This is a genomic window from Methylobacillus methanolivorans, from assembly GCF_054588515.1.
In genome coordinates, this window is record NZ_BAAILT010000002.1 from 57,672 (window position 1) to 115,342 (window position 57,671).

The 57,671-nt window shown below is 47.4% G+C and carries 54 protein-coding genes, 2 tRNA genes and 2 pseudogenes (2 of these 58 cut by a window edge); 50 read left to right on the forward strand and 8 right to left on the reverse strand.

Features of this window, described 5'->3' with window-relative positions:
- The 6 genes in view from LG202_RS01575 to LG202_RS01600 are tightly spaced (each overlapping or abutting the next) and all read left to right on the forward strand, a layout consistent with a single transcriptional unit that may run on beyond the window.
- Positions 1 to 742 carry the 3' portion of a DUF58 domain-containing protein gene (locus tag LG202_RS01575; protein ID WP_230346677.1) on the forward strand. Its footprint begins 122 nt before the window's first position, so 742 of the gene's 864 nt are visible here — the last part of the coding sequence; its start codon lies beyond the left edge, outside the window; it ends in the stop codon at positions 740 to 742.
- A complete protein-coding gene (locus tag LG202_RS01580; protein ID WP_230346678.1) occupies positions 742 to 1,614 on the forward strand; it encodes a hypothetical protein in 873 nt (290 codons plus the stop codon). The genes LG202_RS01575 and LG202_RS01580 overlap by 1 nt, the downstream gene beginning before the upstream one ends.
- Entirely contained in the window at positions 1,611 to 2,612 is a 1,002-nt protein-coding gene (locus tag LG202_RS01585; protein WP_230346679.1) for a vWA domain-containing protein, read from the forward strand. Before LG202_RS01580 ends, LG202_RS01585 begins: the two co-directional genes overlap by 4 nt.
- Positions 2,597 to 3,169: a hypothetical protein gene (locus LG202_RS01590; RefSeq protein ID WP_230346680.1), complete on the forward strand. Its 573-nt coding sequence runs from the start codon at positions 2,597 to 2,599 to the stop codon at positions 3,167 to 3,169. The genes LG202_RS01585 and LG202_RS01590 overlap by 16 nt, the downstream gene beginning before the upstream one ends.
- The gene (locus LG202_RS01595; RefSeq protein ID WP_230346681.1) at positions 3,166 to 4,197 is read left to right on the forward strand and encodes a vWA domain-containing protein; all 1,032 of its coding nucleotides are present in this window, start codon (positions 3,166 to 3,168) and stop codon (positions 4,195 to 4,197) included. Before LG202_RS01590 ends, LG202_RS01595 begins: the two co-directional genes overlap by 4 nt.
- Entirely contained in the window at positions 4,194 to 4,697 is a 504-nt protein-coding gene (locus tag LG202_RS01600) for an SRPBCC family protein (protein WP_230346682.1), read from the forward strand. Before LG202_RS01595 ends, LG202_RS01600 begins: the two co-directional genes overlap by 4 nt.
- A gap of 75 nt (positions 4,698 to 4,772) precedes the next feature.
- Here the strand turns inward: LG202_RS01600 and LG202_RS01605 are convergent, their stop codons facing one another.
- The gene (locus LG202_RS01605) at positions 4,773 to 6,239 is read right to left on the reverse strand and encodes a pyridoxal phosphate-dependent decarboxylase family protein (protein ID WP_230346683.1); all 1,467 of its coding nucleotides are present in this window, start codon (positions 6,237 to 6,239) and stop codon (positions 4,773 to 4,775) included.
- Positions 6,236 to 6,874: a 2OG-Fe(II) oxygenase gene (locus tag LG202_RS01610; protein ID WP_230346684.1), complete on the reverse strand. Its 639-nt coding sequence runs from the start codon at positions 6,872 to 6,874 to the stop codon at positions 6,236 to 6,238. Before LG202_RS01610 ends, LG202_RS01605 begins: the two co-directional genes overlap by 4 nt.
- A gap of 138 nt (positions 6,875 to 7,012) precedes the next feature.
- Between LG202_RS01610 and LG202_RS01615 the strand changes: the two genes are divergently transcribed.
- From LG202_RS01615 to LG202_RS01730, 24 genes and pseudogenes are all read left to right on the forward strand, one after another.
- Positions 7,013 to 7,089 (forward strand) — tRNA-Val (locus LG202_RS01615).
- A 333-nt stretch (positions 7,090 to 7,422) separates the two neighbouring features.
- On the forward strand, positions 7,423 to 9,990 hold the full coding sequence (locus tag LG202_RS01620; RefSeq protein ID WP_230346685.1) for a TonB-dependent receptor: 2,568 nt from the start codon (positions 7,423 to 7,425) through the stop codon (positions 9,988 to 9,990).
- Between the two features lie 356 nt (positions 9,991 to 10,346).
- On the forward strand, positions 10,347 to 11,186 hold the full coding sequence (locus LG202_RS01625; protein ID WP_230346686.1) for a PEP-CTERM sorting domain-containing protein: 840 nt from the start codon (positions 10,347 to 10,349) through the stop codon (positions 11,184 to 11,186).
- Positions 11,187 to 11,302: 116 nt separating this feature from the next.
- Positions 11,303 to 12,142 carry a PEP-CTERM sorting domain-containing protein gene (locus tag LG202_RS01630; RefSeq protein WP_230346687.1) on the forward strand — a complete coding sequence of 280 codons (840 nt, stop codon included), beginning with the start codon at positions 11,303 to 11,305 and terminating at the stop codon, positions 12,140 to 12,142.
- Positions 12,143 to 12,287: 145 nt separating this feature from the next.
- Positions 12,288 to 12,965 (forward strand): CAAX prenyl protease-related protein, encoded by a 678-nt coding sequence (locus tag LG202_RS01635; protein WP_268867551.1) that lies wholly within the window; start codon positions 12,288 to 12,290, stop codon positions 12,963 to 12,965.
- 19 nt (positions 12,966 to 12,984) lie between these two features.
- Complete coding sequence (gene epsL, locus LG202_RS01640) at positions 12,985 to 14,214, forward strand: XrtB/PEP-CTERM-associated polysaccharide biosynthesis outer membrane protein EpsL (RefSeq protein ID WP_230346689.1); 1,230 nt, start codon at positions 12,985 to 12,987, stop codon at positions 14,212 to 14,214.
- A 10-nt stretch (positions 14,215 to 14,224) separates the two neighbouring features.
- Positions 14,225 to 15,610 (forward strand): undecaprenyl-phosphate glucose phosphotransferase, encoded by a 1,386-nt coding sequence (locus LG202_RS01645; RefSeq protein WP_230346690.1) that lies wholly within the window; start codon positions 14,225 to 14,227, stop codon positions 15,608 to 15,610.
- A gap of 65 nt (positions 15,611 to 15,675) precedes the next feature.
- Positions 15,676 to 16,611 (forward strand): EpsD family peptidyl-prolyl cis-trans isomerase, encoded by a 936-nt coding sequence (locus tag LG202_RS01650; protein ID WP_230346691.1) that lies wholly within the window; start codon positions 15,676 to 15,678, stop codon positions 16,609 to 16,611.
- A gap of 30 nt (positions 16,612 to 16,641) precedes the next feature.
- A complete protein-coding gene (epsE, locus tag LG202_RS01655) occupies positions 16,642 to 17,436 on the forward strand; it encodes a polysaccharide export protein EpsE (protein WP_230346692.1) in 795 nt (264 codons plus the stop codon).
- A 31-nt stretch (positions 17,437 to 17,467) separates the two neighbouring features.
- The gene (gene epsF, locus LG202_RS01660; RefSeq protein ID WP_230346693.1) at positions 17,468 to 18,868 is read left to right on the forward strand and encodes a chain length determinant protein EpsF; all 1,401 of its coding nucleotides are present in this window, start codon (positions 17,468 to 17,470) and stop codon (positions 18,866 to 18,868) included.
- 8 nt (positions 18,869 to 18,876) lie between these two features.
- Positions 18,877 to 19,761, forward strand: coding sequence for a chain length determinant protein tyrosine kinase EpsG (gene epsG, locus LG202_RS01665; protein WP_230346694.1), 885 nt, complete (start codon positions 18,877 to 18,879; stop codon positions 19,759 to 19,761).
- A gap of 9 nt (positions 19,762 to 19,770) precedes the next feature.
- Entirely contained in the window at positions 19,771 to 20,649 is an 879-nt protein-coding gene (gene xrtB, locus LG202_RS01670; RefSeq protein WP_230346695.1) for an exosortase B, read from the forward strand.
- The gene (gene epsI / locus LG202_RS01675; RefSeq protein ID WP_230346696.1) at positions 20,646 to 21,338 is read left to right on the forward strand and encodes an exosortase-associated protein EpsI, B-type; all 693 of its coding nucleotides are present in this window, start codon (positions 20,646 to 20,648) and stop codon (positions 21,336 to 21,338) included. Before xrtB ends, epsI begins: the two co-directional genes overlap by 4 nt.
- Positions 21,338 to 21,979 (forward strand): hypothetical protein, encoded by a 642-nt coding sequence (locus LG202_RS01680; RefSeq protein ID WP_230346697.1) that lies wholly within the window; start codon positions 21,338 to 21,340, stop codon positions 21,977 to 21,979. Before epsI ends, LG202_RS01680 begins: the two co-directional genes overlap by 1 nt.
- A gap of 57 nt (positions 21,980 to 22,036) precedes the next feature.
- A complete protein-coding gene (locus LG202_RS01685; RefSeq protein ID WP_230346698.1) occupies positions 22,037 to 23,572 on the forward strand; it encodes a hypothetical protein in 1,536 nt (511 codons plus the stop codon).
- 1 nt (position 23,573) lies between these two features.
- A complete protein-coding gene (locus LG202_RS01690; protein WP_230346699.1) occupies positions 23,574 to 24,794 on the forward strand; it encodes a glycosyltransferase family 4 protein in 1,221 nt (406 codons plus the stop codon).
- A 38-nt stretch (positions 24,795 to 24,832) separates the two neighbouring features.
- Entirely contained in the window at positions 24,833 to 27,298 is a 2,466-nt protein-coding gene (locus LG202_RS01695) for a beta-1,6-N-acetylglucosaminyltransferase (RefSeq protein ID WP_230346700.1), read from the forward strand.
- A 31-nt stretch (positions 27,299 to 27,329) separates the two neighbouring features.
- Positions 27,330 to 28,352, forward strand: coding sequence for a polysaccharide pyruvyl transferase family protein (locus LG202_RS01700; RefSeq protein WP_230346701.1), 1,023 nt, complete (start codon positions 27,330 to 27,332; stop codon positions 28,350 to 28,352).
- On the forward strand, positions 28,349 to 29,785 hold the full coding sequence (locus LG202_RS01705) for a Coenzyme F420 hydrogenase/dehydrogenase, beta subunit C-terminal domain (RefSeq protein WP_230346702.1): 1,437 nt from the start codon (positions 28,349 to 28,351) through the stop codon (positions 29,783 to 29,785). The genes LG202_RS01700 and LG202_RS01705 overlap by 4 nt, the downstream gene beginning before the upstream one ends.
- A gap of 67 nt (positions 29,786 to 29,852) precedes the next feature.
- Complete coding sequence (locus LG202_RS01710) at positions 29,853 to 31,079, forward strand: glycosyltransferase family 4 protein (protein WP_230346703.1); 1,227 nt, start codon at positions 29,853 to 29,855, stop codon at positions 31,077 to 31,079.
- Entirely contained in the window at positions 31,079 to 32,179 is a 1,101-nt protein-coding gene (locus tag LG202_RS01715) for a DUF1972 domain-containing protein (protein ID WP_230346704.1), read from the forward strand. The genes LG202_RS01710 and LG202_RS01715 overlap by 1 nt, the downstream gene beginning before the upstream one ends.
- 48 nt (positions 32,180 to 32,227) lie before the next feature.
- Entirely contained in the window at positions 32,228 to 33,529 is a 1,302-nt protein-coding gene (locus tag LG202_RS01720; protein ID WP_459724250.1) for a DUF4124 domain-containing protein, read from the forward strand.
- Between the two features lie 203 nt (positions 33,530 to 33,732).
- Positions 33,733 to 33,995: pseudogene (locus LG202_RS01725) on the forward strand (IS3 family transposase); the annotation flags it as partial.
- Between the two features lie 6 nt (positions 33,996 to 34,001).
- A pseudogene (locus LG202_RS01730) lies at positions 34,002 to 34,147 on the forward strand (IS3 family transposase); the annotation flags it as partial.
- Between the two features lie 66 nt (positions 34,148 to 34,213).
- Here LG202_RS01730 and LG202_RS01735 read toward each other — a convergent pair.
- The 5 genes from LG202_RS01735 to rfbB all read right to left on the reverse strand — a co-directional run bounded on the left by LG202_RS01735 (position 34,214) and on the right by rfbB (position 38,308).
- Positions 34,214 to 34,795, reverse strand: coding sequence for a serine O-acetyltransferase (locus LG202_RS01735; protein WP_230346706.1), 582 nt, complete (start codon positions 34,793 to 34,795; stop codon positions 34,214 to 34,216).
- A gap of 96 nt (positions 34,796 to 34,891) precedes the next feature.
- The gene (gene rfbD / locus LG202_RS01740) at positions 34,892 to 35,794 is read right to left on the reverse strand and encodes a dTDP-4-dehydrorhamnose reductase (protein ID WP_230346707.1); all 903 of its coding nucleotides are present in this window, start codon (positions 35,792 to 35,794) and stop codon (positions 34,892 to 34,894) included.
- Positions 35,794 to 36,342, reverse strand: coding sequence for a dTDP-4-dehydrorhamnose 3,5-epimerase (gene rfbC, locus LG202_RS01745; protein ID WP_230346708.1), 549 nt, complete (start codon positions 36,340 to 36,342; stop codon positions 35,794 to 35,796). Before rfbC ends, rfbD begins: the two co-directional genes overlap by 1 nt.
- Positions 36,342 to 37,220, reverse strand: coding sequence for a glucose-1-phosphate thymidylyltransferase RfbA (gene rfbA, locus LG202_RS01750; RefSeq protein WP_230346709.1), 879 nt, complete (start codon positions 37,218 to 37,220; stop codon positions 36,342 to 36,344). Before rfbA ends, rfbC begins: the two co-directional genes overlap by 1 nt.
- Positions 37,217 to 38,308: a dTDP-glucose 4,6-dehydratase gene (gene rfbB, locus LG202_RS01755; protein WP_230348015.1), complete on the reverse strand. Its 1,092-nt coding sequence runs from the start codon at positions 38,306 to 38,308 to the stop codon at positions 37,217 to 37,219. The genes rfbA and rfbB overlap by 4 nt, the downstream gene beginning before the upstream one ends.
- A 200-nt stretch (positions 38,309 to 38,508) precedes the next feature.
- On the opposite strand from rfbB, the gene galE reads away from it, so the two are divergent.
- From galE to LG202_RS01855, 20 genes are all read left to right on the forward strand, one after another.
- Positions 38,509 to 39,516, forward strand: coding sequence for a UDP-glucose 4-epimerase GalE (gene galE / locus LG202_RS01760; RefSeq protein WP_230346710.1), 1,008 nt, complete (start codon positions 38,509 to 38,511; stop codon positions 39,514 to 39,516).
- 238 nt (positions 39,517 to 39,754) lie between these two features.
- Positions 39,755 to 40,216, forward strand: a complete 462-nt coding sequence (locus LG202_RS01765; RefSeq protein ID WP_230346711.1) for a PEP-CTERM sorting domain-containing protein — start codon at positions 39,755 to 39,757, stop codon at positions 40,214 to 40,216.
- Positions 40,217 to 40,229: 13 nt separating this feature from the next.
- Complete coding sequence (locus LG202_RS01770; protein ID WP_230346712.1) at positions 40,230 to 40,676, forward strand: PEP-CTERM sorting domain-containing protein; 447 nt, start codon at positions 40,230 to 40,232, stop codon at positions 40,674 to 40,676.
- A gap of 217 nt (positions 40,677 to 40,893) precedes the next feature.
- Positions 40,894 to 41,817 carry a TIGR03790 family protein gene (locus LG202_RS01775; RefSeq protein WP_230346713.1) on the forward strand — a complete coding sequence of 308 codons (924 nt, stop codon included), beginning with the start codon at positions 40,894 to 40,896 and terminating at the stop codon, positions 41,815 to 41,817.
- A 109-nt stretch (positions 41,818 to 41,926) separates the two neighbouring features.
- Complete coding sequence (gene thrS, locus LG202_RS01780; protein ID WP_230346714.1) at positions 41,927 to 43,834, forward strand: threonine--tRNA ligase; 1,908 nt, start codon at positions 41,927 to 41,929, stop codon at positions 43,832 to 43,834.
- Between the two features lie 83 nt (positions 43,835 to 43,917).
- A complete protein-coding gene (gene infC, locus LG202_RS01785) occupies positions 43,918 to 44,427 on the forward strand; it encodes a translation initiation factor IF-3 (protein WP_230346715.1) in 510 nt (169 codons plus the stop codon).
- 108 nt (positions 44,428 to 44,535) lie between these two features.
- Positions 44,536 to 44,733, forward strand: coding sequence for a 50S ribosomal protein L35 (gene rpmI, locus LG202_RS01790; RefSeq protein WP_011480222.1), 198 nt, complete (start codon positions 44,536 to 44,538; stop codon positions 44,731 to 44,733).
- An 11-nt stretch (positions 44,734 to 44,744) separates the two neighbouring features.
- Positions 44,745 to 45,107 (forward strand): 50S ribosomal protein L20, encoded by a 363-nt coding sequence (gene rplT, locus LG202_RS01795; RefSeq protein WP_011480221.1) that lies wholly within the window; start codon positions 44,745 to 44,747, stop codon positions 45,105 to 45,107.
- Positions 45,108 to 45,248: 141 nt separating this feature from the next.
- Entirely contained in the window at positions 45,249 to 46,232 is a 984-nt protein-coding gene (gene pheS, locus LG202_RS01800) for a phenylalanine--tRNA ligase subunit alpha (protein ID WP_230346716.1), read from the forward strand.
- Positions 46,233 to 46,258: 26 nt separating this feature from the next.
- A complete protein-coding gene (gene pheT, locus LG202_RS01805; RefSeq protein WP_230346717.1) occupies positions 46,259 to 48,613 on the forward strand; it encodes a phenylalanine--tRNA ligase subunit beta in 2,355 nt (784 codons plus the stop codon).
- 26 nt (positions 48,614 to 48,639) lie between these two features.
- Positions 48,640 to 48,942, forward strand: coding sequence for an integration host factor subunit alpha (locus tag LG202_RS01810; RefSeq protein ID WP_226757146.1), 303 nt, complete (start codon positions 48,640 to 48,642; stop codon positions 48,940 to 48,942).
- On the forward strand, positions 48,923 to 49,345 hold the full coding sequence (locus tag LG202_RS01815; protein ID WP_230346718.1) for a MerR family transcriptional regulator: 423 nt from the start codon (positions 48,923 to 48,925) through the stop codon (positions 49,343 to 49,345). Before LG202_RS01810 ends, LG202_RS01815 begins: the two co-directional genes overlap by 20 nt.
- An 86-nt stretch (positions 49,346 to 49,431) precedes the next feature.
- Positions 49,432 to 49,508 (forward strand) — tRNA-Pro (locus LG202_RS01820).
- A gap of 562 nt (positions 49,509 to 50,070) precedes the next feature.
- A complete protein-coding gene (locus tag LG202_RS01825) occupies positions 50,071 to 51,675 on the forward strand; it encodes an OmpA family protein (protein ID WP_230346719.1) in 1,605 nt (534 codons plus the stop codon).
- A 79-nt stretch (positions 51,676 to 51,754) separates the two neighbouring features.
- Positions 51,755 to 53,263 (forward strand): hypothetical protein, encoded by a 1,509-nt coding sequence (locus LG202_RS01830; protein ID WP_230346720.1) that lies wholly within the window; start codon positions 51,755 to 51,757, stop codon positions 53,261 to 53,263.
- A complete protein-coding gene (locus LG202_RS01835) occupies positions 53,260 to 54,093 on the forward strand; it encodes a hypothetical protein (RefSeq protein ID WP_230346721.1) in 834 nt (277 codons plus the stop codon). Before LG202_RS01830 ends, LG202_RS01835 begins: the two co-directional genes overlap by 4 nt.
- A 158-nt stretch (positions 54,094 to 54,251) precedes the next feature.
- Complete coding sequence (gene exaC / locus LG202_RS01840) at positions 54,252 to 55,772, forward strand: acetaldehyde dehydrogenase ExaC (RefSeq protein ID WP_230346722.1); 1,521 nt, start codon at positions 54,252 to 54,254, stop codon at positions 55,770 to 55,772.
- Between the two features lie 96 nt (positions 55,773 to 55,868).
- Positions 55,869 to 56,243 (forward strand): DUF779 domain-containing protein, encoded by a 375-nt coding sequence (locus tag LG202_RS01845; protein WP_230346723.1) that lies wholly within the window; start codon positions 55,869 to 55,871, stop codon positions 56,241 to 56,243.
- A gap of 50 nt (positions 56,244 to 56,293) precedes the next feature.
- On the forward strand, positions 56,294 to 56,902 hold the full coding sequence (gene pnuC, locus LG202_RS01850) for a nicotinamide riboside transporter PnuC (protein WP_230346724.1): 609 nt from the start codon (positions 56,294 to 56,296) through the stop codon (positions 56,900 to 56,902).
- The gene (locus LG202_RS01855; protein WP_230346725.1) at positions 56,899 to 57,435 is read left to right on the forward strand and encodes an ATP/GTP-binding protein; all 537 of its coding nucleotides are present in this window, start codon (positions 56,899 to 56,901) and stop codon (positions 57,433 to 57,435) included. The genes pnuC and LG202_RS01855 overlap by 4 nt, the downstream gene beginning before the upstream one ends.
- A gap of 135 nt (positions 57,436 to 57,570) precedes the next feature.
- Here LG202_RS01855 and LG202_RS01860 read toward each other — a convergent pair whose 3' ends face one another.
- A protein-coding gene (locus LG202_RS01860; protein WP_230346726.1) for a helix-turn-helix domain-containing protein crosses the window boundary here: on the reverse strand, positions 57,571 to 57,671 show its final stretch. It continues 331 nt past the right edge of the window; 101 of the gene's 432 nt are visible here — the last part of the coding sequence; its start codon lies beyond the right edge, outside the window — the gene reads right to left on this strand; it ends in the stop codon at positions 57,571 to 57,573.

The window sequence follows — 57,671 nt, forward strand, 5'->3', positions numbered from 1 at the left end:
CTTCATGGATAACCCTGACCCACGTCGCTTGGATCTGCGTGCAAGCCTGAGAGTGATCCCGCGACGTTACGTGGTGCGATCTTTCTTTGAGCGTGGTGCAATCGTTGTATATGCCTTGCTGGATATGTCGGCCTCTATGCGTTTTGCTGGCAACGCGGAAAAAAAGCGGTTGCTCGCCGATATTGCGGCAGCAATTGCATGGTCTAGCACGCGTCATGGTGATGCTTTTTCGCTATTGGCCTGTGATGATGTCGTCAGGCAAGATTTATTTACGCCGCCATCTTCCCGGCGTGGCTTGGCGCACGAATTGCACCAAAAAATATTACATGCCCACATCCGTCCGCAATCGGGCGCCAAAGGCTTGCCAAAAGCTATTGAGCAGGTGCGTCCAAGCCGCTCTCTGGTGTTCCTGATTTCAGATTTTCACCTGGATGAAGCGTTGTTGAGTAATACCTTGTCCAGCTTCTCCACCCATGATGTTGTGCCATTGGTGCTTTGGGATAGCAGTGAATATCGTGACCTTCCCGAGTGGGGGTGGGCTCGTGTTCGCGATATGGAGGGTGGTGGTGATCGGTCCATATTCCTGCGTCGTAGCCTTAAGCGTGAAATTGAGCAACGCTACCTTACCCGCAAGGATGAACTCAAGAGGTTGTGTCGGCAATACGGCGCCCGCGCACCATTTTTCATTGAAGATAAGTTTGATGCTGGCTTGCTGACGCGTCATCTTTTGGAGGCTAGTTAATGAGACATGTATTGTTGTCTTTGCTATTGCTGAGCTTGCCTGCTTTTGCTGCCGAGAAAAGCATTAATGCCCAGTCTTTCATCCGCGATATTGGTTATCGCGTAGGGGATGTGGTTGAGCAGCGAGTAGAAGTCATCGTGCCCGCGGGATTCGAGCTTGATGAGAGTTCTCTGCCCAAGCGTCTGGGAGCTGGTGCTCATATTGAGCTGCGGGATGTCACACATCAAACCGAGCGAGTCAGCAAGGGTATGAAGCATACTTTCCTATTTGATTGGCAAGTGTTCCGCACCTTGCGCGATGTGCGGCCTATCCCTTTACGTGCGCTGGATTTGCAGTTCCGTCAGGGCAGTGAAATCTTGGTGGCCCGCTTGCAACCTGCAGAAATCCTGATGGCACCAATGTTGCCGACGATGCTGACCAAGGAGCAGGCAACGCCGCGCGAAGCTATTGAGCCTCAAATTCAGCCATTGCAGCCTATCCTCCAGCAATTGGCTTGGTCCATTGTGGGGTTGCTGGTAGCTGTTTTATATTTTGCGTGGCGTTTCGATTGCTTGCCGTTTAAAACACAACATGCGAGTCCTTTCCGCAAGGCGCAACGCGAAATTCGACGCCTGGGCAAGCAACAAGAGGCGTTGCCGCAATCTATGCGTATCTTGAGTCGTGCTTTCAATGATTATGCTAATACAGCTGTTACCCAGGAAGGCCTCAAGTATTTTTTTAGCCAACATCCTGAAACACAGCCATTACAAGCTGAAATAGAAAAATTCTTTCTCGCGACACAAGAGCTTTTTTTCGCCGGTAAGTCAGAGACAATCAGCAAGCCTGAAGTAGAGAAATTAGCACGTCAGTTGAGCCTGATGGAGACGCCGTGAACGAGTTCCTCCAGAATGCGGGGGCTGGCTTGCATGCGCCAGGCTGGCTGCTATTGCTGCTTCTGGCCGTGATGCCCTTGCTCGTGCGCGGGCATGCTGCTTTTCCTTATCCATCCATTTCACGCCTACCCGAAGATGAGCTTTCGCTATGGATCGAACGCTTCTGGCGTTGGGCTGGAGCCTTGGCGATAGCTGCGATAGCGGTTGCATTGTCTGGGCCATACTGGGGTGAAAAACAGTTGGAAAAAGTCGGGCGCGGAGCGCACGTCATGATTGTTCTGGATCGTAGTGCCAGCATGAATGACAGCTTTGCTGATTCTGCCAAGAATGATAGTGAATCAAAAATGTCGGCAGCCCGCCGCGTACTTCAATCGTTTGTGAACCAGAGCAGGGAAGATTTGCTTGGCATGGTTACCTTTAGCACTTCTCCTATCTTGGTTGCCCCTTTGGGCGGTGACCGTGAAGCGGTGCTGGCGGCACTGCGTGCAACTGAAGCAGGTGGTATGGGCTTCACTGCTGTTGCGCGTGGTCTTGGCATGGCGCTGGATTATTTTGAGGGGCGTCCGGTGACCGGTGCTCGTGCCATCTTGCTGGTGTCTGATGGTGGCGCGCATTTGGATGTGAAAACGCAAGATACCTTGCGTGAAATGTTTCACCGCCAAGGAGCCTCTCTTTACTGGGTGTATCTGCGTTCAGCGAATGGCGTAAGCATCAAGAGCGCGCCTGAAGATGAAGATCTTGATGCTTACCCAGAACACCAGCTACATGATTACTTCAAGTCCTTGGGCGTGAACTACCATATTTATGAAGCAGAGAGTCCTAAAGCGGTGGAAGAGGCTTTGGCTGATATTGCAGAGTTGAAGAACCAGCCTGTGAAGTATTACGAAGCGGCTGCGCGCCAGGATTTGAGTTGGATATTTTATTTATTGTCGCTGTTGTGTGTTGCAGCTTTATTCGCCCTACACCTGACGGAGGTTAAGAGATGGCGCGCCGTTTAAGGTTGTTTCCCTGGATGTTGCTTTTACTGGTATTGGCTATTGCAGGTCTCATCTGGAGTGGTGTGAGTTTGTATCGTGCCAGCGTTTACAACCACAAGCTTGAAGCCGGGCAATTGCAGGGGGGGCAGTCCGCCAGGGAGTTGTTTGCAGATGCTGCATTGCTGGCTGAGCAGGGCCAGACAGAGAAGGCCCTGGAGTTATATATTGAGGCAGCAGCCAAGGGAGATGACGCGTTGCGCAAGGCGGCTTACTTCAACTCTGGCAACCTGTACCTCGCCCAAAGTGTTGATATCCTTGAAAGTGAAGGCTATGTATCTTGGGATAAGGTGGGCCCGTTAATGTCGCTGTGCAAGGAAAACTATAGCAAAGCCTTGCTGATTGACCCTGAGTGGATTGAGGCTAAATACAATCTGGAGCTTGCCTTGCGGCTATCGCCTACGTTTGCTGGCGTCAAGACACCCAGCCGCTACAACGAGGATGATGACGAAGTGAAGGAAGACGAAAAGCGCCCTGATGGTTGGCCTTCGATTCCTGGTTTTCCTAGAGGGATGCCTTGATTTTGCAGCACTGGAAATTATCTCGCCTAGATTTGCGAGGCCGCATGATGCTGGCCAGCGTGATATTGCTGTCCGTTACCATGTTAAGCCCGCATGCGACCTTGCCACGCCGTGTGTTTGACTGGTTTTTTGTGCTCGACATCACGCAAAGCATGAATGTGCGTGATTACACGCTAGATGGTAAAAGTATCAGTCGACTGGAATTATCCAAAAAAGCCATGCGTGAGGCTCTGCGCGATCTGCCTTGTGGCTCAACTGTGGCACTGGGTATGTTCACCGAGCGCGGTGCGCAAAATATTGTGCGCCCACTTGAGGTCTGCGCGCACTTCTCGGCATTGGATCAGACCATAGACCATATGGATTGGCGCATGGCCTGGGCAGCTGACTCATTCATCACCCACGGGGTGTTAAGTGGCATTGAGCTGTCTGCCAAGTTGGGGCCGGATGTTCACTTGGCATTTTTCACCGATGGACATCAAGCACCGCCATCCAACCCTGATTACCTGCCCAAGTTCGAAGGCAAACCGGGAGAAGTAGGAGGTATTCTTGTCGGCACAGGAAAAGAGGAGCTCAGCAGGATTCCTAAGTTGGATGAGCATGACAATATCATTGGTTACTGGGAGCTAGAAGAGGTAATGCGATTTGCTACCTTTGGCATGTTCACTTCAAAGTCTGTGCATGAAATGGAAAAAGACATGGAGGTCGAAGAGGATGATGACGGCCTTAACCGCCGTAATGCCTCTCATGGACGCAATCCCGCAGAAGATACCAAAGCGAATTTGTCCGGCCTGAATGAAAAAGAGTTGAAACAATTGGCTGAGACCACAGGTCTGAAATACAAGCGCCTGGATTCTCCTCATGGATTCGCTAGTGATGCGACAGCGACCAGTATGGCGACTTGGCGCTCTGGTAAAACTGATTTAAGGCCCTGGTTTGCCTTGCCTGCATTGTTATTGATTCTGGCATTCTTTATGCCACCAAGATTTTTTGATTTCGTTCAACAACATTTGAGGTTTAAAAAGAGATGAAGTTACTTATTGCTGTACTCAGCCTTGCCATTGCGGCACCTGCGTTTGCACATGGCCCTACGCCCCGCAAAACGGATGAAGCTGTTGTGGTGAAGGCGGCTCCAGATGCCGTATGGGCCAAGATTGCCGAGCCTTGTGGCATTGCTAAATGGCATCCTGAAGTTAAGGCCTGCGAGGTTGTCGATGACAAAACATCCAACATTACGCTGAAGAATGGCGGCAAGATTCAGCAGCAGGTGGATGAGTTGGATGTAGCAAATAAGACATTGAACTACCGTCTCGGTGGTGAAATTGCCCTGGAAGCCTTGCCTGTGAGTTCCCTGACAGGCCGTATCAAGGTTGACGCAGACGGTAGCAACGCTAAAGTAAGCTGGATGGCGCGATTCTACCGTTTTGATACTGGTAATGAGCCACCTGAAGGTCAGGACGACGAAACTGCACAAAACGCAGTGGATAGCTTCATCAAGGCTGGTCTTGCTGGCTTGGAGTCCGGCAAGTAAATCGCGATTTATCTGACACCAGATAGAAAAAAGGGCAGGTGACACACCTGCCCTTTTTATTGGGTGACACTTTTGTCAGGAGGTTAGTAGTTCATCCCCAATCTGCTGGATATGCCGTAATAACTCCGCCTGATGCAAGGCTTGCGTATAAGGGTTCATGAGGGTGCACCGGAGCCAAGTATTTCCATCAATGCTGACTTGGCTTAAATGAAATAACCCTCGGTGCAAGAGTGATTGGCGAATGTTTGCTTGAAGTTCATTAAGTGCGCCTTGCGCTAATGGTTGGTTGCCAAGATAACGGAAGCAGATGATATTGGTTTCCGGAGGCATGAGGAGCTCAAACCCTGCGGTCTGGGTTACCAAGCTCGCAAACTGCTCCGTCAGTAAGAAGACATGCTCGATGAGCTTGGCTAACCCTTGTCGACCATAAAGCTTGAAAGCCACTAATAATTGCAGGCCCATCATGCGCTTTGTGCATTCCAGCGTCCTGGCGCTGATATTGAAGTCTTGAATTTCTCTATCATCCTCTTGATGAAATAGGTAAGAGGCATCCTGAGAAAATGCGCGATAGCTACTTGCCTTGTTACGGAAAAGCACGGCAGAGAGCGTGGCGGGCATGTAGAGCAATTTGTGTGCATCCCAAGTGACAGAGTCTGCTAGCGCAATCCCTTCCAGTTTTGGGCCATGGTGTGTTGATAGTAGCGCGGAAGCACCATGTGCAGCATCAATATGTAGCCATAGACCCTGTGTGCGGCAGTATTCGCCTATGGCTTGCAAAGGGTCGATGCTACCTGTCGCCGTGCAGCCCGCTGTTGCGACCACAGCCATGACATATTCATCTCGAGTGATGCACGCTTGGTGAGCTTGTCTTAATGCCTCAATCGACATCCTGCCTTTGGCATCCACTTCAACAGCAATGACTGCCTCCGTCCCCAGTCCCATCATCCCCGCTGCACGGCTGATGGAGTAATGGGACATTGCTGAGGTGAGGATGCGCAATTGCCCTCTGACAGTCGTGATGCCTTTATCCCATATGTGTGGGGCTATGGTATGTCGTGCTGCAAGCAAAGCAGTGAGGTTGGCTTGGCTTCCTCCCGAGGTGAACACGCCTGCTCCATGCGTCCAGCCTATCATGGTACTTAGCCAGCGGATAAGCTGGCGTTCAATCAACGTGGCAGCTGGGCCGGTTTCATAGACCGCCATTGCCTGGTTGCTGAATGATGCGACCAAGTCGGCAAGAGCCGCGAAGGGTAGTGGCGGTGCTGCTTGATGCGCCATGCTATGCGGGTGATGCATGGCCAGTTGCCGAGGTAAAATTTCTTGCTGTAGCCAAGTAGACAGCTGACTGGGGTCAAGCACTGGATGCTCTGGCATCTCTTGTTCCCATGCCTGCTCAGCATCTAGTGGGGGTTGCCATTGAATCAAGCTAGCATTGCCTTGTAATTCAAGCGCTAGTTGTTCTGCAAGTGCATCAATCAATGCATGGCCACTGGCCCTGAACTGCTCAGTATCAAACAAGTGATTAAGTTCTGAGGCGGTCATGGTAGCGTTGTACTACGCTTTCTAAACCATCCTGTGAGGCTGATGCGAGGCTGGGATGCAGGCAGCACCTCATGCCAGAATTGACTGGAAAGAAACACGACCAAAGTACCACCGTGCGGCACAGTGTCAATATAAGGAGTGGGTTCTTTTCCATCTAGGTAAAGACGAAGTTGACCGCCATCTTTTTCTTCCCAGGCTTCGTTCAGGTACAAAATGCAGCTTACCTGCCTTTCCTCGTTGCCACGGAACTGGTCTAGGTGCTTGTTGTATATCGCCCCTGGTGGGTAAATGGCAAAGTGATTTTCAAGCTCGAACAGCCCCAAAAAAAGATGTTCATTCAACGACTCGCGCAAAGCTTCCATGATGCGGGAAAAATCCTGTTGCACGACGCTTGCATCGACATGATCCAGCCAGTGGATCAAATCGCCACGTATCTTGTGATCCAGCGTGTTATGTTCGGCCTTGCCGATAGTGGCGCGCTCTAACTTGCCTGCTGCTTGTAGCGTTAAAGCCTCGTTACGTAATGCGCTAATGAAGTCGTCAGGGAGAAAAGCGGGGATGATGACGTAGCCTTGCTCGGCAAGGGAGTGAATAATGTGCTCAATATGCTGGCTGATGTTGGCAAAAGGAAGCATGAAAAACCCTGATGAAAACGTATCCTTATTATAACGGGGTGACCTTGGTAGATGGCGGCCAGATTTTTTGCGCTCAGGATTGCGAAGCCAAGGGCATTGCGCTAAAATGCGCAGCTCTCTTGTTGTCCAAGAGCAAATAGACCCGTAGCTCAGCTGGTTAGAGCGCTGCCTTGACATGGCAGAGGTCGATGGTTCGAGTCCATTCGGGTCTACCAAATTCAAAAAAGCCACGCATATTGCGTGGCTTTTTTGCTTTTCCAGCCATCATGTTGGTTGCATGCAGCCAGTGGTTATAACCATGCCCGGATGTATATAACCAACCTCTCAGTGATTCATTCATAGTGTATTTTATTAAACATCATTAAAACATTGGGTTAGGTCATGTTTCCTTGGATGGCTTAACTTTTGCTGCACCCTCTCCAAGCTGGCTATAAAGCCGGTATTCATTAGAAAAAACAAGATGATGGATATGGAGAAGGAGAGTGTTTGTGGCAGCAAAAAGCAGATTGGGCAGAAGGTGCCTATGGGGATGGATTCATATATTTTGCATGCTGATCTTCGCCAGCGCGACTCCGGGAGCTGCTGCTGAAGCTTCTGATGTTGCAGATGAGGCGGAGGAGCGTATTCCTGAGCCTGTGATCAAGGTTGAGGAAATCGTTATCCGTGCTCCCCGGGTAAGAATTGTCAGTCCATTGCCTGGCGTCGGTATTGAGAGAGACCAGGCTGCTACCAATATCCAGAGTGCGACCGCAAAAGAGATCGCTGAGTCACGCGCCATCAATATCACCGAGTTCATGAATAACAACATGCAGTCGGTGAGTATCAACGACTATGCTGGCAATCCTTTCCAGCAAGACCTCAATTTTCGTGGCTTTACTGCTTCTCCCATGATTGGAACCCCCCAAGGCGTATCTGTCTATCTGGATGGCGTAAGGGTTAACGAGGCATTTGGCGATGTGGTGAATTGGGATTTGTTGCCTATGAATGCAATTGCCACCATGGATCTTTTGCCGGGATCCAATCCCTTGTTTGGGCTGAATACCTTGGGCGGTGCCTTGGCGATTCGCACCAAGACAGGCTTTAGTGATAACCATGCCAGGGGCGAGTTGATCAGCGGTGCATGGGGTAGGCAACAGGTGCAGGTTTCCAATGGCATTAACAATGGCATTATTGGCTTATTCACTGCCTATAACCATTTCGAGGAGGACGGCTGGCGGCGAAACTCACCCAGTAACCTGCGTCAGTTGTATAACAATGCCACGGTCAAATTACCTAAGGGCGAAATCAATCTGAGCGCATTAAATGTGAACACCGCTTTGACCGGCAACGGCATGCTGCCGTTTGAAATGGCAGAGACCAACCGCAAATGGGTATTCACTTCACCGGACGAATCCACCAACAAACTGGATCACTACAATTTGAATGGCAGATGGGATGTCTCTGACAACTTTACGATCTCTGGATTGGCTTACAAGCGGAAAATGAACCAGGCTGCGCTGAATGGTGATTTTTATGATGAATATCAGCAGCTGTTTAGCCGGACCAATATTGATTACATCAATGGCACATTCAATTTTTCCAACTTGAAACAAGATAGTTTTGGTTTTAGTGTGCAGGCGGCCTGGGATGTGGGGCGTCACCAGATAGTCTTTGGTGCAGGTTTAGATAAAAACAAGATCACCTTCAGTCAGCGTGAGATGTACGGTGAGATTAATGCCGAACACGAGGTTGTGCCGGTCAGGGATGAGGCCTTCTATCTAGAGGGCATGTATGCCGCTAAATATCCTGTGATTCGCAACAACCTCAATGGACACAGTACAACCAAGGGGCTGTTCTTTAGTGATACTTGGTCTCCTAAGGATAATGTCCATTTAACCTATGGTGCGCGCTTTAATTGGTCGCGCGTGGTGAACGATCTGATATCGGATCGTGGTAACTCCCTGTATCAATTTGAGTTCAATCCTCTGAACCCTGCCGGCAGTGGATTGCTCAATCCTGCTAGGCAGCGTTGCGCTTTACCTACTGATCCATTTGAAACCTTCGCCAGGTTTGTTTGCACGGATGGAGACTACAAATACCGTAGCTTCAATCCCTCTATCGGTATTGCCTGGGAAGTGGTCGAGAATTTCAGCTTTTACGGCAATATCAGTCGAGGGGCTCGCGTGCCTACTATTATCGAGCTTGGCTGCGCGCGTGACCATACTAAGGATAGTCAGCCAGCAAGCACCAATTATCAATATGGCTGTTCAATCCCGACCTCCTTATCTGCCGACCCCTATCTCAAGCAGGTGAGGTCTACCTCTTATGAGGCTGGACTGCGTGGCAATCACTTTGGCTTTAGCTGGAATGCTGGTGTGTTCAGGACGGAACTGAAAGATGACATCCTGTTTATGCCTTTAGGACGTAAGAATCGTGGCGTATTCGATAATTTTGGTGAAACCTTGCGCCAGGGGATTGAGCTTGGCATGAGTGGTGAGCTGGGGAAAAGTAAGTTACGTCTCAACTACACCTATTTGCTCGCCACGTTTGAATCGGCGGCCAATGCGATTAATCCCAATAACAGCAGCAACACCTCACCGACCACATTGCAGGCATACGTCAATATTGAACCGGGTGATTATCTGACCGGTATGCCAAGACATATTGTTCAGGCTAGCTGGAATTATCAGTTTTCTGCAAGGTTTGATGCCACGTTGAGCATGATCATGCATTCATATTCATTTGTGCGTGGCAATGAAAACAACGAGCACCAGCCAAGAGAGGCTTCGCATGCCTGTAACCCTTGTGGGGCGCAGCCTTATGACCGCGACCCTTACGACTACATCGGCAAGGGGACAATAGCGGGTTATGCGCTATTTAACCTGCGAGCTACCTATAAATTCAATGATGCCATCACGCTGTTCATGAAAGCAGACAATATTTTCAATAAAGACTATTCCACGGCAGGTGATCTGGGACGTAATCCTTTTGGCTCCAGTGGTGGTTTCAACCCAGACACGACGCAGTGGCAAAACACTACCTTCATCGGCCCTGGAGCTTCCCGCGCGATGTGGGTTGGTTTGTCATTCGACTTGAATTGGAAAAAAGGAAATGCGAGCCCTTCCCCCGGGCTGTGATGGTTGTTGTTGGTGGTTGCAGTTAACCGCCTTGGTTATTTTCAGCCGAAGATGAATGAGATAGAGCCAATGAAATGCAAAGGAAAAGTATGGAGTGCATTAGTCCATTAGGACTAATTCCTGAGAAAATTTGTCCGTTTTCCTGCGATTGTTCAATCTCATATGTAAATGATTTGTAAGTAATTTGTATCTTATTGTTAATTTTTACTGACGCTGTTACGGATGTTCTTGTTCCTGATGCTCATGATTCAGGCCTGGAAGTTGCAATGTATGTATCCGTGACGGTCAGTTTTTCATGACTGTCTCCGATGCAGTCCCGCTAATAGGGATTGTGTAAACCAATGAAAAGGAGATTGATGATGAATTTTAAGTCGATGGCAATCGCTGCCATGCTGGTTTCAGCATCATCGGCATATGCGGGTGACTTTGTGAACCTGCGCGATGATCTGGCGACACTAAGCGCCGCCAATGGAGGCTTGGTGGTCGGGGCAAACAACCCGCTGCGAGATAAGTTGTACCTCAATGCAACCAGTTATAGCTGGTTGAGTGGTTACAGTAGCAATCCTGCTCAACTGATTGCGACGTCTATTTCCTATACCGCCAATGCTGGGGCAGGCGTCCTGACACTGTTGGATTACCGTATCAATAGTGGTGTTGAGCTCCTGCCAGGCATCGCCCAGGCAACCATCTATGATTTTGTGTTCCGCGACAGCAGTGATAACTCTTTGGTATTCGGTACGCGTTATATCAATCAAGTCAACAATGGGCAGGAAATTAACTTCTTGTATCGCTATGGCTTTGAAGGCTTTGAGGCCTCATCCGCCTGGTTGTTCCTGTCAGATTTTGACTTGCGCATGTATGAAAGTGGCCGCACGGACGATCATTCTTTTGCCAGCAGTGTGGCTTTCGATGGTGATGCGATTCGTCAGAAGTCTGATATCAGCGTCAGTGAAGGTAACCCATACAGCGGTCTTTACCTAGTCAAGACGGATGCCACGGAATACACCCTGGGTAATAAGGCGATTGGTTACTACCAAGCTGGTGAAGAAGGCCAGGCGGTTGTCGGTGGCTTTATTGGCGGCTTCGTGCCAACAGTGGCGGCAGTGCCAGAACCATCCGAATATGCATTGATGATGATTGGCCTTGGCTTGCTTGGTTTTGTGGCAACACGTCGTAAAAAGCAGCACCTGGCTTGAAGCCAGCTTGCTTGGTGTCAACTGATGCTGAGCACTATGGAGAACAGCAATTAATCAAGAACGGAGTCATTGTCTGCGGATTAGGCAATGACTCAATTGAAGAGGGGATTTACAATATGCAACAAGTATTCAAACAAGCTATTGCCGGCGCAGCGCTGGCGGTCATCAGTGTCAGCAGCGCCTATGCTGGTGGTTTCGTCGATATCCTGAACACCGGTGCCCGTACGCCAGGTAGCGTCAATAACGTACTGACAGACCCATTCTTCCTCACAGGTGGTATTCCATCAAGCTGGACTCAGCAGGCCACCATGACTACCTCGGTGTATTCTCCCATCAACAACAGCATCAAGGTGGGTAACTTCATTGATACTGTCTGGATTGACGCGACTAGTAATCAATTGATTATCGGCAGCTATTTTCAGTTGTTGCCTAATTATCCTGCAGGCAATATCCATGGTGGCGGTGGCATTTCCGAAATCAACTCCATCGTGCGTACCGGTTTTGCTGAAGTGGATACTATTTCTGCAGCCTGGTATTTTGCTGAAGGTGTTTATAGTGGTGCGGAAGATGGCTACCGCCTGCGTGATCCATCTCGTTCCGGCTATGTCACTCCCTACAACGCAGCCAACGCTGCCGCGGGTGCCTATCTGGATCTGGATAAGGTGGCTATCCGTACCGATGTCAGCATCGGTGAAGATAACCCCAACTCCGGCATCTATTTCCTTAGCGTCGATGCATCTCAATACACCTATGAATTTGGCAGCAACGCTATTGGCATTATTCAGGGAGCTTCCAGTAGCGAAGGTGGCCGCGTATCGCAGCAGATGTGGATCAGTGGCTATCGCGTAGCTGCGATTGCAGCAGTGCCTGAGCCATCCGAATATGCACTGATGTTGATCGGCCTCGGCCTGATGGGCTTTGTTGCACGTCGTCGTAAAAATAACGACTTGTCATAAATCTATCTCAGTGCGGCAGTAGTATCGAATAAGTCGGCTTTATGCCGACTTATTTTTTAGTCCAAACAGACTACTCAAATGAGAATTTGTGTCGATTGCGGCTGAATTTTTGTATCATGGTCGAGTTTACTTCTATTGCTGGCAAATGCTTCCTATAAGGCTTGATCCCAATATCTGGAGCAGAGTTGCTCCATTCGCACTGTACATGCTGTTTATGGCGACAGTGGATATTGTTACGCCATATCTCCCATCTGGTCTCGATATACGTTGGCTTTATGGTGTCAAGGTTGGCTTGGTTGCCTTATTGCTTTGGTCTTTGCGTAGCTATTATATTGAGCTCTCTGGCATCGCTACATTGCGGTGGAGTGAGTGGTTGAGCGCAAGCCTGATTGGTGTGCTAGTATTTGTCGTCTGGATCAGCTTGGATGCGCCATGGATGCTGCTTGGCGACCAATCTGAAGGCTTTAATCCAGGTAATGGGCAATATGCCTGTCTGCTAATGGCGACAAGATTAATAGGGGCCGCACTAGTGGTGCCTCTCATGGAAGAATTGTTTTGGCGTTCCTTCTTGATGCGCTGGATTCACAATCAAAACTTCCTCAATGTCGCACCACAGCAGCTAGGATTGGTTGCCCTGCTTGTATCATCTGCATTATTTGCAATAGAACATACGGAATGGTTAGCTGGTTTGCTGGCTGGTCTGGCATATGGTTTGCTTTATATCCGTAGCGGAAAAATATGGATGCCGATCATCGCTCATGCGGTGACCAACGGCATATTGGGAGTTTGGGTCATTCACACTGGTAATTGGCATTACTGGTAATAATTGGGGAAACACTTCTTTGCGGTTATCTCAATCGATAAATCTAAAAAAAGCAGCCTTAGTTGCATCTCTGGGCATTGAATTCTTCGGCGTAACTTCTCATGCACATGCCCTGGAAGGGGATGTGATTCGGCCTTATGCCAGTGCGACTTATCTATATGATGACAATATGCGACGGTTTGCTAACAAAGAGCAAGCGTTGCTGAGTACCGGCAGTGAGAAGATGGCCGACACGATGCTGATGACTGAGGTCGGCATCATTCTGGATAAAACAATCAGTCAGCAGGTCTTTTTCTTTGATCTGGGGGTCAATCGTTCAAAGTTTGATAGAAACTCTGTCTTGGATAACGATGGTAGGGAGATCACTGGGCGGTGGAACTGGCATCTCGGCAATTTTTGGCAAGGCAATATTCAGGCATACCACAAAAAAGCATTGGTACCTTTCGCGGACTTTCGCGCGGTGGGTGGGATCGGATTGAATATCCGAACGGAAGACAGAAGGTCGGCGGATGCGATTTGGAAATTTCACCCCAGGTGGCAGACTCGGGTAGCGTTTGTGAATTATGAAGTGGAATATAGTGCGGATGCTCAAAAAGCTGCCAACCTGAATGAAAACTCTCAAGAGCTTGAGCTTGACTATATTGCACCTAGCACCAGTAAGGTGGGGGTGGTGTATCGACATGCGCGCGGAGATAGGCCTGTAGATCAGATTTTCTTTGGTATTCCTATTAATAATAATTATAGCCAGAATGAGTTGAAGCTTAATGTTGACTGGAGTACATCAGCAAAGTCGAAATTGCAGTTCTTGGGTGGTTTGGTTGAGCGAAAGCACGATGAAATACCTTCTCGTGATTTCAGGAAATTCAATGCTAGAACTAACTTCAATTGGGCGCCTACTGGTAAGACAAGCTTAAATCTTACTGCTTGGCGAGAAAATAATGCACAGGCTTTTGTGACGACCAGTTATACCCTGAATAAAGGGACATCTCTGTCAGCGAGCCTGTATGCCACGAGCAAGGTAACGTTGCAGGGCAGTATCCGTTATGAAAAGCGAGATTTCGAGGGGGATGATGTTTTTGGGCCACAACGTTCTGACAAGGATAAAACATTTGCTTTAGGGCTTGTGTATAAGCCAACTTTGTCTCTGGTGCTCAATGCGGCGGTTGTGCACAGTACGCGAGAGTCAACTTCTCAGATGTTTGAATATGATTCGAATAGTCTGTCCTTGACCGGTCAATACGAGTTTTGATGGTGCCTAAATGACCGTTAACGATATCCCCCTAGTTGCCTTTTTCAAGCAACTCCTAGATCCCCTGATTATTCTGGGGTCGCTATATGGCTTCACATTGATGTATGGCGAGCCTTTCAATGGCTATTATCTGATTCTGGCCTTATTGGCCTATTTTGTTTCCTCCAATGTTTACGAGCGCCTGGATCTCTATCGAACCTGGCGTAGCGGCAAGGTACTGAGCTATATCAGGGATATCCTCTTTGGCTGGGCCATTGTTGTCGCGGTGCTGGTGTTCATTGGCTATGCCGCTGATCTATCCAGCCAGTATATGGACGAAATGATCTATGCCTGGTTTGCTACTGTGCCCATTCTGTTCATCATTGCTCATCTGACCATTCGCAAGATAGCCTCTGATCTGCACAAGAATGGGGAAGTGCGCTCTGTCGTGATTGTGGGGGCTAATGATATAGGTGTCCGCTTAGTGAACCGCATCAACGATGATCCTTACCTTTTCATGGAAGTCAAAGGCTTGTTTGATGACCGTGAAGTGGCACGCCATCCCAAAGGGATGCGCAATGTTCCGCTATTGGGCTCTATGGGGGAAATCGCACCTTATGTACGTGCCAACAACACGCAAATTATTTTCATCAGCCTGCCGATGTCTGCCCAGCCTCGCATCAGGCAACTATTCGAAGAGTTGCAAGACACAACAGCCTCTATCTATTTCGTCCCCGATATTTACATTTTTGATCTGGTGCAGGCCCGCTTTGACGATGTCGCCGGTGTGCCGGTGGTGGCTATCCTCGAAACGCCTTTCACCGGTTTTAATAGTTTAATCAAACGGACTAGTGACATTATTCTTGCCTCGCTTATCCTACTCATGCTGTCTCCTGTCATGCTCGTGATAGCCTTGGCAGTCAAGCTGACATCCAAAGGGCCTGTCATATTCAAGCAACGTCGATATGGGCTTAATGGCGAAGAGATTCTGGTTTACAAGTTCCGCTCCATGACCGTAATGGAAGATGGTGCCAAGGTGGTGCAGGCGCAAAAGCGCGATCAGCGCTTGACCAAGATAGGGGGCTTCCTGCGCAAAAACTCGCTGGATGAGCTGCCTCAGTTTTTAAATGTCTTGCAAGGGCAAATGAGTATTGTCGGGCCAAGGCCACATGCTATTGCCCACAATGAGCAATATCGCAAGCTGATTCGAGGCTACATGCTGCGGCACAAGGTCAAGCCAGGCATCACCGGCTGGGCCCAGGTCAATGGCTTGCGGGGGGAAACAGACACCCTGGACAAGATGGAAGCACGGATCGAATACGATCTGGATTATTTGCGCCACTGGTCACTGGCATTTGATTTGTGGATCGTCGTCAGGACAGTGTTGGTGGTGTTTAAAAAGGATAATGCCTATTAATGGCGCAGTGTGATTTTGCAGAATTTTGAGGAGATTTAAAGTTGAATACCCAATATGGAGTTGCAATGAAACAATGGTCTAAGCTCACAAGCTGTGCATTGATCGCTTTGGCAATAGGCGCAGGTTTATCTGGTTGTGGCGACAAGTCGCACGACAGCAAGGCCAGCCAGTCATTGGTGAGCGTCAATGGCAAGGAGATCACCGTTCACCAGCTCAATGAAGAGCTGGCACGTGCAAACGTACAGCCAGCCCAGAAAGATCAAGCCTCCAAGCAAATTCTCAATGCCCTGGTCGATCGCCAATTGCTGGAGCAAGCCGCCCTCAAGGCCAAGGTAGATCGTGACCCCAACGTGATGCAAGCCATCGAACGTGCAAAATCACAAATTATTGCCCAAGCTTATTTGCAAGGTAAGGTTGCCAATATTAGTAAACCAGAAACAGCAGAAATCGAGAACTTCTATAAGCAAAACCCAGCACTATTTGCAGAGCGCAAGCTGGTTGAGATGGAGCAGTTGTTGGTTGATTCACGCCATATTAATGATGAGTTCAAGTCTTCACTTAGCAATTTCAAAACCTTGCAAGAAGTGGCGACATGGTTGGATTCCAAAGGTATTCAGTATGACCGTGGTGAAGTTGCGCGTAGTGTGGCGGAGTTGCCACCGCAAATTTCTGAGCGTTTAAAAGATGCAAGGAAAGGTCAGTTATTTGTGATCGGTATGGGGCCAAGAACCATGCTCGTTTTAATGGATAGTGTGAGAGAAAGCCCAGTATCATTAACGGACGCTATTCCGCAAATTGAACAAACGTTACTCAACAAGAAACGCAAAGATGTTGGTGATGCCGAGCTTGCGAAACTTAGGAGCGAGGCAAAGATTGAGTATTTTGATAAAAATATGATGAGTGTTGAGGCAAGTAAGCCTCATGTGGGTGAGGGGGTAGAAAAAGGCAACGCAGCGACTGCTAGTGATGACATTGCTCGTGGTGTGAGTGGCCTTAAATAATTTTAACTAACTCATTGAAATTGGATAGCTATGAATAAGTTCATTAAAGTTTTACTGGTAGTTCAGTTCCTATTCTTGTCTTGTATTGCAAGTGCGGCGAAAAATGATACTGTGCTCGGCCCCGGCGATATTTTGAAAATATCGGTCTTTGAGCAGCCAGATCTTGCTCTGGAAGTGCGCGTCAGTGAGTCAGGAACCATTACTTATCCTTTGATTGGAGAGGTTTCTGTTGGCGGTGAGACGCCCGCGGTGGCAGAGAGGAAAATTGCTAGCATGCTGGAGGCTGGCGGTTTCCTGAGAAATCCTCATGTCAGCATTATTGTTTCCCAATTGCAGAGCTTGCAGGTATCCGTGCTGGGACAGGTACTTCGCCCAGGTAGATATCCGCTGGAAGGTCAGCGCACTCTTGCAGATGTTCTTGCTCTGGCCAGTGGGGTTAGCCCCGAAGGTGGCGATCTTATTACCCTGATACGTACAGTGGATGGGAAAACAACTCGCGAAGTCATAGATCTAGCAGAAATGATGCGTAGTGGAGACATTACTCACAATATGAATATTGTGGGTGGTGATATCGTCTATGTGGATCGTGCACAAAAATTTTATATCTATGGTGAAGTCCAAAGGCCTAGTCAATATCGACTTGAACACAATATGACCGTGATTCAGGCACTTGCGGTTGGAGGTGGTCTGACACTTCGAGGTACTGAGCGCGGTGTGAAAATTAAACGTCTTGATAAAGATGGCGTGACACATGTGCTGAAGGTTAAGCATGATGATCTAGTTCAACCCAATGATGTGATTTACGTGCAAGAAAGTCTGTTCTAAGACATAAATCGAAAGTCAAAGGCAATAAATTATGAATTTATCTCAGATACTCTTGATCCTTAAGGCACGATATAAAATTGTGCTGCTGACATTGATTGTCACAGTTGTGGTGACAACGTTGGTTAGTATTCTGCTACCTAAGAATTACACTGCAAGTACGACGGTGATCGTGAATTACAAGGGTGTAGATCCAGTGACGGGTGTTGCACTGCCTGCACAGTTAATGCCAGGTTATATGGCCACTCAGGTTGATATTATTTCAAGTAAAAATGTAGCCTTGAAAGTCATTAAAACCCTTGGTCTTGCAGAGAGTGAAGGTGTTAAGCAGAGTTTTCAAAGTGCGACAGAAGGTCAAGGCAATATTCAGGACTGGTTGTCAGAGCTGCTGCTAAAAAATCTAGATGTTAGCCCATCTAAAACTAGCAGTATTATTGATATAGCTTTCAAAGGCTCCAATCCTCAGTTTGCCGCTGCAATATCCAATGCATTTGCTGAAGCGTACATTAATACCAATATTCAACTTAAAGTAGAGCCTTCACAAAAAGCTGCCAAATACTTCACTGCGCAAGTGAAAGATTTGCGTGATGATTTGGAAAAGGCTCAAGAGCGCTTGTCAAAATATCAGCAAGAAAAAGGTATTATCAGTGTTGATGAGCGTTTGGATGTTGAGCGTGCTCGACTGAATGATCTTTCATCTCAATTAGTACTTGCTCAAGCACAAAGCATGGAAGCACAATCTAGGCAGCGAAATGCGGCTGGTAGTGGTGCTTATGACTCACCAGATATTGCTTCTAATCCGTTGATTCAGGGGTTGAAAACAGAAATTGCGCGTGCTGAATCTAGATTTGCTGATATCTCTCAAAAATATGAACGTAACCACCCAATGTATCAAGGCTCCAAGGCTGAGATTGAGAATTTGAAGGGAGAGTTAAATCGTCAAATTCAAGTGGTGTCAAGCAGTGTTGCCACTAACTCTAAAATTCTGAAACAGCGCGAAAATGAAATTCGTGCTGCATTAGAGTCTCAGCGTGCAAAAGTGCTTGAGTTAAATCGTGATAGAGATGCTTTGGCTGTGCTCACAAGGGAAATTGAAAATGCTCAGCATGCATATGATGTGACGACTCAACGCTTTACACAAAGTAATATTGAAGGTCAGTCAAACCAATCTGACGTTGCGATTCTGAACCCGGCTACTGCACCTTCACAGCCATCTAGCCCCAAAATCATGCTAAATATCATCTTATCGATATTTGTTGGGTTATTACTGGGTGTGGGCTTCGGTGTCTTAGCGGAAATGCTGGATCGTAAAGTGCGATCTTCAGAAGATATAGTTGATCTATTGGAGGTTCCTCTCTTGGGCGTATTGCCAAAAGATAGAAGCAGAAAGCTCTTGGGAATTAAAAAGGTCAATCCACTTAGAATTGCGAATTGAGAATATTGATGACTAGCGAAAATCCATTAAACGTTTCCACTCAGGATTCTGCAATTAGCCCATTTTCTGAATTTAATATAGGTAGCTTGTTACTCAGAATGGGTAAAATTACCCCAGCTGATGCCGAACGAGTCATGCGTTTGCATAAAGAGCAAGGTGTTAGGTTTGGTGAAGCGGCTCGCAGTTTAGGCTTAATTACCGAAAGGGATATACAGGAAGTTCTTGCTCGACAGTTTGATTATCCTTATTTGAATCCAGCGGAAGATGGTATTTCTTCGAGCTTGATCTCTGCATATCAACCTTTCAGTGCTAAGGCAGAGTCTTTCAGGGCATTACGTAGTCAGCTAATTTTTAATTGGTTTGCCAAAAATCGTAAAGCTTTGGCTATTACTGGGGTTGATGCTGGTGTTGGAGCTAGCTACCTTGTGGCTAATCTAGCGGTTGTATTTTCGCAGTTGGGCGAGAGTACCTTATTAATCGATGCAAATCTTCGGCATCCTAGTCAGCATGATTTGTTTGGTATCAAAGATAATCGCGGTCTTTCTGATGTTCTTGCGGGTAGAGCTGGCGTTGATGTAGTACGTAAAATTTCAGCTTTTGAAAATCTGTCAGTATTGCCTGCAGGTACCCTACCGCCTAACCCATTGGAATTGGTAAGTAAGGCGAACTTCAGAACTCTGCTCAGTCAGCTTGCTGAGACCTACGACATCATTCTGGTTGACACTCCGGCATTTTCGGACAGCACAGATGCGCAAGCCATTGCTTCAGCCGTTGGCGGTGCTGCTATGGTCGTACGTAAAAATGTGACCAGAGTGAATGCAACTGCTGTTGCCATTGACCAACTGCAAAAAAATGGTACCCCGATTGTTGGGACTGTACTTTCGGAATTCTAGCTTCGGTCAATGCAAATGAGAAAAAGCTCTCTAGCGGTATGTGTTTTGGTAATACTGGGTTTGTTAGCCTTGTATCTGCCTACGTATTCCAATCTTGCCAGTAAGCTTTGGAGTACTGATGAGCAGGCCCATGGCCCCATTATTATTATGGTGGTTGCGTACTTGATTTGGTTGCGTCGTGATTTTTTCAAAGACCCATGGAAAAACGTTAAGCGCCAGCCGCTGTTGGGCTTTCTCTTCATTATTCCCGGTTTGTTCTTCTATGTTTTAGGGCGTTCCCAGGATATCTGGCTGTTTGATGTGGGTTCGCAAATTCCTGTGCTATTGGGTTTGTTACTACTACTTTATGGCACTCGTGGCGCTAAAACCTTTTGGTTTCCGCTATTTTTCTTATTCTTCATGATTCCGCTTCCAGGCGCGATTATTGATGCTGTCACCATGCCAATGAAGATCTCCGTATCTTACGTTGCGGAATACATCTTGTATGGTATCGGCTACCCTATAGCGCGTAGTGGCGTAATACTACAAATTGGTCAGTATCAGCTATTAGTTGCGGATGCTTGTGCTGGGTTGCATACCCTGATGTCATTAGAAGCACTTGGGCTTTTGTATTTGAATATTGTGCGTAGTGACTCTGTATTCCGAAACGTTACCCTGGCCATTTTGATTGTGCCTATATCATTTACCGCTAATGTCATTAGGGTCATGACATTAACATTAATCACATATTACTTTGGGGATGCTGCAGGTCAGGGTTTCATGCATGGTTTTGCCGGTATGTTACTGTTTGTCGTAGCGTTGATCTTGATCTTGTGGGTTGATACCTTCCTGAGTTTTCTTGAGCGTAAATGGCGCACACCTAAAAGCCAGTCGGGTATTGCCAAATGAATAAATTAATCATCCAAGTTGTTATTGTTTTTATTGCTATGGTGAGCGCATCTATAGCTTCAACAATATTACGTCCTACACATAAGATAGCTAAAGACGGTAATCCAGTTGTTTTGGAAACTTTGATACCCAAGCAATTTGCAGACTGGCATGAGATTGAACTTGGTGGGGCTAACATTGTTAATCCTCAGCAAAAAGAAGAAATTGAGCGAATTTACTCCCAGACGCTTTCACGCACTTACATGAATGACAAGGGCGAATACGTCATGTTGTCCATAGCATATGGTGAAGATCAGAGCGATGCCAATCAGCTACACCTGCCTGATGTTTGTTACCCCGCGCAAGGGTTTCAAGTGAAAAGCTCAAGCAAAGATGCTATTGCTACCGAGTTTGGATCTATACCGGTCAAGAGATTGTTTACAGTTTTAGGTACCAGGTCGGAGCCGCTGACTTACTGGACTACCGTGGGTGACAAGGTGGCTATCGGTGGTAAAGCGGTTAAACTTGAGCAACTCAAATATGGCTTTGATGGCAAAATTCCTGATGGCATGATTTTCCGTGTGTCGACGATTACGCCAGATCAGCAATACGGTTTTGATGTCCAGCAGCGCTTTATTCAGGACATTGTCGCCGCCCTCAATCCTCAAGATAGGCGAAAAGTAGCTGGTTTGCATGCCGGGACTGAGTAGTGCTGGATATTCGCGTGTCTCTGCGCCAGCTGCTGCTTGTCGCCTTATTAATGACCTTCAACAGAGCTCACGCCTGGTGCGGAGATCCAGCTCTGTCATGCGCAATTACGAGGGATGTCACAACAATTGAGATCTCCCGTGGCTCTGTCAAGCATGTCTTGCCCACTGACCGTAAACTCAGCAACTTTCTAGGTGTTCATTCTCTGTTTGGGGGAGTGCTACATGCATTCTATGCCGATACCCCCTCCGCAGTTTCACAAGAGGCAATAGAGCTGCTGTATAACACAGGAGTTGGCGCAATAGGCTATGACGGCGGGGTGAACGAAATAGATTGGCGAGAGTATCAAGGCGCTATCTTAGAACGGTCAAAACAAAACTTAGCACCTTGGCTTGACCCTGTTAGTTGTATCTTTGGTATACAGGAGTACAGGGTATTTAATGAGCATTTGCAATTAAAAAGCACTTGGCATATTGCAAATGTGGTCGGTTTTGAACGTAGTGTAAAAGACTCATCCTGGAGCGCCAAGGTCGTTGCAGCAAAAAGCCTACCTGTAGCACGTGCAATAGATCATGCTGACTCAAGTACCAAGTTGGTCTTGCCTTCTTTGGCTGAGTTTAAATCAGAGATCATCAAGGCATGATGATGCCATTACATGGGGTGCATTGATTGAACGCATATATGGAAGTGAGTATTAAGTATGGCTAAGCCACTAAGCCGGGTAAAAACCAATATTAATCTTACCAGTGCCTTGCTGTTATGGCTGGGGGCAATTGTTCTCTCGGCTATTTTTGGGCTGACGTTAGCATTCGGTATTTACCCATTAACCATTGGTTTCTTTGTGCTGATTGCTGGTGCAATCTTGGTTGTAAAGCCCCTGGCTGGCACATGGGTCGTGATCATAGGTGCTTTGGTGTTTTCTGGGTTGATTGATCTCTATCTTCCTGGCTTGCAACCCATAAAGTGGGCACTTGCTGGTTTATCTATGGCCGTTGCATTAATCGCCTATGTCTTTTCAAGCAACTCCCATAAGACTGGGAGCAATAAATTAGCCCCATCCGGATCATTAATATTCTGGTTGTGGACATTTTTTGCTTATGTGATTTTGCTTTCCTTATTTAATTGGCATGGTTTTGCCAAGTTTGTCACTAGTTTCAAAGGCTACTTTCAAGTGTGGGGACTATTGATCGCCCTGTATTACTTAATGAGCAAAGAAGCAGACTCGAAGCGGATTGTTAAATTCATATTGATATTAGGCATTGTTCAATTGCCATTTGTATTCCATCAATTCTTTGTTCTAATTCCGCAACGTACTTCAGAAGAGTTGGCCTTGAGGGGGGTGGTGGCAGCCGATGTGGTTGCAGGTACCTTCGGTGGCAGTATGACTGGCGGCGGGCGAAGTTCATCTCTCGCCTTGCTGTGTGCCTTAGGCATTACACTCGCACTCTCGCACTACCGGGAACATATTTGGAAGCTTAAAACCGTAGTGTTGTTTTTAAGTATTTTTATGGTGCCTATGTTTTTCAGTGAGGCGAAATTATTCATTGTATTGCTACCAGTGGCTTTATTCCTGCTTTACAAGGACAAGTTATTCGAAGATCCATTGAAATTTATATTTGGTGCCATTGGTGTTGTAGTTCTATTGGCTAGCATATTCTTTGCATATTCCCTAATCCCAGGTGCAGATTCTCAACAACACTTGTCCTTACAAGATATGTGGGACAGCAATGTTTCATATAACTTTGGGGATAGAGGTTATGGAAATCTATTGCTTAACAGAACTACTGTATATGCATTCTGGATTGAGGAGAATTTCAGGCTGAGTGAGATATTACATATTTTGTTTGGCTACGGTGCGGGGGAAACCCAGGGCGGGGTGTTGCTGAATGAGGGCTCAGAGTTGCTACGAAAATACCCAGGCTATGGTATCAGTTTGACAGGAATATCTACCATTCTATGGGAGCTGGGTTTGTTTGGGTTTTTCATAATCGCCATGGTGTTTATCTCTGCATACAAGATGGGCGGGAAGCTATTAAAGGATAGTCAATATCCACTCAGCAAGCCCATGATAAATACAGCCAGGATATCGGTAGTGCTATTTGTCATTAGTATGCTGCACAATAGCTATTTTTTCTTTGATCTTAGTTATCAATCATTATTTGTATTGGTGTTCGGGTATCTATTGGTGATGGATAAAATCTCGAGAAAATCGTTGCTGAATAAATCAAAAATATAACATGCGAAAAAATATTAAAATTTATTATTCTGTGCCGGAAGAGTACCCACCATTTAGAGTGGATATTTCAGAGTTATTTGCTCAATCTCTGACGCAAAATGGGTTGGATATAACTTGGTATATGCGAGCGCCGGAAAACTATTCGCCTTCTAATAAGCTCGAATATTTTTCAGCGCCATGTTTTCTACCACCAAGATTAAATAAGTCTGGAATTTTAGCAAAAGTAATCAACAGATTCCTATATTGGACCTTTGATATTTTTTATCTGGCAAAAAGTATGTTTTCAGGCTATGAAATTATTCAGGTAAGAGATAAGTATTTTGCAGCTATTCTGGGTTTGTTGTTTGCAAGACTGACTGCTAATACATTTATTTACTGGTGTTCTTACCCCTACCCTGAGCACACCTTAGACCTTGCTGATAAGGCAAGTGGAATCAAGAAGATTCTTTTAAAGATGCAGGGAAAGTTAGCAGAATTTATTCTGTATAAAATTGTGATCAAACATGCAGATCATACATTTGTTCAAAGTGTGAGAATGCTTGAAGATATACAGAGCATGGGTGTGTGTGCTGAAAAACTAACCCCAGTTCCTATGGGGGTACCCGAGAAAGCATTGAGCTGGGCAAAAGATCAAGAAGTTGATATTTTGCCTAATACAGTGGTGTACGTGGGTACGTTTTCAGTAGTCAGAAGGTTGCACACCATTATTGAAGCCTTTTCTCTGGTTGTTAAAGCCAAGCCAGATGCTATCTTGATGATGGTGGGGGATGGTGATAACCCCAGTGAAAAACAAGCTTTGGTGGATTACGCTCAAGAATTGAATATAGCGCAGAGTGTAATTTTCACAGGTTTTGTACCTATTGAGGAGGCATGGAAGATCGCTGCAAGCGCGGCAGTTTGTCTTTCACCTTATTATCCTACAAAAATATTATCCTCCACCTCACCGACAAAATTGGTGGAGTATCTTGCACTTGGGAGGCCCGTGGTATGTAACAACCACCCTGAGCAATCCAGCATCATCCAAGAAAGTGGAGCTGGGTTGTGCGTGGAGTGGTCTGCCGATGCATTTGCAGAGGCAGTCTTGTATCTTCTTACTCATGCTGAACAGGCTGATGCCATGGGAAAAAAAGGGCCAGCTTGGGTCAAAGCCAATAGGACGTATCCGATTATTTCCAATCAAGTATGGAATAAGTATCAATTATTACTTGAAAGCTACAAATGAGTACACGGTATGGCAATGCCCGAATCAAAAAGGGCTTGATGCATTTTGTCGTCGGTAAAGGCGGCACTGCCTTTGCGGGTGTTTTTGCTGCATTGCTAATTGTCAGAGAATTATCGATTGAAGAGTTTGCACAATATTCGATTCTTATTGCACTAGTGGAGTTGTTAACCGCTGTTTCAGGGTTAGGTTTAGCACATGCTTTGCTTCGATATGTTCCTGAGCTATATCAGAAAAATTATCAGTCTTCGTTAAAAAAATTCGTATATTCAGTTTTATCTATCAGAACTTTTGTATTGGGTATTGCGTTATCTTTCGCATATTTGTTTACTGATAATATTATTGGAAATATCGGATTATCCAGTGCGCTAGCCGCATTTCAGGTTTTTTTGCTAACTGTACTCTTCAGATCCACGGTTTTGTTCCTATCGCAAATCCTCGAATCTACCTTGCATCAAGGGGCTGCCCAGTTGGCATTCTTTATTGCTGCAGCTACGCGAGTAGCCGGTTTGATTTATCTATCTTATCAAGGCGACGTTGATCTATACAGCGTAGTCTGGCTTGAGGTGGTTAGTGATATTTTAAGTTTTATAGTGGTCATAGTTGCTGTTAATTACGTTGTGGCAAAAAATCCAAACGAAACCGAAGTGGCGGCTGAGGACAGTAGCTGGATACGCACTCATCTAAAAAAAATTATGAACTTTGCTGTAGTTGGTTACATTCAGCATTTGGCCATCTTGCCATATGGCGGACACACTAACCGTTTGGTTGGTGGCCATATGCTGAGTTCTACCTCTATGGCCCATTATGGGTTTGCTCAAACAATTTATGAATATATAAAAAGATATCTACCTGCTCAATTGTTAGTGGGTTTAGTTCGACCTGTTGTTGTGGCAAGATATTGTGAGCATAAAGATTTCAGTGTTCCAGCTAAGCTTTGTGAGTTGGTTTTGCAGATCAATTATCTTTTTATTGCTGGATTATTTGTGTTGCTAATTGTTGCTGGAAAAGAAGGACTATCACTATTGTCTGCTGGCAAATATGGATCTGATGCATTCAGCATTGTTGTTGCTTTGTTTTTTGTTCTGGTGCTTGAAACTCAGCGACAACAGCTTGAACTTTTGGTACAAACGGTAGAAAAATATCAGTACTTAATTTACTCCAATTCTCTACTGTCCACTTCTGTTATTGGCGCTATTTTGTTTTTGCCACTCTTTGGACCTATAGCTTTTCCTATGGCTAATGCTGTTGGGCTTTTAGTAGCGAATGCTTGGGTTAGATATCAACTTAAGGCAGAAGGTTTTGCTCAACAAAGAGATTGGTTCCCGATAATAACAATATTAATAATTTCCTTAACATCAATATTCGTTGGAGAGGCGCTGAAAGCTGCGAATGTTGTCTGGTATATATCTGGGTTATCTTCAGGGGTTGTCTTTGGCGTATTAGGGTTTGTTTTGTGCCGTGGCATTATTATTGATTTTATGAGGGATTTTATTGGTGGGTATGATTCAACCCTACCTAATATAGGGAGAAAAGTAGAGGTTAATGAGCCTTGTATTGCTTTTGGCCTGTTATCTTCAAAAAAATCCACTGCTGCTATTTCAGAGATTGCTATCAAAGTATACCCACACACCTTGTATGTGCATCATGACTTCTCAAAGCAACCGGATTTTGAACCAATAGGCTCGAATATTGTTATCCTAAGCTCCCCTGTTTCAACTGCTTGGGGAGATTGGTCTTTAGTCGCAGCTACATTGAAGTTATTGGAAGAGGCCCTAGCTAATCCTAAAGTTACTCATTTCCAATTACTTTCAGAATCATGCCTTCCGGTTAAATCCATCAAGGAATTTGAGCAATATTTGATTGATAGTAAATCCGATGTGATGATGGATTTAATGCAAATTAAAGATGATGAGGCTTTGTTTAGCCATGGATGGAGATATCTGACAACTTCAGCCATAGGTACACGTATATCAAAACGCGCCAGTATGTGGGTTGTGGGAAATAGTACTGAGCATCTGGAAGTCTGCTCTGTAAATTTAAAGTTGGCACATCAACCTAGGAATTTATCGGAGAAAATTACTTCACAGCTTGGTAAGAGTCTCTTAAGGGCAATGTTGTATCTAACGCAAGGAACACGCCGGCGTCAAGGAATTAACGCTATTGGATTGGGGGGGCAATGGTTTGGAGCGAGCCGTCGTGTTTGCTCCTGGATAGTGGAGGCCTCGCACAAGAATAAAAAAATATTAGATTATTTTGCAAAGTGCCAAATACCCGACGAGGCTTATATACACACTTTGTTATTAAATATTAACCCCTCTGGTAATGATTTAGTCTTATCTCCGAGCAATCACGCTTTGTTCTGGCATGGATGCTCGACCGGTCCCGATGTTGTGCAATCTGAAAATGTGGATCAGATTAAAAAGTCTGGTAAATTTTTTGCGCGAAAATTCAGTCTGAAAGTTGACGATCCTACTAGAGCAAGTTTTTCAGTTATAAATAAATGATACCAATCTAAATTTGTAAAAAGGCCAGGATATGCGTGTTGCAATTGCTACAGTATTTAACGAATACTTCAATTATGGATCCTTCTTGCAAGCATTTGCTTTGCAGGAATACATGACTAACCGTGGCATTCAAGTTGATATGTTGTATGCGCCATCATCAACGAGAAAAAAGCGTAAATTGAAAAGTGTAGTTACGAAGAATCCCAAAAGATTATGTTTTAATTTGGTACGTTTTTTTGTTTACACCGTCATTAACCGACAATTGAATAGTGTACGTTGGCCGACTACTGCCAAGTATGATGCCATCATTGCTGGAAGTGATGAAATCTGGAATTTAAAGAATGCTACATTCGATCATTTACCCATTTACTTTGGGCAAGGGGTAGATGCAGTCAAGCGCATATCATATGCGCCTAGTACCAACGGGATGGAGGAGGCTGATTTTGCGAGCCTAGAGTTTGAAAAGTCCGCACTGAAAAAGATTGATTCACTGTCTGCGCGTGATCAAAGAACGGTTGACTTGATTAAAAAGGTGACAGCGAGGGAGGTTGTAGAAGTATTAGATCCTACATTTCTACTCGATTGGACAAAATATGAAAAAGTAAATACTCCTAATTGTAAATATATATTAGTTTATTGCTACGACCTGACTCCGGAGCGTTTAACTATGCTCCAGTCATTAGCGAAAAAGCTAGATGTGGAAAAAATAATAAGCATAGGTCATTTTAGTGCTGTTGGTGTCGATGTAGTAATGAGTGATCCATTTGAATTTTTAGGATATATAAAAAACGCTACTGCTGTAGTGTCTGATTCTTTTCATGGCACCATCTTGTCAATCCAATACCGTAAGCAGTTCTGCAGCTTTGTGGGCAAGAATTATAAGGTGGATTATGCTTTGAAGTCTTTAGGACTAGAAGCAAGAAATGCTAATTATTATTCTGATATTGTAGATATTTTTTCTCAAGAAATAGATTATAAAAAAGTTGACGAAATTCTTAATGTAAGAAAAAAAATCTCATTTGACTTCCTTAATCGTTCACTTAATATTCAATGATCAATAATCTTCAGCATCAGCCTTCAGGTTCTATAGGCACTATTCAATCCGTGATCGAGGGAGGGTATTGTATTGGTTGTGGTTCATGCACGGCGGTACAAGATTCACCAGTTAAAGTTGTATTAAATGAGGTTGGCAAGTTTCAGGCAATATTACCTGCCAAAATTACCTCTGCTTCACTTAACGATCAACTGGCCAAGGTTTGCCCGTTTTCTGGCGCGGGTGCCAATGAGGATGAGATAGGCAGTGAGTTATTTGGTGATCATGCCCAGCACGATGACAGATTAGGATTTTGGCAGGAGCTATATGTCGGCCATGTTGATGAAGAAGAGTACCGGATCAATGGTAGCTCGGGTGGAATCGTCAGCTGGACAATATGTGAGCTGCTGGCCAAAGGTGAAATTGATGGAGTTCTTCATGTTGTACCAACAACTTATTCATCTGGTTCCGAGGTCATGTTTCATTATGGAGTTTCAACCTCTTCGGATGAAGTAAGAAGTCGCGCAAAAAGCCGATATTACGGCGTAGAAATGAGTAAGGTGCTGGAGTATGTGAAACAGCACCCTGGCCGATATCTGGTTGTAGGTGTTCCTTGCTTTATTAAGTCGATCAGATTGTTATCTACGCAAGATCCTATTTTCGCTGAAAATATTAAATTCACAATTGCAATTTTATGCGGCCATCTCAAAAGCATTGCTTATCTTGAATATATCGCCTGGCAGTTGGGTGTGAGTTTAAACGAGATTGAGCGTTTTGATTTCCGCTATAAAATGCCCAACAACCCCGCTACCAGTTACGCTGTAGAAATTGTTAGTAATAAAGATAATAGCGAAAAGACACAATCGGCAATCATGAGTAATTTGCGTGGTGGCGATTGGGGCCTTGGTTTGTTCAAATATGGTGCATGTGATTATTGTGATGATGTGATGGGTGAAACTGCTGACCTGGCGGCTGGCGATGCCTGGATTGAGCCATATAAGCATGAGTCTTTTGGGACCAGCGTTGTAATCGTCAGAAATAAAGTACTGCACAAATTCATGGAAGCGGCTAGAGAAGCTAATCGATTGCGCCTAACTACTGTTACTCCAGATGTCGCCGCTGAAACGCAACTGGCTAGCTTCAGGCATAGAAGGTCTGGTCTGGCGTATAGATTGTATCTGAAACAAGAGGGTGGTGTTTGGGCACCTCCGAAACGGGTAACTCCCCAGTTTAAGCATTTGTCCAAAAAATATAGAAAAATATTTAAGCTGCGGGCTGAATTGGTTGCTATTAGTGATGCTGCTTATATTAAAGCTATCAAGTTGGGTGGCTTAGAGCATTACTGGGGTTTGATTGCTCCCTATGCGAAAAAGTATCATAGGATTTATCATCCATTGTGGATTGCTATTCCAAGAAAGATATGGAGAATTATTTTGAAGAGAATCAAAAAATAACTCCTGATTTATTATTTCATTGCACATTCAAATCTATTGATCTTGTCAGTCTCGAGAATCTCTTTTTATGCCAAATCTGTTGAGTGTTAATAATTACCATTATCGCAGAGGTGGCTCTGATGTAGTTTACTTAGATCATGCTGCTTTGATGGAAGACCTGGGGTGGAATAATGCATTCTTCTCCATGCATCATCCGAAAAACTTTGCAACACCATGGGAAAACTATTTTGTCGATGAGTTGGAGTTTGGAAACTCCTATGGGGTTGTAGACAAAGCCATTATGGCCTCTAAGGTAATTTATTCTTTTGAGGCACAAAAAAAACTAAAGAAGTTGTTGCAGGATTATCCTGCTGATGTAGCTCACCTGCACTGTATTTACCACCATCTATCCCCTGCTATTTTGCCTACGCTACATGAACATGGCGTACCAATTATCATGACCGCTCATGATCTCAAGATCGCTTGTCCGGCTTATAAAATGCTTAATGAGACCGGAATATGCGAGAAATGCAAGGATGGAAATTTTTTAAATGTGATTAAACACAAATGCCTACGCAATTCTTTAGGCCCAAGTGTAATTGTGGCTTTGGAAAGTACGCTGCATCACAAGTTGAATACATACAAGAAGTACTTAAGTAAAATTGCTGTACCTAGCCGCTTTTTCATGAACAAGTTTGTAGAGTGGGGTTGGCCTGAAGATAGGTTTACTTATATTCCTAATTACGTTGACTCATCCCTGTTTACTCCTGAATATTCACCTGGAGATTATTTCCTCTATTTTGGCCGCCTGGCGCCAGAAAAAGGTGTGGAGACGTTGCTTAAATCAGTGAAAAAATCAGGCGTGAAACTTAAGGTTGCCGGTACTGGGCCTGAAGAAGCTAAATTACATGCCCTGCAAAATGAGCTACAAGCTGATGTAGAGTTTTTGGGCTATCAGTCTGGTGAAGCATTACATACGCTTATCAAGGAATCAAAGGCAATAGTTTTACCTTCGGAGTGGTATGAAAATGCTCCTATGAGCTTGCTAGAGAGTATGGCTTTTGGTAAGCCTCTTGTGGTGGCCAATATTGGTGGCATTCCTGAAATGATTGAGCCTGGTGAAACTGGCTGGATGTTTACCAGCGGTGATGTTGATGAGTTGGCAAATTTGCTTACTAGCATAGATGGTACTGCAGACGATAAGTTGTTGACCTATGGCAAAGCCAGTAGGGCCTTGGTTGAAGAAAGATTTAACCGCGATAACTACGTCAATTCAATGCAGAATTTATACGCAAGTGTTGGAGTCAGGGTCTAATGAAAAAAAATACGGTAAGAATTTTGGGTACTCGTGGCGTACCAGCGGCCCATGGTGGTTTTGAAACATTTGCGGAGCACCTGGCATTGTATCTGGTTAACAAGGGCTGGGAGGTCATTGTCTATTGTCAGGTTGGTGGTGAGGGGCCTATCTTTGAGGACAGCTGGCAAGGCGTGAAGCGTGTCAATATTCCGGTAAAAACTTCGGGTGCCGCAGGGACAATCATTTTTGATTTGAAGTCTACCCTGCATACAGCCAAGACCAAAGATCTGGTTTTGACTCTAGGCTATAACACGGCTATTTTTTGCCTGATTTATCGCCTACGCGGTATCACCAACCTGATCAATATGGATGGGATTGAGTGGCATAGGCAAAAATGGGGAAAAGTAGCCAAATTCTGGTTCTGGTTGAATGATTGGGCTGGTTCGTGGTTAGGTAATCACCTGATCGCTGATCATCCGGAAATTGCACGTCATTTAGAGACTAGAGTACATGCAGAAAAAATTACTACTATTCCCTATGGTGCGGACAAGGTTACAACAGCTAAGCTTGATTACTTAGAAAAGTATGGTTTGCAAGCTGGCAAATATGCCATTTTGATTGCCCGCGCAGAGCCAGAGAATTCAATTTTAGAGGTTGTGAAGGCGTGGTCTAGTGCCCGTCGTAATGCAAAACTTGTAGTTTTGGGTAAATATGCAGCAGAACATGCTTATCAACAGCGTGTAAAAGCCGTTGCCTCTGATGAAGTGATATTTCCTGGTGCAATTTACGAAAAGCCTGCAGTGGAGTCTTTACGCTATTTTTCCATGGCCTATATCCATGGGCATCAGGTGGGAGGCACAAATCCTTCATTGGTTGAGGCGTTGGCTGCGGGAAATCCTGTGCTAGCTCATGACAACAAATTTAATCGTTGGGTGGCTGGTGATGGCGCAGCTTATTTTGCCAATGAAGATGAGTGTGCACAAAGAATTAGCGAGCTCCTTGCGACTAGCTCAACCTTGGGGACCATGCGAAGTGCTAGCTACAAACGCCATGATGAAAGTTTTACATGGACAGCTGTGCTTGGAGATTACGAAAAATTATTACTAAAATTCCTTTAAGTTTTTAAGGAGCGTGCCGTTAATGATGGATAGCAATAAGTCCTTGTCTTGGAGATCCTGATTGTGAAAAACTTATCACTGTTGTTTTCTATAGGATTATTCTTTTGCACTGCGATCACGGTTAATGCTGAAGTTTATAAAACAACCAATGGCGATGGAACTGTAAGTTATTCTGATAGCCCAAGTCAAAACTCTACCAGAGTCAATGTGTTGACTTCCCCTGCTGGCGGCTTAAATAAACAATCGAGTAAGGCAACTTCACCGGTAGGTAGCGCGCATGACGGTGAAGTTAACTTACCATCTGCTAATGATGTAAAGCCAGCGACATCTCCTTCGCCTGCCAGGACGACGGGTAGTAACCAGTCCAAGACTGCAAGCACTAGTGGTAGTGGCTCTTCCGGCGCAGTGGGCAGTGCTAGTACTCAGGGAAGCGGCGGCAGCAGCTCATCCTCAGGCTCTACAGCCAAGGCAGCTACAACAACGGCTGCAACCACCACCACAGGTAACACCACCACAGGTAACACCACCACAGGTAACACCACCACAGGTAACACCACCACAGGTAACACTAGTAACCAACAAACAAGCTTACTTAAAATACTAACAGCGTTAAGTATTTTGAAGAAAGATATGACTACTGAGAATGAGGCAATGCCTGCAGCCAGTGATCAATATGCTTGGGCTTATAAGCCGACAATGGTGATGGGTGCTAATCCTACCGCATCAGGGATACCAAAATGGTATCCGGGAAAACGGTTTGCGGTATGGGACAGGGTTTTGGGCTGGATTACGGTTTATAGAGAAAAAGGTGCCCCTGCACCGGTAAACACACGAATAGCTTTCAAAGATTTATCGCTCTACTATTTTTCAAAGGCGCAAAAAAAATGGATATTGTTAGAGAGTTTGCCAAATATCGAAGAGGATCATCGTGGCGAAGCTAATACCGAGGGCACTAATATTAGAGTTCCTTATGACGTTAGGTTAGAAAAGGACGGGTTCAAATCATACAAATTCCCTGCAGGTTCTTGGTTTCACACCTATGGCTATATGCATAGGTTTGATATCAATGACTTCGGTGGCTTGTATTATAGATTTGACTTTAAGCTTGTACTTGATAATCCGGCTGGCCCCAATACGTTAAATACGGATAAATTAGTTGTGCAAGCGGGGGCGGATTACTACCCGGTTGAATACCCAAAAGAGTCTCTTGGAGCGTCTTATAACCCTGGGGTAGGTACGGGTAGGTTCTTGCGTGCTGGCCCACAATGGAGAACCGCAACTTTCACTCTCATGACCCCGGATTACAAGATTGATGAGAACCCACCCAATGTTGATAATTTCTATGAGTAGATTGATTTTTAAGGGAAATATTAATATAAAACTTCTTTAAGAAGTTTGTGGTGGTCGAGTTGATTGCATAAAAATGCCCGGTAAAATTTATCGGGCATTTTCATTTATATCGCAGGGCTATGTAATCTTCAGTGCATGGGTTAGTGGTCTTGCTGAAAAATATTAGTGGGTCGTCTCGGGTTTTGAGGTGAGGGGATTGGGCCATGACGAAGTCAAGCAAGTTTTACCCGAGGTGCGCGGGTGTGCCGTACGCATAGTGCAAGAGCACCGAGGCGAGTATCCATCACTATGGGCCGCTATTAAATCCATAGCCCACCAGGATTGGTGGTATACCGCAGGCATTAAACGAATGGGGCAAGCGTGCTGAGGTTTGATACAGATGCGCGCGAAGGTGTTACGACCAGCGTAGCGGATGCAGGAGCTGCGCCGAACCAACGAGATACTGAAGCTGGTCAGCGCGTTTTTCGCCTAGGTGGAGTTCGCCACGCTCGAGTGGGGATTATATTATGGTTTAATCACCATCGCCTGCTCGAATCCAACAGGTATATCCCGCCAGCAGAAGCTGAGGCAAGCTACTATCGGCTACTTGCCAATCAGGCCTCTGTTGTGGTGACTTAGCTTAAACTAAACAGCCTTCTCAAAAACCGTGGCGATTCAGTTTATACAATTATTAATCTTAATTAATTACAAAATTGGCGCAGCATTTAGTGTGTCTGGTAAGCAATCGGATTTTACTATTTGCGCTGGATTGCCTAACACAATCGATCTCGCTGGTATATTTTCAGTAACGAATGCACCTCCTGCTATCCTACTTCCCTCACCAATTGTAATGCCCCCTACAATGATTGCATTTGGTCCAATCCATACGTTATCTTGAATGATTGGATATTCCGTTATTCTTGTGCCATTTTTTTGAATTTTATCTTTTTGACCAATTGTTACACCATGAAAAATAGTAACATTATTACCTATAGAAGCTTCCTGATTAATTACTATGCCCCAGCCATGTAGCAATGCAATTCCTCCTCCAATTTTAGTTCTCCAAGATATATCCATAGTTGCACTATGTGCAGTAAATCGATGGAAAGCTTGAAAAAATGGTAAAGCGAATCGTAGTTTTTTGGATTGATGAATGTATTGACAGGCTCTTATCGTAAAAATTACTCTGAAAGTTCTTCTTGTAACTAAAGCTTTAATTAAATATTTCAATGAATATTGCCCATAAAGTCTGTAAGTGTCTGCTTTTAAAAGTTTCACGGCATTCATTTCTTATATTCCGTATTGTTTAATCAGGAATTGATTTGGCAATTTGAACATTATTTATAATGAGCTAATGGCCATTTTTCGTTTATATGTAAAGTATTATTTTTGTAACTTTTTAATGATTTTTTCTAAAGATGATTGCCAGTGCTCTAGTTCAACATCAAAAATTTCATTGATTTTAATTGTCTCTAGTTGTGAATTAAGAGGTCTGTGAGCTGCCGTTGGGTAATCCTTTGTTTCTATCGCAATAATGGAGCTAGGTGTTGCCAGAAGTGGTTGTAACGTGGTGGGGGTAGATATTTTTTTATACTGAGTCACAATCTCTTGGGCAAACCCATGCCAGCTAGTTTCTCCAGCATTCACCAAATGATAAATCCCATTTTTACTATGATCCCATTTTTGTAGCGCATCTATTGTTGCATCTGCAATGGAATCGCTGGAGGTGGGTGCACCAAACTGATCTGCTACTATATTTAAACTGTCGCGTTCTGCGGCCAGTCTTAATATCGTGCGCAGAAAATTCTTGCCGTAAGCCCCATAAACCCAGCTGGTTCTGAATATCAAATGAGCGGCTCCCACCGCTTGAATAGCTTTTTCGCCCGCTAATTTGCTAGCTCCGTATACGCTGAGTGGATTAGTCTCATCAGTTTCTACATAGGGGCTGGTTTTTTTGCCGTCAAATACATAATCCGTAGAGTAATGTACTAATAAGGCACCTAGCTTGGCCGCTTCTTCAGCAAACACGCCAGGCGCGATGCCATTGATCGCATGTGCAAGCTCTGGTTCTGATTCGGCCTTGTCCACAGCGGTATATGCCGCTGGATTGATAATCAAATCAGGCTTTATCCGCTGTACTACCTCACGAATAGCTTCTGGGTTAGTGAGGTCGAGTTGCCCGCGGTCTAAAGCGATGACTTCACCCAATACGCTTAATTTAGGATAAAGGGCATGCCCCACTTGACCATTGATGCCTGTGAGTAGGATTTTATTGAATTTTGTCATTATGCAAACAGGTCTGCCTGACCGATGCCCAGTCCCTGTTGGTCCTTGGCTGATAGCTGTGGAGGTGTGCCAATTTCAGGCCACTGTATGTTGATCTCTGCATCGTTCCAGATAATGCAGCGTTCATGCGCTGGGGCATAGAAGTCTGTAGTCTTGTAGAGAAACTCTGCAGTGTCGGACAAGACAAGAAAACCATGGGCAAACCCTGGGGGTACCCACATCTGTTTTTTATTCTCGCCCGACAGGTGTTGACCTACCCATTGTCCAAATGTGGGGGAGGAGCGACGAATGTCCACAGCTACATCAAAGACTTCACCGCTGACAACCCGCACCAATTTGCCCTGTGCTTGTTGTACTTGATAATGCAGGCCTCTCAATACGCCTTTGCTGGATTTTGAATGATTGTCCTGCACAAACTCATAGTGCTTGCCTGTCGCTTGTTCGAAGACATTCTGATTGAAGCTTTCAAAGAAAAAGCCTCTGTCATCGCCAAAAACCTTGGGCTCGAAAACAATGACATCAGGGATGTTGGTTGCAACAACGTTCATTAAAATACCTTTTCTTTCAACATGCGTATCAAATACTGACCATAGCCATTTTTCAGATAAGGCTGGGCAATTCTTTCAATATCGGCAGCACTGATATAGCCTTTTCTGTAGGCAATTTCCTCTGGGCAGGCAATTTTCAAGCCCTGGCGCTTTTCTATCGTTTCTATAAACAGGGAAGCCTCAAGCAAGGATTCATGCGTGCCAGTGTCCAGCCATGCATGGCCGCGCCCCATGAGCTCTACGTTCAGTGCGCCACGCGCCAGATAGGTCTTGTTGACATCTGTAATTTCGAGTTCGCCACGGGGGGATGGTTTGAGGTTGGCTGCTATGTCGGCAACTTGGTTGTCGTAGAAGTACAAGCCAGTCACGGCATAGCGGGATTTGGGGTGTTGTGGTTTTTCCTCCAGGCTGATGGCCTGGCCTGCGTCGTTGAATTCAACCACACCATATCGCTCGGGATCATGAACCGGGTAAGCAAATACCGTAGCGCCTTCCTGGCGCTGATCTGCATGTACCAGATCATGGGCCAGGTCATGCCCGTAGAAAATATTGTCACCTAGCACGAGTGCGCTGGGGTCATTGCCTATGAAGTCCTTGCCTATGATGAATGCCTGCGCCAAGCCATCGGGCGAGGCTTGCACGGCATAGCGCAAGTTAAGTCCCCACTGACTGCCATCCCCCAGCAGTTGTTCAAAGCGCGGGGTATCCTGCGGGGTGGAGATCAGCAGAATGTCGCGTATCCCTGCCAGCATCAATGTGCTCAGGGGGTAGTAAATCATGGGTTTGTCGTAAACCGGCAGCAATTGCTTGGAGACGGCCTGGGTGACGGGGTAAAGACGTGTGCCTGACCCTCCGGCGAGAATAATGCCCTTTCTCATGCTGTTCTCCCTGTGTATTGCTTGCTGACCCAGTTGCGATATTCACCGCTGGTCACATTGCTTACCCATGCCTGGTTTTGCAGGTACCACTCTACAGTTTTGCGTATGCCGGTTTCGAAAGTCTCGGCAGGTTTCCAGCCCAATTCGCGTTCCAGTTTGGAGGCATCAATCGCATAGCGCCTGTCGTGACCTGGCCTGTCCGTCACAAAGGTGATTTGCTCTTCATAGCGTTTGCCATCCGTGCGGGGTTGCAGTTCATTGAGGATGTCACACAGGATGTGTATGACGTCGAGGTTGGCTTTTTCATTCCAGCCACCGACGTTGTAGGTTTCACCCAGCTTGCCTGCCTCCAGAACGCGACGAATTGCACTGCAGTGATCCTTGACGAAGAGCCAGTCACGAATTTGCTGGCCATCACCGTAGATAGGCAAGGGCTTGCCAGCCAAGGCGTTGAGTAGGCACAGCGGAATCAGCTTTTCTGGGAAATGGTAAGGGCCGTAGTTGTTGGAGCAATTTGTGGTGAGTACTGGCAAACCATAAGTGTGGTGATAGGCCCGGACCAGATGGTCAGACGCTGCCTTGGAGGCTGAATATGGGCTGTTCGGCGCATAAGGCGTTGTTTCGGTGAATGCTGGATCGGTAGGACCCAGAGTGCCATACACTTCATCGGTGGAAACATGCAGGAAGCGGAATTGCGGGTTTTCTTTCTCTGTCGGGTTAGCCGCTACCAGAGCATTCCAGTAAGCGCGTACTTCTTCCAGTAAATGGAATGTGCCGACCACATTGGTTTGGATGAAGTCTTCAGGGCCATGAATAGAGCGGTCAACATGGCTTTCGGCTGCAAAGTTGATGATGGCGCGCGGTTTGTGTTCTGCAAGAAGTTTTGCGAGCAGCGCACGATCACCGATATCGCCATGCACGAAGATGTGGTTGGGGTTACCCTCGATATCCTTGAGGTTTTCCAGATTGCCAGCATAGGTGAGTTTGTCGAGAGTAATGACTGTGCCAAGCCCTGCCTTGATCCAGTCCAGTACGAAATTACCACCGATAAAACCTGCGCCACCAGTGACTAGGATAGTGTTATTCAGAGTTGTCAATTCTATTGCTCACTTTATTAGATTTTGCAGAAAGCGCCTTGCTGTCGCTATTATGCGGGTGAAATGTTGCATAAACGTATCATAAAATTGATACTAATAATGGCTTAACATAAAAGCCAAAGTGCAATTAGTACTATAACCGGCAAGTAGGCTCAATAGGGTATTCGAACTAATCTAAGGGAATAGGTGGAATGATTTTAGTAACAGGTGGCACAGGCTATATAGGCTCTCACGCATGTGTGGAGTTAATTAATGCCGGGTATGAGGTGGTAGTGCTGGATAATTTCAGTAATAGTCAGGCTCACATTATTGATCGTATCAAGCAGATTGCAGGCAAGGCGCCGGTGTTGGTTGAGGGAGATGTGCGGGATGAAGCTTTGCTACGCGATTTGTTTACCAAGCATGCTTTTGAGGCCGTGATGCACTTTGCAGGCTTGAAGGCGGTGGGGGAGTCGGTCACACATCCCTTGTGGTATTACGACAATAATGTGGCCGGCAGCGTCACCTTGCTGCGTGTCATGCAGGATTTCAATGTCAAACAGTTTGTCTTTAGCTCTTCTGCAACGGTGTATGGCGACCCTGCCAGTGTGCCTATTCGCGAGGGCTTCCCCTTGTCTGCGACCAACCCTTATGGGGCGAGCAAACTCATGGTGGAGGATATTCTGCGCGACTTATCAGCCTCTGACTCGAGCTGGCGGATTGCCATTCTGCGATATTTCAATCCTGTCGGGGCGCACGAGAGTGGCCTGATTGGCGAAAACCCGAATGGCATCCCGAATAACCTCATGCCTTATATCACCCAGGTGGCACAGGGGCAGCGCGAGTTTCTCTCGGTGTTTGGCAGTGATTACCCCACGGTCGATGGCACCGGGGTGCGTGATTACATTCATGTCGTTGATTTGGTGATCGGCCACTTGCGTGCCCTAGAAAGGCTGGGCAAGGAAACCGGTGTCTTCACCTGCAATCTTGGTACCGGCCAGGGCTATAGTGTGTTGCAGATCGTCAAGGCATTTGAGAGTGCCAGCGGCAAGGTCGTGCCTTATCAATTGGTCTCTCGTCGTCCAGGGGATGTTGCGGCTAGTTACACGGATCCTGCCTATGCTGAACAATCATTGAATTGGAAAGCTACTCGTGGAATCCATCAGATGTGTGTGGATAGTTGGCGCTGGCAGCAAAACCTTGCTAACCAAAAGACGTGATGTTTTCGATGTAACCAAATAACAGGGATATCTGCAGACTCTGAGCTTTGCTTGGTGTGATGCATTTCTAAGCGGCACATGTTGTTTGTGGTGCAGGGTTTGCGAGATGAAGCAATAGGTGCAATTTAACTTTATGATTTAATTGAATTTTAATATTTTCGGTATTTGGCCTGGTTATTGCTTATGTCCTCTTGTCTTAACTTTGATGGGAGATTAAGTGATGAGACGCTATGTAATAATGAAGTGGGTGGTGGGTGTCTTGATGCTGGTCATGATGACAGCGGTCAATGCAGCCACCAAGGTTGATGAGGTCGGCTATCTTTACGCCGATAGCGGCTTGCCTAGTGATGCCGTCTTTTCTCACAGCCTTGATGCGGGTGTTTATGAGTTGTCTTTGCTGGATTATGCTTTCCCGGTGACATTTGTTGATGGCAGTTTTGGCATCAGTATCTACAAGGGAGCGTCGCTCATCAGCACGTTCTATGGTTCTGGTACTTTCCTTTTGCCTGAGTTGACCACGGGCTCTTACCTGTTCAGTGTGTTTGGTGATGCCAACAATGGTTTTGGTGTGGGGTCTTTTGGTTTCACGGTGTCTCCAGTGCCTGAAGCCGATACCTGGGCATTGTTGTGCGTTGGTCTTGGGTTGTTGGTGGCTTATACATCACGTCGCAGGACTCCGTCTATTTCTGAGAAAGCATAAAGGGATGCAGATCATGAAAAAATTCTTGAATATGTTACGAAGCCTGCTCATCATCGCCGCATTCTCTGGTAGTGTTGCTGCTCAGGCAGCGCCAGTGTTTGAGGTGGATTCAGCAACCACGTTACCGGGGATATACAAGTACAACATTGGTTTGCTAGCAGGGGATTATTCCTTGTCATTGACTGATGTTAACAGTAGCTTTTCCTGGCTAGGTGTGACTCTGGGGCAGGGTGCGACGCAGCTTGGTACTTTGAGCTTGTTGGGGGCAATTGATAGCGGCGTATTTAATTTTTCCGTAGCTAGCGATGGTATCTATACTGCTTTGTTGTATGCGCGAGGAGGTGTAGGGCCAACTAACTTGGTGATTACCGCAGTGCCAGAGCCTGAGGTGGCTGCCATGTTGATGGTGGGCTTGGGTTTAGTGGCTTTGGGCGCACGTCGTAGACGCAAGCTGTCATAGCGTCTGACATCCAGTCATTGTAAGATTCATGGGAGCTTAGGCTCCCATTTTTATTTGTATGATCCCAGCAGGTATTTAAGTTAAAAAACGGATAAAAGCGAACGTGCGATATTTCTTAGTGCTCTGTTGTGTGTTTCAAGCTCTTTGTGTTTGGGCTGGGGAAGCGATTTCTCTGCGAACACCTAACAAGGATGGATACAATCTGCAGCCGGAGAATGTGGCTGTCATCGTCAATACAGACCAGCCGGAAAGTGTGCAGGCAGGGGAGTATTATCTTAAAGTGCGTCGCGTACCTGTGGAAAATCTCATTAAGGTGAGTATTCCTGGCAGCCCTAAGAAGTTGAGCGCGCAATACTTTTCCCAGCTTAAGCAAGAAATTGATGCTCAGCTAAAGCCCCAGCATCAGGCGATTGTGATGATGTGGACAGCGCCTTATGCCGTGGAGTGTAACTCCATTACTTCGGCGATGACTATGGGGTTTGACCCTGAGCAATGTGCTAATACTTGCGCGCCAGCCAAGCATCCTAGCCGCTATTTCAACTCCCGCTCGCTCAAGCCTTTTGATGAGATGGGTTATCGATTGTCCATGTTGTTGCCCGTACAGTCGTTTGATGAGGCCAAGTCTTTGATTGATCGCGGCTTTGCCAGTGACTACAGTGCGCCTGCTGCCACGGCTTATTACCTGACAACTTCAGATAAGAATCGCAGCAGTCGCGCCATGTTTTTCCCACCTTCAGGCAAGGTGGCTCAACGGTATCTTGAAATCAAAAGCCTCAACACTGATAGCATTCGTGATGTGCAGGACATCATGATTTACCAGACAGGTCTGGTAAAGGTGCCTTATCTTGATACCCTGCAGTTCTTCCCAGGTGCCTTGGCAGACCACCTGACCTCAACCGGGGGTGATTTGTTGAGCAATGGGCAGATGAGCAGCTTACGTTGGCTGGAAGCAGGGGCGACGGCTAGCTATGGCACGGTGTCGGAACCATGCAATTATTGGCAGAAATTTCCTAATCCTTCAGTATTGCTCAAGCATTATCTCTTGGGGGCTTCGGCGATTGAAGCTTATTGGAAGAGCGTGGCTTGGCCTGTTCAGGGAGTCTTTATCGGAGAGCCATTGGCCTCACCTTACAAGCGATAAGGTATCGCTTGTTGTGGTGCTTGTGGCCTCTATGCGATAATCGCCAACTACATTGATTGCGCAAGCAAAAGCCGTTTGACGGCTTTTGCTGTTTATTGGGTAAGGATATATGCCAGTTATTCGTTTGCCAGATGGTTCGGAACGCAAGTTTGATGAGCCTGTGACTGTCGCAGAAGTTGCGATGAATATTGGTGCCGGTTTGGCACGTGCTGCTTTGGGCGGCAAGGTCAATGGCAAGGCCGTGGATACTTCGTATCAGATCACAGACGATGTTGATCTGGCGATTATTACCGATCGCGATGCTGACGGGCTGGAGATTATCCGCCACTCAACCGCCCATTTGCTGGCGCAGGCAGTCAAGCAGTTATTCCCAGAAGCACAGGTGACGATTGGTCCTGTGATCGACAACGGTTTTTACTACGACTTTTCCTATAAACGTCCATTTACGCCTGAAGATTTGCAGGCAATCGAAGCTCGTATGCAGGAGCTGGTCAAGCGCGACATTCCTGTCGTGCGTACTGTCATGATGCGCGATGAGGCCGTCGCTTATTTCAAATCGATTGGCGAGGATTACAAGGCTGAGATTATCGGCTCTATTCCTGCAGATCAGGAAATCTCCTTGTATACCCAGGATGATTTTACTGATCTTTGCCGTGGCACCCACGTGCCATCCACTGGCAAGCTCAAAGCCTTTAAGCTCATGAAGGTTGCTGGTGCCTATTGGCGCGGCGATTCCAACAACGAGATGTTGCAGCGCATCTATGGCACAGCATGGGCCAAGAGGGATGATCTGGAAGCTTATCTGCACATGCTGGAGGAGGCTGAAAAGCGTGACCATCGCAAGTTGGGCCGTCAGTTGGACTTCTTCCATATGCAGGATGAGGCGCCGGGCATGGTGTTCTGGCATCCGCGTGGGTGGAGCATCTGGCAGGAAGTTGAGCAGTATATGCGCAACATGTTCCGCGAGTATGGCTATCAGGAAGTGCGTACACCGACCATCATGGATCGCTCTATGTGGGAGAAATCAGGGCATTGGCAGAACTATCATGACAATATGTTCACGACCGCCTCGGAAAACCGGGATTATGCAGTCAAGCCAATGAATTGCCCTGGACACATTCAGATATTCAATAGCTCTCTGCATAGTTATCGTGATCTGCCATTGCGCTTGGCTGAGTTTGGTTCATGTCATCGCAATGAGCCTTCTGGTGCTTTGCATGGGCTGATGCGCGTGCGTGGCTTTACTCAAGATGATGCCCACATCTTCTGTACTGAAAATCAAGTGAAGGATGAAGTAGCTGATTTCATCGTCATGCTCTACAAGGCCTACCAGGACTTTGGTTTCACAGAAGTCTTGGTCAAGCTTTCCACCCGTCCTGCAAAGCGCGTGGGTACCGACGAGGCATGGGACAAAGCCGAGGAGGCGCTGGCTATTGCGTTGCGTCAAAACAATCTGGGGTTTGAGTTGCAGCCGGGTGAAGGTGCTTTTTACGGACCCAAGATTGAGTTCACGCTAAAGGATAGTCTTGGTCGCTTGTGGCAGTGCGGTACCATCCAGCTTGATTTTAACTTGCCTGAGCGCTTGGGTGCCGAGTATGTTGACGAGGACAATACCCGTAAGCATCCAGTGATGTTGCATCGCGCCATTGTTGGTTCCATGGAGCGCTTTATTGGTATCCTGATCGAGAACTTTGCTGGCGCCATGCCTGCTTGGTTGGCACCGGTGCAAGCGATGGTGCTCAATATCAGTGATGGGCAGGCTGAATATGTCAATTCCGTGGTCGAGGAGCTACGCAAAAATGGCTTCCGTGTCGATTCGGACTTGAGAAATGAGAAAATAACCTATAAAATCCGCGAGCATAGCTTGCAGAAGCTGCCTTACCTCCTGGTTGCAGGTGAGCGCGAAATGCAAACTGGTCAAGTGGCCGTGCGTACTCGCAAGGGCGAAGACCTAGGTTCAATGCCGGTAAGTGCGTTTATTGAGCGCTTGAAGGCCGACATTACCGATAAGGTCTAAAGTACCTCGCAAGTAGCGCGGTCTATTATTTTGGCCTTACATATTAAATAACGGGAGATTTTGCGATAGCTCAGGAAAAGGAATTGCGGATCAATGGCGATATTACAGCGTCACAGGTTCGCTTGGTTGGGGTGGATAACGAGCCGTTAGGCATCGTTAGTCTGAATGAAGCATTTGCCAAGGCCGAAGAGATTGATACCGATTTGGTTGAGATCGCGCCACAGGCTAGTCCGCCTGTCTGTCGGTTGATGGATTACGGCAAATTTAAGTATGCCGAAAGCAAGCGTCAGCATGAAGCACGCCTCAAGCAAAAGCAGGTGCAGGTCAAGGAAGTTAAGTTCCGTCCTGGCACTGACGAAGGCGACTACCAAGTCAAGCTACGTAACCTGATTCGTTTCCTGCAGGAAGGTGATAAGGCAAAAGTGACCTTGCGCTTCCGTGGTCGTGAAATTACTCACCAAGAGATTGGTTTGGCGTTGCTGAAGCGAGTTGAGGCTGACTTGCTTGAGCACGCAGTGGTGGAGCAGTTCCCCAAGATGGAAGGCCGCCAGATGGTGATGGTGTTATCACCGCAAAAGAAAGCAAAGCCTTGATGCCTTCTGGCGGCAGGGTTTGTGAGTAGTAAGCAGTAAAGGAAGCGGCGACGAGGCCAACGGCATGCCCGATCGCTCTTTTTTCAATATCCCTTTTAGGAGAACAAAATGCCAAAGATGAAGACCAAGAGTAGCGCCAAAAAGCGCTTCAAGTTCTTGGGAAATGGCAAGGTGAAGCGTACTCACTCTCACCTGCGTCATATCCTGACCAAGAAGACCACTAAGCAGAAGCGTAACCTGCGCGGCACGGCTATTATTTCCTCAACTGACGTCAAGCGCGTACGCGCCATGATGCCAACTCAATAAGGAGATAAGAGATGCCTAGAGTAAAGCGTGGTGTTATTGCCCGTGCGCGTCACAAGAAGGTTCTGAACGCTGCCAAGGGTTATCGTGGTCGTCGTAAGAACGTCTACCGTATCGCCAAACAGGCGGTGATGAAGGCTGGTCAATATGCTTACCGTGACCGCCGTCAAAGAAAGCGTCAATTCCGCGCATTGTGGATTGCACGTATCAATGCCGGTGCTCGTGAGTATGGCTTGACCTACAGCCGTTTCATCAACGGTCTGAAGAAGTCTGCGGTTGAAGTTGACCGCAAGGTGCTGGCCGATCTGGCTGTGTTCGACAAGCAGGCGTTTGCCAAGTTTGCCGAACTTGCTAAATCCGGTCTCGCCGCTGCCTAAGCAACAGCAATAAGAAAAGGAGGCCTTGTGCCTCCTTTTTTTTCCGGGTTTTTCCACAAGCGGCCATGATGTTTGATGGCATGTGGCATCAATTTGAAGAGTGGTTGTTTGTGAAAGCATCCGTGAGGACAAAACCGTAACATGCAAAATCTAGATCACATTATCAGCGAAGCACAGCAGGACTTCGCAAGCTGTGCCAGTATCGCCGACCTTGAGCAGGCCAAGGCACGTTACTTGGGTAAAAGCGGCAGCCTGACAGAAGCCTTGAAGGGGCTGGGGAAACTGTCTGCAGAAGAGCGCCCTGCTGCAGGGGCGGCTATCAATGTCGTCAAGCAACAAGTGGAGTCTGCACTCAAGCAACGCCGTGATGCTATTTTGCAGGTGGAACAGGATCGTCAATTGGCCAGCGAGACAATTGATGTCACGCTTCCGGGCCGTAGTGCAGGCGCTGGTGGCTTGCATCCGGTAACTTTGACCTTGAAACGTGTAGAGGACCTGTTCCGTTCCATTGGTTTTGAGGTGGCAGAAGGCCCTGAAATCGAGTCCGATTTCTATAATTTCACTGCGCTCAATATCCCGGAAGACCACCCTGCGCGCGCGATGCACGACACCTTTTACGTAGATGAAAAGCATGTGTTGCGTACCCATACCTCACCGGTACAGGTGCACTACATGCAGGACAAGGCGCCACCACTCAAGATCATTGCACCAGGACGCGTATACCGTGTTGATTCTGATGCCACGCATTCTCCCATGTTCCATCAGGTGGAGGGGTTGTGGGTGGATGAGCACATTAGTTTCGCTAACCTCAAGGGTGTAGTGCAGGATTTTCTGCAACGCTTCTTTGAACGTGATGATTTGCAGGTACGTTTTCGTCCATCTTTCTTTCCATTCACCGAGCCTTCAGCAGAAATGGATATGAGCTGGAACGGCGGTTGGCTGGAAATTGGTGGCTGTGGCATGGTGCATCCAGAAGTGTTCCGCCATGTCGGAATTGATAGCGAAAAGTACCGCGGTTTTGCCTTCGGCCTAGGCGTAGAGCGCCTGACTATGCTGCGGTACGGCGTTAACGATCTACGCCTGTTCTTTGAAAACGATTTGCGCTTCTTGAAGCAATTCGCTTAGCCCCTACTTTTGGACAGATCAATACTATGCAATTTTCTGAACACTGGCTGCGCCAATTTGTAAATCCAAGCCTGGATAGCCAGGGCTTGAGCCACGCCCTCACTATGGCGGGCCTGGAAGTGGAAGAGCTGGAGCCGGTTGCTCCTGATTTCACTAAGGTTGTTGTCGCGGAAATTATCAGTGCCGAGAAGCACCCGGACGCTGATCGCCTGCAGATCTGCAAGGTCAACGTCGGCGCTGCAGAGCCACTGCAAATCGTATGCGGTGCGTCCAATGCACGCGCTGGGCTTAAGGCCCCTTGTGCGCTGGTGGGTGCAGAGCTGCCTGGCTTCAAGATCAAGCAAGCCAAAGTGCGCGGTGTTGAATCCTTCGGCATGATGTGCTCTGCCAAAGAGCTGGGCATGGCCGAGGAGAGTGATGGCATATTGGAACTGGCGGCAGATGCGCCAGTGGGCCAAGATATTCGCGAATTATTCGACCTTAACGATAAGCTGCTCACCCTTAAGCTGACACCTAACCGTACCGATTGTTTGAGTATTGTCGGGATTGCCCGGGATGTGAGCGCGTTAACTGGTGCGTCACTGCAGTTACCAGTGATTCAGCAGGTGCCTGTTAGTCATACGCATCAGTTGGCGGTCAAGGTACATGAGCCAAGCGCTTCCCCACGCTATGCTGGCCGCCTGATACAGGGTGTTGATGCTAACGCTGCAACGCCAGATTGGATGATGCGTAGGTTAGAACGCAGCGGTATCCGTAGTATCAGTGCGATTGTCGATATTACCAATTATGTCTTGTTGGAGCAGGGCCAGCCACTGCATGCATTTGATGCGGACAAGCTCCAAGGCGGTATTCAGGTGCGCTATGCACGTCAAGGCGAAGAGTTGTTGTTGCTCAATGATCAGCAGCTGACTTTGAGCGATGATTTTCTGGTGATTGCCGATGATCAGGGGCCTTTGGCGCTGGCCGGGATCATGGGCGGTGAAGCAAGCGCGGTAGGTGATACCACCCGCAATATTTTTCTCGAAAGTGCGTTCTTTGACCCTGCAGTGATCGTGGGTAAGGCGCGCCGATTGAATTTTTCTACTGACTCCTCTTATCGTTTCGAGCGTGGTGTTGATTTTGGCAATACCGTACAGGCTCTGGAGCGCGCTAGCCAATTGGTGCTGGAAATCTGCGGTGGCCAGGCGGGGACAGTAACCGAGGTATTGCACCAGTTGCCTCAACGTCCCGCTGTGCATTTGCGCTTGGGACGGCTGAATTCTGTACTGGGTATTACGCTGGATGCAACACTTGTGGCTGCATTGCTTAAGCGCTTAGATTTCCAGTTTACGCAGGTTGCAGACGGTGTTGAGGTGACGCCTCCTAGCTATCGTTTCGATATCAAGATAGAGGAAGATTTGATCGAAGAGGCGGCCCGCTTGCATGGATATGACAATATTCCGGCACTGGCGCCACAGGACGAACAGCGTATGTTGCCATCACCAGAGTCCAGGCTGAACCGAAACAGTTTGCGCGATAGCTTGGCGGCCAGTGGTTATCAGGAGATTGTTAGCTACAGCTTTGTTGATGAAAGCTGGGAGCGTGACTTCCTTGGTAACGCTAATGCGATTGCCCTGAAAAATCCTATCGCGAGCAACCTCGGTGTTATGCGCACGGGGCTATGGGCTGGCTTGATGGAAACCTTGATCTATAATCTCAACCGCAAGCAGGAGCGTGTGCGCCTGTTTGAAATTGGCTCGGCGTATTTTGCCGAAGATGCAGGGTATCGAGAAGTGGGTCGTATTTCTGGCCTGGCTTATGGCGGTGCTGAACCAGAACAATGGGCTGTGGCTGCACGTGAAGTCGATTTTTTCGATGTGAAGACGGAAGTAGATCGCCTGACCCATGGCCGTGCTCAATATGTCGCTGGACAACACCCAGCTCTGCATCCTGGCCAAACTGCGCAAATCTTGGTAAATGGCCAGGCTATTGGTTGGATAGGTAAGTTACACCCCAAGTGGCAACAGCATTATCAATTGCCCCGTAGTGCCATATTGTTTGAGCTGGATATTGAGCCTTTGCTGCAATCTCAGGTGGCATCCTATGTGCAGGTAGGGAAATTCCCTCCGGTGCGTCGTGATATGGCTGTGGTGGTGGATGAATCTACTTCTATCCAGGCATTAATCGACACCATGCGGACGAGCAAAAATACCTTGATCAGCGACATTGCGTTGTTCGATGTTTACCAAGGTAAAGGCATTGCTGAAGGGAAAAAAAGCCTTGCATTTCTTGTGCTTATGCAAGATACTCAAAAAACTTTGACCGATGCAGAAGCCGATGCAGTAATGGCCGAGTTGCTGGATTTATTGGCTCAGCAACATGGTGCAGCATTAAGAAATTAGAAAAAAGTAGTAGGGAAAGGTTTTGCATGACATTAACAAAAGCTGATTTGGCTGATTTACTGTTTGAACAAGTAGGTTTGAACAAGCGTGAAGCCAAGGACATGGTAGAAGCATTTTTCGAGGAAATCCGTACAGCACTGGAAGCTGGCGATAGCGTCAAACTCTCGGGTTTTGGCAATTTCGAGTTACGCCAGAAGTCTGAGCGCCCAGGGCGCAATCCAAAAACAGGCGAAGAGATTCCCATCACTGCTCGCCGCGTAGTGACTTTCCATGCTAGCCAAAAGCTTAAGAGCAAGGTAGAGGAGGCATATGCCGGAGCAAGCGCCTAAGGTTCAGCTCCCGCCGATCCCTGCAAAACGCTATTTCACCATTGGTGAAGTCAGTGATTTGTGCGGGGTCAAACCCCATGTGTTGCGATACTGGGAGCAGGAGTTTACCCAGCTCAAACCCGTAAAGCGCCGTGGAAACCGCCGGTATTATCAGCATCATGAAGTGTTGCTGATTAGGCGCATACGTGAGTTGCTCTATGAGCAAGGCTTTACCATCAGTGGTGCGCGTAATCGCCTAGATGAAAGTAATGGCAATGGTTTGTCTCACGAAAGTAGTATTCATGAGTCATCTGTTGCCGATATTCAAGTAGCTTCTGCTGCGCAATCAATTACCCCTGCAGTTGATTTTGCAGCACTACGTTCAGAACTCCGCGAAGTGCTGAATTTATTAAGCCTACACTGAATAAAGCCCTATTTTTACCTGTGCTAAATCCGGTATTTTTGATACAATCTTTTTCTTGATTTTCGGCCCTGCCGGAAACCTAGGTTCGGGGCGTAGCGCAGCCTGGTAGCGTACTTGCATGGGGTGCAAGGGGTCGTGTGTTCGAATCACACCGTCCCGACCAATAGCAGCAAGGGTTTCACGAATTATCCCCTGTGAGATACCTGCATAAGTATTAGAACATGTTCTAATACTTACTCTTTCGGAGGCATGGTCAGAATCACTTCTGACCGCTCTGGAAGACTCAGTTTATATACTCCTCCGTCATAGATTCATCGGTTGTGCTGCTGTAATACGCAGTTATTTCAATTCATAGCTAGCAATCTTTGTGTCAGCCTTAACTCCTTCAGTGTTGTGCCCTTCTACGTTGCTGCTTTCTGTCGCTCTGCGGAAAGTCGTGCCTATGCCATTGATTGTATATGGTTGATTTTATTAAGTACGAAATAGTGCAGTGTTGATTGCCGATGATATTTGTTCTTATGACAGTGTCAGCTGGCCTGGGTATCGTTGACATGTCTATACTGATTACGCAAACTTGCCGCTGATGCAAGGCTAAGCCTTAATCATTAGAACGTAAAAAATCTAATTTGTGACTATTTTATTAGGGGATCATGTTGCCGCCATTACCTTTTCATCAGCGTTCCATTGCCATTTTTCTCCCCGTTGTTTTTTGTTTGCAGAGTTGTGTGACGACTGATCCCAAGACTGGCAAGCCTTCGATTGGTGAAACTTTCAAGCAGACGTTTGCCAATGATGATCCATGTGCGAACAATGCGCGTAATATCGGTATCGTGGCTGGTGCTTTAATTGGGGCGTTGGTAGGTAATAAAGTGGCAGGGGGTAATAAGGCCGTCGGGACTTTGGTGGGCTTAGGCCTGGGAGGTGCGCTGGGTGGCTTCATCGGGTCCGAGGTGGACAAGCGGCAGTGCGAGTTGGCTAAGATTCAGAAGAAATATGATCTGGATATGCAGGTGACACCAATTGAAGTTCAAGCGACGCAAACGACGGCTTCTGCACCTGCCCAGTCGCAGAAGGTTGGTCTTTCCGTCTCGGTAGTGGATGTGGAGGGCAAGCCGCAGTTCCAGAGCGGTTCTGCTACGCTAGAAGCAGATGCCAGTGTGCATTTTGCCGAAATTGCACGGCAATATTCGCTCAAGACACAGTTGGATGCGCTGGGGCCTAATGCCTCGCAACAGGAAAAAGACAAAGTAGCCCAGGCCTTGAGCGTGAAGCGGGTGCTATTGATTGGCCATACCGACGACACGGGGAGCACTAGTCTAAATGCGGAGCTTTCCGAGCAGCGTGCACGTGAGGTTACCAAGGTATTCAAGGCTAACGGTGTGGCTGAGGACCAGTTGTTCTATCAAGGGGCAGGCGAGACTCTGCCTGTGGCCGATAATCGTACCGAACAGGGACGGGCGAAAAACCGGCGGGTGGAGATTGTTGATCTCAGCAACGAGGAAGTGTTCAACCTTTACCTGAAGACACGTCGTGCCAATACGGCATATTACCGCCCGGCCGATTCGATGACACCTGTTGCACAGAGCAAGCCAGTAGCAGCGGGTTCCAACAAGCCTAAAAAAGCCGTGCCAGCAGCAGCTAAGAGCGAGATGCCTGCGGCGAATGCAGCTCAGCCAGCAGCCGGTGACGATAAAAAACGCAATATGAAATCTATTCCGACACCTACGGCGACTGCTGACAATACGATCGATTTTGGCGGGGTGCCGTTCAATGTGGCCTTGGCCAGCCTGGATGTGGGCGAACTCAAGTCATCCGGCAAAACTTTGCGCTTGATCAGTGAGGCACAAGCGAGTGACATGCGTGAGATCGCCAGTTGCAACCTGGATCGTCCACGGCAGTCTGGTGCGGTGAAGAGCTTTAAAAGCGGGAAGACCTATGCCACAAGCGAATTCCTGCCTGGTTTGTATGGCCGTACCTGGCATGACACGGTTGGCGGTCACCTGGTGATACTGAACAAGGTGGCCGTGCTCAGTGACGGAGCTGCGCCCGCTAATGCCCCCGAGCTCAAGGTCTATACCCGTTATGATGCCGTGAAGGGACGCAATGCTAAGCCGGATATCGAGCTGGCGCCCGCAGTGAATACCTATCAGGGTAGCCAAGGCTTGCTTTATCGCGTATTTGCCGATGGCAAGAGCGGGCTGGAGTGCATGGATATTTTGTTCCCTGCCAATAATGCTAGCGTTGCCGCTGGAGGCAAGATACTTTATAACCATGGCGGCAGTGATTATGTGGTGGATTTCAAGCCCAGGATGGCTGCCAGCCAGAAATAACATCCATGTGCATCATGGGTGAGGTCGTGGTTCACGATCAGTTAGTATTCTAAATATAAGTCAAAATAAGGGGAGCAATATGCACGAGTTCTTTGCAACGTATCCATTACTGGCCTGGAGTGTGGTCAGCACCATGCTGGCGCTGGTGGTCATTGTGGCTTTATGGGAAAAGGTGAAGTGGTGGTGGTTGAATACCTGGGCGAGCTTCCCGCTGATCGGGCGTATCAGCCGGCTTTCGCGGGATCTCAATCGGGATGTGACCAACCCGACCTGGTTCAAGGCAGAGAAAACGCTATGCCGCGATTACAAGAAATTTATCCGTATCCAGAATGAGCAGGATTTCAATGACAAGATCGACTACCTGACCAAGGCGGGTGATAACGGGCGTAAGTCTATTCCTGTCTGGATATGGATATTGACGGTGGCGATGGTATTTGTGGAGGCCATGGGTTTCAGCTATGTGCTGGCTGGATATACCCTGCCTGGCGCCAGTGAGAACCTGCAGCAGACAGGGGCTTATGGCATTGCCTTTCTGATTTCCATCATTCTGGTTGCACTGACGCATTTCGCCGGGCATGAGCTATACAAGTCAGGCAAGATTGCCCATGCGCGCCGCGAATGGGCCGAAGAAGGACGTAAGCACAAGCTGACCACTGGCACGGTGCCATTGGCCAAACCGCAATCCATTGATGATGACCAGCCGCGCTATACGCAGCTATGCAATCGTGTCGGTACCCATCCTAGTTATAAGATCACCATTCTGACTGTCATTTTTGTCGTATCCGTAGCCGTTTTTGCCACTTATGTGCGCGGGCAGGTGCTAGAGAAGTCACTGCATCAGGAAGTGGTTGGCTCCAGCCATGCTGTCGCAGCCAATGCTTCGGATGGGCTGGATTTCTCCAATGATTTGCCATTGCCTGAGGCCGACTTGGCGCAAGACCGTGCAACGGTGGACAAGGCCTTGCAGGATGAAACCTCAATTGATCGTCACGGTGGCTGGGCAACATTTATTGTATTGGCCTTTGTGTTTGTCTTCCTGCAGATACTGGGCGTGATCTTTGGTCACCGCTGGGGCTTTGCTGGCCAGAACAGCGCGGCGGCCTTTGCCGATATTGGGCATGGGCGATACAACACTTATGCTGATGTGCGCGAGCATTATCAGGAGGTGACCGATGCTGCGCAGGCCAAACTTGAGGCATTGCAACAGAAGCTGATGGAACGTAATGCTGAGCATGGGACTGACGGTATGCATACCAGTAATAGTTTTTATGATTTTCTTGAATTGAGTCGCCAGGAAGAGGCTAAAGACCGTGAAAGCCAGCGTCAGCATACCAATCGTTATGCCGAGGAACGTCGTGCGCCCCAGATAGTGCAGAATGCACAGGAGTTCAGTGCGGCGGTATCGTTACAGGAGGCATTGCGCACTCTGGAAAGCTTGCAGGACAAGGAAGCGAAAAAGGACTATATCCATAGCTTGCCCGCCGATTTGCAACAACAGGTGCTGGAGGCCATCAAGCAGGCCAAGCTCGCCGAGCAGGAAAAAAACAGCCGTTCCAAGCTAGATTCTGAACTGGATGACTTACTATGAGGCTATTCACTCAGGGGCTATTGTCAGGGGCCTTGCTGTTGCTGGGCGGTGCAGTGCAGGCAGCGGGTGCAGTGCCCACGTGTTATCACGCCAAGTTGCCCGCCGTGGATGCGAGGCCGGACACTGAAATATTTGTTGTCATTGATCAGACCACGGTGTTTGATCACAATTTGAAGCAACTGGTCGGCAATAACCTACGTCCTTTCCTGCGCGCCAATAACGCTTTTTCCGTGATCCGTTTTTCGGCATATACCCAGGGGCAATATACCGAACTGTTGGTATCTGGCGTATTGGATCCACTGATTGAGCCAGCGAAAAGAAACGACATATCCAAGCCCGTGTTGGCAAAGTTTGATCAGTGCATTGCGAATCAGCCCAAGCAGGCAGCCCAATCGGCAGGTGCTGCCTTGAAATCGGCATTCGGCGGTAGCACTACCACCATCGGCAAGTCCGATGTTATCGGCAGCCTCAAGGATATCTCCAGCCGCGTCAGGCAATCGCCTGCACGGCAAAAAGTAGTGCTGATTGCTTCGGATATGCTGGAAAACTCCGCTGTCACCAGCTTTTATGCCAATCAGGCGGTAAGGACGATACAACCTGAAAAGGAGCTAGCGCTGGTGGGGAAAAACCAGTTGTTCGGTGATTTTTCTGATGCGCGCGTTTACGTGATTGGTGCAGGCTTGCTGGCGGATGATGCCAAGACCAAGACGGTGTATCGATCGCCACAGACAATGCAGGCCTTGCATGCATTCTGGACGCAATATTTCCAGAAATCTCGAGCCGAGTTAGTCGAGTTCGGGCAACCGGCCTTGCTAAATCCGGTCAAATAATAAAACAGGCCCGCTAGTCGGGCCTGTTTTACATCCGGATAAGGACAAAATTTAGACTAGGGAGTATATTAACGAAAAAGCAGGTACGGGATGTATATCCCGAGATCAAATCGTGGCAGTTCTGCACAATCGTCAATAACTCTTGGAGGAGTGTAGTAATGAGTCTTGATAGTTTGAAGGGTCTGGGTATTAAGGTCCCGTACAAAAATAAGTATGACAACTACATTGGTGGCAAGTGGGTTGCGCCTGTAGACGGTCAATATTTCGATAATATCAGCCCGGTGACTGGCAAGGTATTTTGCCAGGTAGCACGTTCTAACGAAAAGGACGTTAATTTGGCGCTGGATGCCGCGCATGCGGCCAAGGATGCATGGGGCAAGAAGTCGGGTACTGAGCGCGCCAATATTCTGCTGAAGATCGCCGATGTGATGGAAGCCAATCTAGAGACCATTGCGATTGCCGAGACTATCGATAACGGCAAGCCCCTGCGTGAAACCATGGCTGCCGATATTCCACTGGCTATCGACCATTTTCGCTATTTTGCTAGCTGTATTCGTACGCAGGAAGGTGGCATCAGCGAGATTGATCACGAGACAGTGGCCTATCATTTTCATGAGCCGCTGGGTGTTGTCGGTCAGATCATCCCTTGGAATTTCCCTATCCTGATGGCGGCCTGGAAGCTTGCGCCTGCACTGGCTGCGGGCAATTGTATCGTCATGAAGCCCGCCGAGCAGACACCGGTTTCCATCCTGATCGTGATGGAATTGATTGGTCATTTGTTGCCTGATGGTGTGCTTAACATCGTCAATGGTCATGGTGTAGAGGCTGGCAAGGCGCTGGCAACCAGCCCACGTATCGCCAAGATCGCGTTTACTGGTTCGACTTCTGTAGGGCGCCTCATCATGCAGTACGCCAGCCAGAACTTGATCCCTGTGACGCTGGAGCTGGGTGGCAAGTCTCCCAACATTTTCTTTGAAGATGTCATGGACAAGGATGATGCCTATTTCGACAAGGCGCTTGAAGGCTTTACCCTGTTTGCCCTTAACCAGGGTGAAATCTGTACCTGCCCAAGCCGTGCGCTGATTCAGGAATCTATCTATGAGCAGTTCATTGAGCGTGCGCTCAAGCGAGTGAAGGCGATCAAGCAGGGTAGCCCATTGGATAAGTCCACCATGATTGGTGCACAAGCTTCGAGCGAGCAGGTTGAGATCATCATGTCTTATATCAAGCTGGGCCTGGAGGAAGGCGCCGAGTTGCTGACTGGCGGCAAGTCTACCAAGCTGGCTGGTGACCTGAGCGAGGGCTATTACATTGAGCCTACCGTGTTCAAGGGCCACAACAAGATGCGTATTTTCCAGGAAGAAATCTTTGGCCCAGTGCTTTCCGTCACTACATTCAAGGATGAGAAGGAAGCCTTGGAAATTGCCAATGACACGATGTATGGCCTGGGTGCTGGCTTGTGGACACGTGATGGTAGCCGTGCATTCCGTGTTGGACGTGCTATCCAGGCTGGTCGCGTCTGGACTAATTGTTACCATCTCTATCCTGCGCATGCTGCATTCGGTGGTTACAAGCAGTCCGGTATTGGCCGCGAAAACCATCGCATGATGCTGGATCATTACCAGCAGACCAAAAACCTGCTAGTGAGCTACAGCCCGAATGCGCTGGGTTTCTTCTAGTAGAGTAGGCGCTTGAATGGACGCCCGGATTGACTGCTTCAATCCGGGCGTTGTTGTTTCTGCTGGCTGGGTAAATGTGGGTATGAAGGAGATGACATGGCGACAAGTCGGATAGTGGCAACGCCTGCGGCGGCGGCATTGATTGATGAACTACAGGCCAGGCATGGCAAGCTGATGTTTCATCAATCTGGTGGCTGTTGTGAGGGCAGTGCTCCCATGTGCTTGCAAGAGGGGGAGTTCTTGTTGGGCAGTTCTGATGTCAAGGTGGGCATGGTGCATGGGGTGCCGTTTTACATGAACAAGACCCAATTTGAATATTGGCAACACACTCACCTGACGCTGGATGCGATCTCTGGGCATGGCGGCATGTTTTCGTTGGAGCAGGCGACGGGCAGGCATTTCCTCATCCGTTCGCGCTTGTTCACGGATGAAGAATTACAGGATTTGGAGCCTGTTGAGAACTGTGGATGATCGACAGGCAGATCAGTTAATATGCCTGCCCATCTTCATTACTGTATGTCATGAGTGATCCTCTGCTGCTTTGGGGTTTCCTGCAAACATCGTTGCTTGAAATAGTGTCTTTCGCGTTAGCGATCGCCATGGTACTGCTGAATATCCGGCAGTCGCCATGGGCATGGCTGTTTGCAATCGCTTCTGCCGGGTTGTATGCCGTTGTTTTCTACGATGCCCGCATCTATGGCGATATGCTGTTGCAGTTCGTCTTTATTGCCGTGTCGCTATGGGGCGCTTACCAATGGCTGTTCGGCGGGCGCGATCATCAAGGTGTGACCGTGACACGCTTGTCTCGTCGCGGTTGGCTGCTGGCGGCTGGTAGCTGGGTGTTTGTTTATGCCAGCGGTGCATTACTCTTGCATCATTTGACGGATAGCGATGTCGTGCATATCGATGCTTTCCTGACGGCGGGCAGTTTGGTGGCGCAATGCCTGCTTACGCGCAAAATACTGGAAAACTGGCATATGTGGATATTGATAGATGGCCTCTACATCGCGCTCTATGCATACAAGCATCTTTATTTGACAGCCTTGCTCTATGGCCTGTTCGTTGTGCTAGCCGTGTTGGGCTTGCGGGCCTGGAAAAAGTCATTGTCAGCGACTGTCGTCCTGCCATGAAAAATATGGTGCCGCGTATTGCTATTCTTGGGGCTGAATCCACTGGGAAATCCACCCTGGCGGAAGCACTGGCAGCGCATTATCGTACGGCATGGGTGCCAGAATACCTGCGCGAGTTCGTCGAGACATTTCAACGTACGCCACGTGCCGACGAGCAGTTCATGATTGCCACTACACAACGCCAGCGTGAGAAAGAGGCTGAGCGACATGCCAACCGTCTATTGTTCTGTGACACCACGCCGCTGATGACGATTGTCTATAGCGAACATTACTTTGGGCAGGCAGACATGGCGCTTGTGAGACTGGCAGCGGCATATGACTATGCTGCGACGATAGTCACTGCGCCGACCATGCCATGGGTAGCTGATGGCATGCAGCGCGAGTCCGACGAGGTGCGCCAGAAGGTACATGCTCGGTTACTGTGTAAACTGCGGGATGCTGGCATCACATATCGGCTCGTGGATGGCTGCATGCAGCAACGCGAGATGCAAACCATTGCATATTTATCGTTAGCTTTATCACAATCAGCGTAAGCAACGCTCACTTCACGGATACACTCAAAAAATTAGAGAAGGGTATGTGAAAGCCTGCATCAGGCTGAGCTTATTGCTTGTGCCTGATGTTGTAGGCAAGGTTTAGGCGTATCAATACAGTCCCCAACTGGTAGCCTAGGGTTTTGTTGATCGCTTCTTGCTTCTACTTTTCCAGCCCCGTTTGTTTGCCACATTAATCAGTCGCTGGAAAGTAGGACATTCCATGTGTGATGGTG

Excerpts from the sequence above, each read along its gene's own strand:
- LG202_RS01600 (WP_230346682.1), top strand. The coding sequence starts at position 4,194 with ATGAAGTTACTTATTGCTGTACTCAGCCTTGCCATTGCGGCACCTGCG.
- LG202_RS01610 (WP_230346684.1), bottom strand. The coding sequence starts at position 6,874 with ATGCTTCCTTTTGCCAACATCAGCCAGCATATTGAGCACATTATTCAC.
- LG202_RS01685 (WP_230346698.1), top strand. The coding sequence starts at position 22,037 with ATGGCTAAGCCACTAAGCCGGGTAAAAACCAATATTAATCTTACCAGT.
- LG202_RS01830 (WP_230346720.1), top strand. The coding sequence starts at position 51,755 with ATGCACGAGTTCTTTGCAACGTATCCATTACTGGCCTGGAGTGTGGTC.
- LG202_RS01620 (WP_230346685.1), top strand. The coding sequence starts at position 7,423 with ATGCTGATCTTCGCCAGCGCGACTCCGGGAGCTGCTGCTGAAGCTTCT.
- epsE (WP_230346692.1), top strand. The coding sequence starts at position 16,642 with ATGAATAAGTTCATTAAAGTTTTACTGGTAGTTCAGTTCCTATTCTTG.
- LG202_RS01710 (WP_230346703.1), top strand. The coding sequence starts at position 29,853 with ATGCCAAATCTGTTGAGTGTTAATAATTACCATTATCGCAGAGGTGGC.
- LG202_RS01700 (WP_230346701.1), top strand. The coding sequence starts at position 27,330 with ATGCGTGTTGCAATTGCTACAGTATTTAACGAATACTTCAATTATGGA.
- LG202_RS01715 (WP_230346704.1), top strand. The coding sequence starts at position 31,079 with ATGAAAAAAAATACGGTAAGAATTTTGGGTACTCGTGGCGTACCAGCG.
- LG202_RS01705 (WP_230346702.1), top strand. The coding sequence starts at position 28,349 with ATGATCAATAATCTTCAGCATCAGCCTTCAGGTTCTATAGGCACTATT.
- rfbC (WP_230346708.1), bottom strand. The coding sequence starts at position 36,342 with ATGAACGTTGTTGCAACCAACATCCCTGATGTCATTGTTTTCGAGCCC.
- LG202_RS01605 (WP_230346683.1), bottom strand. The coding sequence starts at position 6,239 with ATGACCGCCTCAGAACTTAATCACTTGTTTGATACTGAGCAGTTCAGG.
- rfbD (WP_230346707.1), bottom strand. The coding sequence starts at position 35,794 with ATGACAAAATTCAATAAAATCCTACTCACAGGCATCAATGGTCAAGTG.
- epsG (WP_230346694.1), top strand. The coding sequence starts at position 18,877 with ATGACTAGCGAAAATCCATTAAACGTTTCCACTCAGGATTCTGCAATT.
- LG202_RS01630 (WP_230346687.1), top strand. The coding sequence starts at position 11,303 with ATGCAACAAGTATTCAAACAAGCTATTGCCGGCGCAGCGCTGGCGGTC.
- exaC (WP_230346722.1), top strand. The coding sequence starts at position 54,252 with ATGAGTCTTGATAGTTTGAAGGGTCTGGGTATTAAGGTCCCGTACAAA.
- epsI (WP_230346696.1), top strand. The coding sequence starts at position 20,646 with ATGAATAAATTAATCATCCAAGTTGTTATTGTTTTTATTGCTATGGTG.
- LG202_RS01845 (WP_230346723.1), top strand. The coding sequence starts at position 55,869 with ATGGCGACAAGTCGGATAGTGGCAACGCCTGCGGCGGCGGCATTGATT.
- LG202_RS01645 (WP_230346690.1), top strand. The coding sequence starts at position 14,225 with ATGACCGTTAACGATATCCCCCTAGTTGCCTTTTTCAAGCAACTCCTA.
- LG202_RS01735 (WP_230346706.1), bottom strand. The coding sequence starts at position 34,795 with ATGAATGCCGTGAAACTTTTAAAAGCAGACACTTACAGACTTTATGGG.
- LG202_RS01765 (WP_230346711.1), top strand. The coding sequence starts at position 39,755 with ATGAAGTGGGTGGTGGGTGTCTTGATGCTGGTCATGATGACAGCGGTC.
- LG202_RS01625 (WP_230346686.1), top strand. The coding sequence starts at position 10,347 with ATGATGAATTTTAAGTCGATGGCAATCGCTGCCATGCTGGTTTCAGCA.
- LG202_RS01835 (WP_230346721.1), top strand. The coding sequence starts at position 53,260 with ATGAGGCTATTCACTCAGGGGCTATTGTCAGGGGCCTTGCTGTTGCTG.
- rplT (WP_011480221.1), top strand. The coding sequence starts at position 44,745 with ATGCCTAGAGTAAAGCGTGGTGTTATTGCCCGTGCGCGTCACAAGAAG.
- pnuC (WP_230346724.1), top strand. The coding sequence starts at position 56,294 with ATGAGTGATCCTCTGCTGCTTTGGGGTTTCCTGCAAACATCGTTGCTT.
- LG202_RS01855 (WP_230346725.1), top strand. The coding sequence starts at position 56,899 with ATGAAAAATATGGTGCCGCGTATTGCTATTCTTGGGGCTGAATCCACT.
- pheS (WP_230346716.1), top strand. The coding sequence starts at position 45,249 with ATGCAAAATCTAGATCACATTATCAGCGAAGCACAGCAGGACTTCGCA.
- rpmI (WP_011480222.1), top strand. The coding sequence starts at position 44,536 with ATGCCAAAGATGAAGACCAAGAGTAGCGCCAAAAAGCGCTTCAAGTTC.
- LG202_RS01590 (WP_230346680.1), top strand. The coding sequence starts at position 2,597 with ATGGCGCGCCGTTTAAGGTTGTTTCCCTGGATGTTGCTTTTACTGGTA.
- epsF (WP_230346693.1), top strand. The coding sequence starts at position 17,468 with ATGAATTTATCTCAGATACTCTTGATCCTTAAGGCACGATATAAAATT.
- LG202_RS01815 (WP_230346718.1), top strand. The coding sequence starts at position 48,923 with ATGCCGGAGCAAGCGCCTAAGGTTCAGCTCCCGCCGATCCCTGCAAAA.
- LG202_RS01690 (WP_230346699.1), top strand. The coding sequence starts at position 23,574 with ATGCGAAAAAATATTAAAATTTATTATTCTGTGCCGGAAGAGTACCCA.
- LG202_RS01695 (WP_230346700.1), top strand. The coding sequence starts at position 24,833 with ATGCATTTTGTCGTCGGTAAAGGCGGCACTGCCTTTGCGGGTGTTTTT.
- rfbA (WP_230346709.1), bottom strand. The coding sequence starts at position 37,220 with ATGAGAAAGGGCATTATTCTCGCCGGAGGGTCAGGCACACGTCTTTAC.
- LG202_RS01635 (WP_268867551.1), top strand. The coding sequence starts at position 12,288 with ATGCTTCCTATAAGGCTTGATCCCAATATCTGGAGCAGAGTTGCTCCA.
- LG202_RS01650 (WP_230346691.1), top strand. The coding sequence starts at position 15,676 with ATGAAACAATGGTCTAAGCTCACAAGCTGTGCATTGATCGCTTTGGCA.
- LG202_RS01580 (WP_230346678.1), top strand. The coding sequence starts at position 742 with ATGAGACATGTATTGTTGTCTTTGCTATTGCTGAGCTTGCCTGCTTTT.
- LG202_RS01770 (WP_230346712.1), top strand. The coding sequence starts at position 40,230 with ATGAAAAAATTCTTGAATATGTTACGAAGCCTGCTCATCATCGCCGCA.
- galE (WP_230346710.1), top strand. The coding sequence starts at position 38,509 with ATGATTTTAGTAACAGGTGGCACAGGCTATATAGGCTCTCACGCATGT.
- thrS (WP_230346714.1), top strand. The coding sequence starts at position 41,927 with ATGCCAGTTATTCGTTTGCCAGATGGTTCGGAACGCAAGTTTGATGAG.
- pheT (WP_230346717.1), top strand. The coding sequence starts at position 46,259 with ATGCAATTTTCTGAACACTGGCTGCGCCAATTTGTAAATCCAAGCCTG.
- LG202_RS01810 (WP_226757146.1), top strand. The coding sequence starts at position 48,640 with ATGACATTAACAAAAGCTGATTTGGCTGATTTACTGTTTGAACAAGTA.
- xrtB (WP_230346695.1), top strand. The coding sequence starts at position 19,771 with ATGCAAATGAGAAAAAGCTCTCTAGCGGTATGTGTTTTGGTAATACTG.